Source organism: Chromobacterium alticapitis (assembly GCF_002924365.1).
Lineage (GTDB): Bacteria > Pseudomonadota > Gammaproteobacteria > Burkholderiales > Chromobacteriaceae > Chromobacterium > Chromobacterium alticapitis.
Map to the genome: position 1 here is coordinate 1 of NZ_PQWB01000019.1, position 57671 is coordinate 57671.

The 57671-nt window shown below is 63.9% G+C and carries 48 protein-coding genes (1 of these 48 running past the window's edge); 28 read left to right on the top strand and 20 right to left on the bottom strand.

Annotated features, from left to right (window positions below; genetic code table 11):
• From C2I19_RS05790 to C2I19_RS05805, 4 genes are all read right to left on the bottom strand, one after another.
• Positions 1-323, bottom strand: a 323-nt coding sequence (locus C2I19_RS05790; RefSeq protein WP_146056748.1) for a hypothetical protein, incomplete at its 3' end; no start/stop codon positions are given.
• A gap of 70 nt (positions 324-393) precedes the next feature.
• Entirely contained in the window at positions 394-921 is a 528-nt protein-coding gene (locus C2I19_RS05795) for a hypothetical protein (protein ID WP_103901774.1), read from the bottom strand.
• Positions 918-1259, bottom strand: a complete 342-nt coding sequence (locus C2I19_RS05800; protein ID WP_103901775.1) for a hypothetical protein — start codon at positions 1257-1259, stop codon at positions 918-920. Before C2I19_RS05800 ends, C2I19_RS05795 begins: the two co-directional genes overlap by 4 nt.
• Positions 1256-1531 carry a hypothetical protein gene (locus C2I19_RS05805; protein WP_103901776.1) on the bottom strand — a complete coding sequence of 92 codons (276 nt, stop codon included), beginning with the start codon at positions 1529-1531 and terminating at the stop codon, positions 1256-1258. The genes C2I19_RS05800 and C2I19_RS05805 overlap by 4 nt, the downstream gene beginning before the upstream one ends.
• A gap of 52 nt (positions 1532-1583) precedes the next feature.
• Between C2I19_RS05805 and C2I19_RS05810 the strand changes: the two genes are divergently transcribed.
• From C2I19_RS05810 to C2I19_RS05820, 3 genes are read left to right on the top strand one after another with little or no spacing between them, the layout of a single operon-like run.
• Positions 1584-1793, top strand: coding sequence for a hypothetical protein (locus C2I19_RS05810; RefSeq protein WP_146056749.1), 210 nt, complete (start codon positions 1584-1586; stop codon positions 1791-1793).
• A 55-nt stretch (positions 1794-1848) separates the two neighbouring features.
• A complete protein-coding gene (locus C2I19_RS05815) occupies positions 1849-2205 on the top strand; it encodes a VOC family protein (RefSeq protein WP_103901778.1) in 357 nt (118 codons plus the stop codon).
• Positions 2198-2713 (top strand): 2'-5' RNA ligase family protein, encoded by a 516-nt coding sequence (locus C2I19_RS05820; protein WP_103901779.1) that lies wholly within the window; start codon positions 2198-2200, stop codon positions 2711-2713. Before C2I19_RS05815 ends, C2I19_RS05820 begins: the two co-directional genes overlap by 8 nt.
• Before the next feature lie 278 nt (positions 2714-2991).
• Here the strand turns inward: C2I19_RS05820 and C2I19_RS05825 are convergent, their stop codons facing one another.
• Positions 2992-4890 (bottom strand): ATP-binding cassette domain-containing protein, encoded by a 1899-nt coding sequence (locus C2I19_RS05825; protein WP_103901827.1) that lies wholly within the window; start codon positions 4888-4890, stop codon positions 2992-2994.
• 44 nt (positions 4891-4934) lie between these two features.
• The gene (gene tsaD, locus C2I19_RS05830; protein ID WP_103901780.1) at positions 4935-5960 is read right to left on the bottom strand and encodes a tRNA (adenosine(37)-N6)-threonylcarbamoyltransferase complex transferase subunit TsaD; all 1026 of its coding nucleotides are present in this window, start codon (positions 5958-5960) and stop codon (positions 4935-4937) included.
• 113 nt (positions 5961-6073) lie between these two features.
• Here tsaD and C2I19_RS05835 point away from each other — a divergent pair, with 113 nt between their 5' ends.
• Positions 6074-6490 carry an OsmC family protein gene (locus tag C2I19_RS05835; RefSeq protein ID WP_103901781.1) on the top strand — a complete coding sequence of 139 codons (417 nt, stop codon included), beginning with the start codon at positions 6074-6076 and terminating at the stop codon, positions 6488-6490.
• Between the two features lies 1 nt (position 6491).
• Here the strand turns inward: C2I19_RS05835 and C2I19_RS05840 are convergent, their stop codons facing one another.
• The gene (locus C2I19_RS05840) at positions 6492-7007 is read right to left on the bottom strand and encodes a NuoB/complex I 20 kDa subunit family protein (RefSeq protein ID WP_103901782.1); all 516 of its coding nucleotides are present in this window, start codon (positions 7005-7007) and stop codon (positions 6492-6494) included.
• Positions 7008-7495: 488 nt separating this feature from the next.
• On the opposite strand from C2I19_RS05840, the gene C2I19_RS05845 reads away from it, so the two are divergent.
• Positions 7496-9025 carry a thioredoxin family protein gene (locus tag C2I19_RS05845; protein ID WP_103901783.1) on the top strand — a complete coding sequence of 510 codons (1530 nt, stop codon included), beginning with the start codon at positions 7496-7498 and terminating at the stop codon, positions 9023-9025.
• 53 nt (positions 9026-9078) lie between these two features.
• Here C2I19_RS05845 and C2I19_RS05850 read toward each other — a convergent pair whose 3' ends face one another.
• Entirely contained in the window at positions 9079-9921 is an 843-nt protein-coding gene (locus C2I19_RS05850; protein ID WP_103901784.1) for a helix-turn-helix transcriptional regulator, read from the bottom strand.
• A 117-nt stretch (positions 9922-10038) separates the two neighbouring features.
• Between C2I19_RS05850 and C2I19_RS05855 the strand changes: the two genes are divergently transcribed.
• From C2I19_RS05855 to C2I19_RS05875, 5 genes are all read left to right on the top strand, one after another.
• Positions 10039-10752 (top strand): SDR family oxidoreductase, encoded by a 714-nt coding sequence (locus C2I19_RS05855; protein ID WP_103901785.1) that lies wholly within the window; start codon positions 10039-10041, stop codon positions 10750-10752.
• 70 nt (positions 10753-10822) lie between these two features.
• Entirely contained in the window at positions 10823-11230 is a 408-nt protein-coding gene (gene arfB, locus C2I19_RS05860; RefSeq protein ID WP_103901786.1) for an alternative ribosome rescue aminoacyl-tRNA hydrolase ArfB, read from the top strand.
• Positions 11231-11304: 74 nt separating this feature from the next.
• Positions 11305-11508: a hypothetical protein gene (locus C2I19_RS05865; RefSeq protein WP_021476013.1), complete on the top strand. Its 204-nt coding sequence runs from the start codon at positions 11305-11307 to the stop codon at positions 11506-11508.
• Positions 11505-12134 (top strand): 3'-5' exonuclease, encoded by a 630-nt coding sequence (locus tag C2I19_RS05870; RefSeq protein WP_103901787.1) that lies wholly within the window; start codon positions 11505-11507, stop codon positions 12132-12134. The genes C2I19_RS05865 and C2I19_RS05870 overlap by 4 nt, the downstream gene beginning before the upstream one ends.
• A 276-nt stretch (positions 12135-12410) precedes the next feature.
• Positions 12411-13181 carry a methyltransferase domain-containing protein gene (locus tag C2I19_RS05875; RefSeq protein WP_103901788.1) on the top strand — a complete coding sequence of 257 codons (771 nt, stop codon included), beginning with the start codon at positions 12411-12413 and terminating at the stop codon, positions 13179-13181.
• A 6-nt stretch (positions 13182-13187) separates the two neighbouring features.
• Here the strand turns inward: C2I19_RS05875 and kdsA are convergent, their stop codons facing one another.
• Positions 13188-14036: a 3-deoxy-8-phosphooctulonate synthase gene (gene kdsA, locus C2I19_RS05880; protein ID WP_103901828.1), complete on the bottom strand. Its 849-nt coding sequence runs from the start codon at positions 14034-14036 to the stop codon at positions 13188-13190.
• Positions 14037-14204: 168 nt separating this feature from the next.
• Between kdsA and C2I19_RS05885 the strand changes: the two genes are divergently transcribed.
• Entirely contained in the window at positions 14205-14909 is a 705-nt protein-coding gene (locus tag C2I19_RS05885; RefSeq protein ID WP_103901789.1) for a glutathione S-transferase N-terminal domain-containing protein, read from the top strand.
• Positions 14910-15044: 135 nt separating this feature from the next.
• A complete protein-coding gene (locus C2I19_RS05890) occupies positions 15045-16058 on the top strand; it encodes a glycosyl hydrolase family 18 protein (RefSeq protein ID WP_233201115.1) in 1014 nt (337 codons plus the stop codon).
• Between the two features lie 42 nt (positions 16059-16100).
• Here C2I19_RS05890 and C2I19_RS05895 read toward each other — a convergent pair whose 3' ends face one another.
• Genes C2I19_RS05895 through C2I19_RS05910 form a run of 4 tightly spaced genes read right to left on the bottom strand, consistent with a single transcriptional unit; the run spans position 16101 to position 24975 of the window.
• A complete protein-coding gene (locus C2I19_RS05895) occupies positions 16101-17528 on the bottom strand; it encodes an efflux transporter outer membrane subunit (RefSeq protein WP_103901790.1) in 1428 nt (475 codons plus the stop codon).
• A 5-nt stretch (positions 17529-17533) separates the two neighbouring features.
• Positions 17534-20638, bottom strand: a complete 3105-nt coding sequence (locus C2I19_RS05900; protein ID WP_103901791.1) for a multidrug efflux RND transporter permease subunit — start codon at positions 20636-20638, stop codon at positions 17534-17536.
• Complete coding sequence (locus C2I19_RS05905; protein ID WP_103901792.1) at positions 20635-23733, bottom strand: MdtB/MuxB family multidrug efflux RND transporter permease subunit; 3099 nt, start codon at positions 23731-23733, stop codon at positions 20635-20637. The genes C2I19_RS05900 and C2I19_RS05905 overlap by 4 nt, the downstream gene beginning before the upstream one ends.
• Positions 23734-23748: 15 nt before the next feature.
• The gene (locus tag C2I19_RS05910; RefSeq protein ID WP_103901830.1) at positions 23749-24975 is read right to left on the bottom strand and encodes an MdtA/MuxA family multidrug efflux RND transporter periplasmic adaptor subunit; all 1227 of its coding nucleotides are present in this window, start codon (positions 24973-24975) and stop codon (positions 23749-23751) included.
• A 389-nt stretch (positions 24976-25364) separates the two neighbouring features.
• On the opposite strand from C2I19_RS05910, the gene C2I19_RS05915 reads away from it, so the two are divergent.
• The 13 genes from C2I19_RS05915 to C2I19_RS05980 all read left to right on the top strand — a co-directional run bounded on the left by C2I19_RS05915 (position 25365) and on the right by C2I19_RS05980 (position 43071).
• Positions 25365-27287 carry a potassium transporter Kup gene (locus tag C2I19_RS05915; RefSeq protein WP_103901793.1) on the top strand — a complete coding sequence of 641 codons (1923 nt, stop codon included), beginning with the start codon at positions 25365-25367 and terminating at the stop codon, positions 27285-27287.
• Between the two features lie 252 nt (positions 27288-27539).
• Positions 27540-29066, top strand: a complete 1527-nt coding sequence (locus C2I19_RS05920; protein WP_103901794.1) for an amino acid permease — start codon at positions 27540-27542, stop codon at positions 29064-29066.
• Between the two features lie 104 nt (positions 29067-29170).
• Positions 29171-29872: a MarC family protein gene (locus C2I19_RS05925; protein WP_103901795.1), complete on the top strand. Its 702-nt coding sequence runs from the start codon at positions 29171-29173 to the stop codon at positions 29870-29872.
• A gap of 117 nt (positions 29873-29989) precedes the next feature.
• Entirely contained in the window at positions 29990-31123 is a 1134-nt protein-coding gene (gene yiaY, locus C2I19_RS05930; RefSeq protein WP_103901796.1) for an L-threonine dehydrogenase, read from the top strand.
• A gap of 105 nt (positions 31124-31228) precedes the next feature.
• Positions 31229-31594, top strand: a complete 366-nt coding sequence (locus C2I19_RS05935; RefSeq protein WP_103901797.1) for a DUF488 domain-containing protein — start codon at positions 31229-31231, stop codon at positions 31592-31594.
• Positions 31595-31719: 125 nt separating this feature from the next.
• The gene (locus tag C2I19_RS05940; RefSeq protein WP_103901798.1) at positions 31720-32901 is read left to right on the top strand and encodes an O-succinylhomoserine sulfhydrylase; all 1182 of its coding nucleotides are present in this window, start codon (positions 31720-31722) and stop codon (positions 32899-32901) included.
• Positions 32902-33098: 197 nt separating this feature from the next.
• Positions 33099-33740, top strand: coding sequence for a TetR/AcrR family transcriptional regulator (locus tag C2I19_RS05945; protein WP_103901799.1), 642 nt, complete (start codon positions 33099-33101; stop codon positions 33738-33740).
• A gap of 75 nt (positions 33741-33815) precedes the next feature.
• Positions 33816-36269, top strand: coding sequence for an acyl-CoA dehydrogenase (locus C2I19_RS05950; protein WP_103901800.1), 2454 nt, complete (start codon positions 33816-33818; stop codon positions 36267-36269).
• A gap of 123 nt (positions 36270-36392) precedes the next feature.
• A complete protein-coding gene (locus tag C2I19_RS05955) occupies positions 36393-36770 on the top strand; it encodes an acyl-CoA thioesterase (protein WP_103901801.1) in 378 nt (125 codons plus the stop codon).
• Positions 36771-36953: 183 nt separating this feature from the next.
• The gene (locus C2I19_RS05960; protein WP_103901802.1) at positions 36954-38447 is read left to right on the top strand and encodes an OmpP1/FadL family transporter; all 1494 of its coding nucleotides are present in this window, start codon (positions 36954-36956) and stop codon (positions 38445-38447) included.
• A gap of 425 nt (positions 38448-38872) precedes the next feature.
• Positions 38873-41248: a 3-hydroxyacyl-CoA dehydrogenase/enoyl-CoA hydratase family protein gene (locus tag C2I19_RS05970; protein WP_103901831.1), complete on the top strand. Its 2376-nt coding sequence runs from the start codon at positions 38873-38875 to the stop codon at positions 41246-41248.
• A 176-nt stretch (positions 41249-41424) separates the two neighbouring features.
• Complete coding sequence (locus tag C2I19_RS05975) at positions 41425-42627, top strand: acetyl-CoA C-acyltransferase (protein ID WP_103901804.1); 1203 nt, start codon at positions 41425-41427, stop codon at positions 42625-42627.
• 126 nt (positions 42628-42753) lie between these two features.
• Positions 42754-43071, top strand: coding sequence for a hypothetical protein (locus C2I19_RS05980; RefSeq protein WP_103901805.1), 318 nt, complete (start codon positions 42754-42756; stop codon positions 43069-43071).
• Positions 43072-43135: 64 nt separating this feature from the next.
• On the opposite strand, the gene C2I19_RS05985 is transcribed toward C2I19_RS05980, so the two are convergent.
• Entirely contained in the window at positions 43136-44653 is a 1518-nt protein-coding gene (locus C2I19_RS05985; protein WP_103901806.1) for a PilZ domain-containing protein, read from the bottom strand.
• Positions 44654-44877: 224 nt separating this feature from the next.
• Here C2I19_RS05985 and C2I19_RS05990 point away from each other — a divergent pair, with 224 nt between their 5' ends.
• From C2I19_RS05990 to C2I19_RS06000, 3 genes are all read left to right on the top strand, one after another.
• Positions 44878-46995, top strand: coding sequence for a patatin-like phospholipase family protein (locus C2I19_RS05990; protein ID WP_158253645.1), 2118 nt, complete (start codon positions 44878-44880; stop codon positions 46993-46995).
• 194 nt (positions 46996-47189) lie between these two features.
• The gene (locus tag C2I19_RS05995) at positions 47190-48122 is read left to right on the top strand and encodes an esterase/lipase family protein (protein WP_103901808.1); all 933 of its coding nucleotides are present in this window, start codon (positions 47190-47192) and stop codon (positions 48120-48122) included.
• A 1-nt stretch (position 48123) separates the two neighbouring features.
• Positions 48124-49041 (top strand): lipase secretion chaperone, encoded by a 918-nt coding sequence (locus C2I19_RS06000; RefSeq protein WP_103901809.1) that lies wholly within the window; start codon positions 48124-48126, stop codon positions 49039-49041.
• Between the two features lie 125 nt (positions 49042-49166).
• Here the strand turns inward: C2I19_RS06000 and C2I19_RS06005 are convergent, their stop codons facing one another.
• From C2I19_RS06005 to C2I19_RS06035, 6 genes are all read right to left on the bottom strand, one after another.
• On the bottom strand, positions 49167-51689 hold the full coding sequence (locus tag C2I19_RS06005; protein WP_103901810.1) for an alpha/beta hydrolase family protein: 2523 nt from the start codon (positions 51687-51689) through the stop codon (positions 49167-49169).
• A gap of 115 nt (positions 51690-51804) precedes the next feature.
• Positions 51805-52695: a 3-hydroxyisobutyrate dehydrogenase gene (gene mmsB, locus C2I19_RS06010; RefSeq protein ID WP_103901811.1), complete on the bottom strand. Its 891-nt coding sequence runs from the start codon at positions 52693-52695 to the stop codon at positions 51805-51807.
• A gap of 235 nt (positions 52696-52930) precedes the next feature.
• Positions 52931-54049, bottom strand: a complete 1119-nt coding sequence (locus tag C2I19_RS06015) for an enoyl-CoA hydratase/isomerase family protein (protein ID WP_103901812.1) — start codon at positions 54047-54049, stop codon at positions 52931-52933.
• Between the two features lie 350 nt (positions 54050-54399).
• On the bottom strand, positions 54400-55182 hold the full coding sequence (locus C2I19_RS06025) for an enoyl-CoA hydratase (RefSeq protein ID WP_103901814.1): 783 nt from the start codon (positions 55180-55182) through the stop codon (positions 54400-54402).
• A 136-nt stretch (positions 55183-55318) separates the two neighbouring features.
• Positions 55319-56479: an acyl-CoA dehydrogenase family protein gene (locus tag C2I19_RS06030; protein WP_103901815.1), complete on the bottom strand. Its 1161-nt coding sequence runs from the start codon at positions 56477-56479 to the stop codon at positions 55319-55321.
• Positions 56480-56549: 70 nt separating this feature from the next.
• Positions 56550-57671 carry the 3' portion of a CoA-acylating methylmalonate-semialdehyde dehydrogenase gene (locus tag C2I19_RS06035; RefSeq protein ID WP_103901816.1) on the bottom strand. Its footprint extends 381 nt past the window's final position, so 1122 of the gene's 1503 nt are visible here — the last part of the coding sequence; the start codon falls outside the window, past its right edge; the stop codon is at positions 56550-56552.

Here is a 57671-nt window from a genome sequence, read left to right on the forward strand (position 1 = left end):
CCCGGCTGGGTCAGAATGGCTTGTTCCAGCCGCAGGCGCGACCCGCCCGGCGCGCGCCAGGCCGCCGGCGCCTGCAGGCTAAGCGCAATCTCTCCGCGGTTGCCGGCGATTTCCTGGAAGTCGGCGCCGTTGAGAGCCAACCACAGGCTGTAGTCCTGAAATGCCTGATAGCGAGGCAGCAGGGCCAGCGTTTCCCCTTCCTGTCCTATCCGCAAAATCTGATAATCGGGGTGGCCAGCCGCAACCGGCGGGGTGCGGCGCAGTATGACGTCGGTCTGTGGCTTGGCTTCTTCGTAGATCGAGCGGGTGGCCCATTTGATCAACTGGCCGTAAATCCCTTTGGCCAGCAGTTCCGTGCTCAGCAGATAGCGCCGCTCCCAGCGGCGCGGTAGGTTATCGCCGCGCCAGGGCAGGGAGGGCTTGCCATAGCTGGTTTAATCTGGCGAAAAAGTCGAACTGATACCAGGGATAGACGCGGATGAAGTCGACGTAGTCTTGGGCGTAGCGCGCGGCGAAGCGCTCCTCGGGCAGCATGGGGCCGGGGCCTCGAACGGCCTCCGCCAGCCGGCCTATGATTTGCTCGTACAGCCCCTTGATGCCGTATTCGACTGTGGTGCTGCTGCCGATGACCATGATCATCAGGTGATAGCCGCCGTTGAACGGGTAGGGCGCCGTCTCGCGGCTCATGGCGGCATAGCCTTGCCAGAACTGGCCGATGCGCGCGAAGAGCGGAAAGCCGCTGGGCGCGGCGCCGCTGCCCAGATAGGCGGCGTATTCGGCGGGGCTGTGCACCAGATACCATTCGGGAAACGTCAGGAAGGTCTGCTCCGGCGGCCTGCTGTATTCCGCCGGCGCGGCGGCCGCGCCGGCAATGGTCAACGCGCAGGCGGCGCGCTTCAGCCATTGAACGGCCGGCATCATGGCGCGCTCCTCGAGCAAGCATCCGCCGCTCGACGGACGAAGCACAGCAGGGTGTTGGCCGTCGGGTCGTTGAATTGCAGCAGCCAGTGTCCGCTGTCGTCGAAGCCCGCCCTGTCTAAGCTGCTCGACCAGTGTTCTATGGCCGCGAAGTGTCGCAATTCGCGCTGGTTGCTTTCCCAGCTTTCCCCCAGGCCGGCATTGAAGACGGTGTGCGCCAGCGAGACCAGGGCGCGCATGTTTTCATCGCGCACATCCTGGTCGCGCACGATGAACAGCCCCTCGGGCCGTAGCGCGCGAGCCGCCGATGCCAAGAAGCCCGTCAAGGTGTGCGGCGTCATGTGATGCCGGCCGACATCGCAAACCAGCAAGTCCAGCGAGGCGTCGGCGATGACATCCGCGGGGATGGGGCGTAGTCGTTCAGCGGCAGGTGCCGCGTCAGCGGACGCACTTGTCCGCGCTCCAGAATATCGGCCGGGGAGAAGCTTGGCGCGCGTTCATCGATGAAAAAGCAGGGGCCGCGGATATCAAGCGCGGCGGCCAGGCCGCGATAGTAACGACCCTTGGAGCCGATCTCGGCGCAGCCGTCAAAGCGGCGCCGGCTTGCGCGCATCCAGTCCTTACTCGTGCGGTAGCCGGCTCACGGCTTGGCCGAGTTCGAGCAGATGAGCCAGGATCGCCACGATGGTCCGGACAACAGTCTGTGGCGCGACGGCCGCGAACACACCCCGGCCGGCTGGCAGATGGCCCTGCCGGCCGGGGCAGCGCCCAGGCTGCATTTGGTGCTGGCCAATCCGGGCGCCGCGCCGGTTGCGCAAGACTATGCGCAGGATGCGGCTTTCTGGTCTCAGCCGGCGCGGACCTTGCTGCCTTGATGAATATGTTTGTGGCATGATGCGGACTGGTGCTTGACAGACGAGGAGAGTGGCGATGCGCATCCGCAGCATGTATTTCAAGGTGGCCGATATGGAGGCCGAGTTGGCGTTCTGGCAGGCGTTTCTGCAGCAGGAACCGGCTAAGCGCGGCAGCCATTGGTCCGAGTTTTTAATTGGCGAAACGCGGCTGGGCATGTTGCTCAATGATTTTGGCGAGGAACTGCAAGGCTGCGCCGGCGTGCCGGTGTTCGAGCTGGAGCCGGAGCGATTGGCGGCTGCCGTGAGCCGCGCCAAGGAGGCCGGCGCGACGGTGGTGCTGGATGGCCTGGCTAATCCGCAAATGAACTCCATTGTGCTGGCTTCGCCGGGCGGCAACGAGTTCGAACTGTGCAATTGCGCGGCCCATGGTTGAGACCGCCAGGCAGCGCGATCAGCTGACCCTGTTTGTGCCGAGCGCCCAGGCGGAGCAACTGGAGGCCGTGCGACGAAAGCTGGATCCAGTGCAGGCCGGACTCATCGCGGCGCATGTCACGCTGTGCCGCGAGGATGAAATCGCTGGCTTGGACATGGCCAGTCTGTTCGAGCGCGTGCGTGAGATCGGCCCCTTGCGGCTGGCGTTCGGTCCAGCTGAGCGCTTTCAGGGGCACGGCATTTTATTGCCCTGCGTCGGCGGCGAGGCGGACTTCCAAGCCATGCGCCGTGAGGCGCTGGGCCGCGCCGCGCGCGGGCATGTTCCTCATCTGACCCTGGCGCATCCGCGCAATCCGCGAGCGGCCGGCAATCTATTGCTGGAGACGCCGGGCCTGCCGCGGCGCGTTGCTATCACATTTCTCTCGGTCAGCATGATCCGCCAGTATGGCAACGAGCCTTGGCAGCCACTCGGGCGGACGATGCTGGGCGCCGATAGCGATAAAAGCTGATTAAAAAATGATCAGGCGAGTTTTTTCTTTTCCGCTCATGAGCTTGGCGCGTTTATCCACAATCTGTCACCAGGCTTGTTCCGGGGTGGTGTGGGAAAGTTCCTTTTCTGATTAAAAAATAAGCTGGAGGGCTAAGTCGCTCAGGGTAAAGGGAAATTTGCACTTGTCCCGGACTTTTCCACAGCCTTGTTCTATCTTGATGTGGATTGTGTTCGAAAACGAAAACGCCGCTCGTTCTGAGCGGCGTTTCGCATGGCTGGTTTGCGGCAGGGTGGCGCTTAGATTTCCAGCGCTTCCAGCTGCTCCTGCACTTCCATCCATTCTTCTTCTACGGTTTCCAGCCGGCTGGCCACCTCGCCCTGGCGCTTCACGCTGTCGGCCATTTTTTGGCGGTTGGCGTCGTCGTAGGCTTCGCTGGACGACAGGAAGGCTTCCAGCTGGGTTTTCTCCTCGCTCAGCTTGTTCATCTCCTGTTCCAGTTTGTTCAGGCGGTTCTGCAGCGGCTTGCGCTGCTTGGCCAACTGCTGGCGCGCCTCGGCTTCCTGGCGCTTCTGCTCCTTGCGGTTGACGCCTTGGGCGTCGCCGTCGGATAGCTTATTGCCCTCCGCCAGTTGGGCGATGCGCCATTGGCGGTAGTCTTCCAGATCGCCGTCGAACGCTTGCACCTTGCCGCCGCTGACCAGCCAGAACACGTCGGTGGTGGACTCCAGCAGGCTGCGGTCGTGCGACACCACGATCAGCGCGCCGGTGAAGTCCTGCAGCGCCAGCGTCAGCGCGTGGCGCATCTCCAGGTCCAAGTGGTTGGTCGGTTCGTCCAGCAGCAGCAGATTGGGCTTCTGCCACACGATCATGGCCAGCGCCAGCCGCGCCTTCTCGCCGCCGGACATCGGGCCGACCGGGTCGGTGGCGGCATCGCCGCGGAAGTTGAAGCCGCCGAGGAAACTGCGCAGTTCCAGTTCGCGCGCGGCCGGGGCCAGGCGCTGCATATGCAGCAGCGGCGATTCGTCCGGCCGCAGCGTTTCCAGCGTGTGCTGGGCGAAGTAGCCTATCTTGAGCGTTTGCGCGTTGACGCGTTCGCCGGACAGCGGGTCCAGGTCGCCGGACAGCAGCTTCACTAGCGTGGATTTGCCGGCGCCGTTGACGCCCAACAGGCCGATGCGCGCGCCCGATTCCACCGACAGGCTGATTTGGGACAGAATGATTTTGTCGCCGTAGCCGGCGTCGGCCTTGTCCAGCTTCAAGAGCGGGTTGGGCAAGTTGTCCGGGCTGTCGAAATGGAAGTCGAACGGCGAGGACACGTGCGCCGGAGCGATGCGCTCCAGCTTTTCCAGCGCCTTGATCCGGCTTTGCGCCTGGGTGGCCTTGCTGGCCTTGGCCTTGAAGCGGTTGATGAACGATTCCAGGTGGGCGATCTGGCGCTGCTGCTTTTCGTACTCGCCCTGCTGGCGCGCCAGCTTTTCGGCGCGCATGGTTTCGTACTGGCTGTAATTGCCGGTGTACAGCGTCAGGCTCTGGTTGGCCACTTCGACGATGTGGCTGCAGATGCTGTCGAGGAAGTCGCGGTCGTGCGAGATCATCAGCAGGGTGCCAGGGTAGTTCTTCAGCCAGTCTTCCAGCCACAGCACCGTTTCCAGGTCCAGGTGGTTGGTCGGCTCGTCCAGCAGCAGCAGGTCGGAGCGGCACATCAGCGCCTGCGCCAGGTTCAGCCGCATGCGCCAGCCGCCGGAGAAGCTGGCCACCGGGCGCTGCTGGCCGGCCTCGTCGAAGCCCAGGCCGGTCAGCAGCTTGCCGGCGCGGGACGGGGCGGAGTAGGCGTCGATATGGGCCAGCTCGCCGTGCAGATGGCCGATGGCGTTGCCGTCGTGCTTGTCTTCCGCTTCGGCCAGCTTGGCTTCCAGCGAACGCAGTTCCTTGTCGCCGTCCAGCACGTAGTCTAGCGCGCTGCGCTCCAGCGCTGGGGTTTCCTGCGCCACGTGGGCCAGGGTCCAGTTGGGCGGGATCAGCGCGTCGCCGCCGTCGGCATGCAATTCGCCCAGTAGCATGGCGAACAAGCTGGATTTGCCTACGCCGTTAGCGCCGGTCAGGCCTGCCTTGTAGCCTGGGTTCAGCGTCAGGTTGGCGCCGATCAGCAGTTCTTTCAGGCCGCGGCGCAGGCTGAGGTTTTTCAGTTGGATCATGTTCTTCTGGCCGTCCGCGCAGGCGGACGGCATGTGGGTTCGGTTTATACCGCCGGCAGGCTGGACAAGTCCCAGCGCGGCTTGATGGTGAAGCCGCCGGCCGGCTCGGCGAATTTGAGGCGCATGGCGCCGGCGAAGGCGATCATCGCGCCGTTGTCGGTGCACAGCGCCAAGGGCGGGTAGAACACCTCGAAACGCTTGCGGGCGGCGGCTTCGTCCAGCGCGGCGCGCAGCTGCTTGTTGGCGCCGACGCCGCCGGCCACCACCAGTCGTTTCATGCCGGTCTGTTTCATCGCGGCCAGGGATTTCTTCATCAGCACCTCGACGATGGCCTCCTGGAAGGCGCGGCAGATGTCCATGCGCGTTTGCTCGTCTATCTCGCCGTGCGCTTCCTCCACCTGGCGCACCAGGGTCAGCACCGCGGTTTTCAGGCCGGAGAAGCTCATGTCCAGATTGCCGGAATGCAGCATGGGCCGCGGCAAGGTGAAGCGGTCCGGGTTGCCGGATTCAGCCAGCTTGGATAGCAGCGGGCCGCCGGGGTAGGGCAGGCCCAGCAGTTTGGCGGTTTTGTCGAAGGCTTCGCCGGCGGCGTCGTCCACCGTTTCGCCCAGGATTTCGTAATCGCCTACGCCGCGCACCGCCATCAACTGGCTGTGGCCGCCGGAAACCAGCAACGCCAGGAAGGGGAACTCGGGCTTGGGGTCAGCCAGCAGCGGCGACAGCAGGTGGCCTTCCAGGTGATGCACCGGGATGACCGGGAGGTTCAGGCCGAAGGCCAGCGCGTTGGCCATGCTGGCGCCCACCATCAGGGCGCCGCCCAGGCCGGGGCCTTGGGTGTAGGCGATGGCGTGGAGGTCGGCCAGCGTTTTGCCGGCCTCGGCCAGGCAAGCTTCGGTCAGCGGAATGGCGCGGCGGATGTGGTCGCGGCTGGCCAGCTCGGGCACTACGCCGCCGTACTCGGCGTGCATCGCCATTTGGGTGTGCAACTGATGGGCCAACAGGCCTTGTTCGGTGTCGTACAGCGCGACGCCGGTTTCGTCGCAGGAAGATTCAATGCCTAATACCAGCATGGGTGCAGCTCGGATATAACGGGACAATCTTTCTATTCTACCGGTGAATCTTTGTCCGCCCAATCGACAATGTTAGTCTGATGATCATTTTCGATCAAAAAAGGGCTGGAACGATGCAAGCGAGGCTGAAATGGGTGGATGGCGTGTGTTTTATGGGAGAAACCGGCAGCGGCCACGCGGTGGTGATGGACGGCGCGCCGGAAGGCGGCGGCCGCAACCTGGGGCCGCGGCCGATGGAACTGGTGCTGCTGGGCACTGCCGGCTGCACCAGCTATGACGTGCTCTCCATCCTGAAGAAGTCCCGCCAGGACGTGCGCGACTGTTGGGTGGAGATGGAGGCGGACCGCGCCGACATCGATCCCAAGGTATTCACCCGCATCCATTTCCATTTCGTGGTGACGGGGCGCGGACTGAAGCCGGACGCGGTGGAGCGGGCGATCAAGCTGTCTGCGGAGAAATATTGTTCCGCCTCCATCATGCTGGGCAAGACTGCCGACATCACGCATGACTTCGAGTTGCGCGAGGACTGATTCAGCTGGGCTGCCTGCTTGTCGAGCGATCCAGCAGATCGCGCCGGCTGGCGGTGTCGTTGCGGCGTACCTTGGCCTGCAACTGCATCAGCCCATACAGCAGCGCTTCCGCGCTGGGCGGGCAGCCGGGCACGTAAACGTCCACCGGCACGATGCGGTCGCAGCCGCGCACCACCGAGTAGCTGTAATGGTAATAGCCGCCGCCGTTGGCGCAGGAGCCCATGGACAGCACGTAGCGCGGCTCGGTCATCTGGTCGTATATCTTGCGCATGGCCGGCGCCATTTTGTTGGTCAGCGTGCCGGCCACGATCATCAGGTCCGCCTGTCGCGGCGAGGCGCGCGGCATCCAGCCGAAGCGCTCCATATCGTAGCGCGAGGCCGCCGCGTGCATCATTTCCACCGCGCAGCAGGCCAGGCCGAATGACAGATACCACAGACTGCCCTCCTGGGCGCGGCCGAACAGGCCGTCTATGGTGGAGAGCAGAAAGCCGTCTTTTTCGAGCGAGGGATGATCCATGGGTCTTCTCCGTTTGGCAGATGGTCCATGCTGCGGCTTTCTTCAGTCGGCGTCTTGTACCGATGCGACATCGGCGGGTTCCGCAACGGAAACCAACGGCGTCTCGGCATTGATCGCCCCAGCACCGCGCCGCGTTCGCGCTGGTCGTAGCGCATCCGGTTGAGTTCGTCGCGGTTTTCGACATGCGCGCCCTGAGCGAAGCCGCGCGGGCTGAAGCCCGACAATCGCTTGAAGTCCCGAGCCAAGTGGGCCTGGTCGAAATAGCCGCAGGCCAGCGCAGATCGGCCAGCGAGCGGGTGCGGCCCTGCATCATCAGCCCCATCGCGTTCAGATAGCGCAACATGCGGCGCGCAGCGGCTGGCCGAATTTGGCGGCGAAGCGCCGCTCGCCAGGGCGGATGCTAAGCAAATCTCAGGAACGTATTTATGCCTTGGGAATATTGGGTGTAGCATGGCCGGATCGCCATTCGCACAACAAGAGGCCAAGACATGAAGCGAACCCTGCTGGTATGGAGCCTGGCGCTGGCCGGCCTGATGCCGCTCGCCCACGCTGAAGTGAGCGCGGGCCATGCGCTGCCGCCCGGCATCGCCTGGCAACAGGGCGATGTGCCCGCCGCGTTCGCCAAGGCGCGCAGCGAAAACAAGCCGGTGTTCCTGTACTGGGGCGCGGTGTGGTGCCCGCCGTGCAATCAGGTGAAGTCCACCATTTTCAATCGGCCGGACTTCATCGCCGCCGCGCGCCAGTTCGTGCCGGTGTACCTGGACGGAGACAGCGATAACGCCCAGCAACTGGGCGAGAAGTTCAAAGTCCGAGGCTATCCGACCATGATACTGTTCCGTCCGGACGGCACGGAAATCACCCGCCTGCCGGGCGAGGTGGACCCGCAGCGCTACTTGCGCACGCTGCAGCTGGGCCTGGTGACGGTCAAACCGGTGAAAACCCTGCTGGCCGACGCGCTGGCCGGCAAGCCGCTGGCGGCTGACGACTGGCAGTTGCTGGCCGACTACGCCTGGGATGTGGACCAGGGCCAGATCATCGCTGAGTCCGACGTCACTGTGACGTTGGCGCAGTTGGCTCAGCGGGTGCCGGCGGATCAGGCGGCCACAGCCACCCGGCTGCAGTTGAAGGCGCTGGCCGCCCTGGCCGGCGACAAGCAGCCGCCGGCATTCGACAAGGCCGAGGCGCGGGCGCGCTTGCTGAAGGTGCTGACGGATGACAAGCTCGGCCGCGCCAACGCCGACATCTTGATCTACGCCGCCGGCGATATCCTGAAGCTGTTGGGCGACGCCGATGGCCTGTCGGCCGGCTTTGACGCGCAGTTGGCTCGCTTATCCAATGACGACACGCTGGCTTGGGGCGATCGCCTGGGCGCGGTGTCGGCCGAACTGGGCATCTATAAGGTGCGCCACCCCAAACAAGCGCTGCCGGCCTCCTTGCTGGCCGAGGTGAAATCCAAGGCGACAGCGGCAGACCAGGCCAGCGTCAACCCCTACCAGCGGCAGGCGGTGATCACCGCCGCAGGCGAGCTGTTGGCCGATGCAGGCTTGCTGGACGAATCGGACAAGCTGCTGCTGGGCGAATTGAAAACCTCGCACGCGCCGTACTACCACATGCTGATCCTGGCCTCCAACGCCAAGGAGCGCGGCGACAAGGCCGCGGCGCTGGATTGGTATCAAAAGGCTTACCAGGCGGCCGAGGGCCAGGCGACGCGGCTGCAATGGGGCGCCAGCTACGTGGGCGGCGCGGTGGAGCTGGCGCCGCAGGACGCGGCGCGCGTGGAAGCCGCGGCCAGCGCGGTGTTCGCCGACGCGGCCAAGTCCGACAGCGCGTTCTACGAGCGCAGCCGCCGCTCGCTGGAACGGGTGGCCAAGCGCCTGCGCGACTGGAACAAGGAGGGCGCGCACCAGGAGGCGATCGGCCGCTTGGCTGGCCAGTTGAGCAGCGTGTGCGAGAAGCTGCCGGCCGCCGATGCGCAGAAACCGGTGTGCGATGGTTTAGTCAAAAACCTGAAGTCTTGATTTCAGTGGTGGGATAAGCCCGCCCGCCAACCGGCGCGGCGGTTTTTTTTATTTCAATCAGCCAGCAGCGCCGCCAGCTTGGCCGCGCTGTCGTCGTCCGGCAGCGGGGTGAAGAGGGTGAGCCGCCTTTCGGAGCCGTCCTGCAAGGCGAAGCTGCTGTATTCGAAGCTCATCCGCCCCTGTTGAGGATGATTCAGCAGCTTGATGCCGGACAAGGGCTCCTGCACCTCGCGCCGGGGCCACCAGGCGCGGAACTCGCCGCTGTCGCGATTCAGCGCGTCCACCAGTCGTTCGAAAGCCGGATCGCCGGCGTGGCGGCCGTAATCTGCTCGGAACATCGCCAGCGCCGCGCGCGCCAGACTGTCCCATTCCGCCAACAGCGCGCGGTGAGCCGGGTTGGCGAATACCATGCGCAGCAGATTGCGTTCTTCCGGCGGCAGCCGGCGGTAATCGCCGAACAGCGCCGCGGCAGCGCGGTTCCAGGCCAGGATGTCCCAACGCAGGCCGGTGATGTAGGCCGGCTGATCGCGCAGATTGTCCAGCATGCGCAGCAGCGAGGGCTCGATGTGATTGCCTGGCGCGGCGGCGTCAGGCGCCGGGCGGCCGGCCAGGGCGAACAGGTGGCGGCGTTCGGCTTCGCTCAGCCGCAGCGCGCCGGCCAGCGACGCCAGCACGCCAGGCGAGGCCTGGACGTCGCGGCCCTGCTCCAGCCAGGTGTACCAGGCGGTGCCGATGTCGGCCAGCATGGCCACCTCTTCGCGGCGCAGCCCTGGCGTGCGGCGGCGCATGCCGGACGGCAGCCCCACCATGGATGGGTTCAGGCTTTCGCGGCGCGAGCGCAGGAAGGCGCCGAGTTCGGCCAGGCGTATGGTTTCGGAATGGTCGGTGCGGTTCATGGTAGCCACGATACCAGGATAATCCTGCAACTGTTTGTCATGTTTTGTCTGGCCGATGATGAGCGCGAGACCTCGGGAGGACAGTCGTCGTCCCGGTCCGCCCTCAAGGAGAGCGTCATGACGAAACATGTTCTGATCATAGGCGGTTCGGCCGGCATGGGGCTGGCCAGCGCCAGGCTGCTGCTGAGCAAGGACTACCGCGTCACCATCGCCGGGCGAGACGCCAGGCGGCTAGAGGCGGCGAAGGCTGGGCTGGAGGGCCCGGTCGCCGCGCTGGCCATGGATGCGGCCGACATCCAGGCCTTGCCGGAGGCTTTCCGCCGCTGCGGCCCCATCGATCACCTGGTGCTGGCCTTGGGCAGCAATAAAGGCGGGGGAATGTTCGCCGAGACTAGCCTGGAGCAAGTGAGGCAGGGCGTGGAGGAGAAGGTTTACCCGCACTTCGCTTGCGCCCAGGCGGCGCTGCCGCATTTGGCTAAAAACGGCAGCATCACCTTTTTGTCCGCGGTGTCTGCGCAGGCCGCGCTGCGCGGCACCGCCGGGCTGGCAGCGGCCAACGCCGCCGTCGCCGCGCTGGCGCCGGTGCTGGCGTCGGAATTGCGCCCGCTGCGGGTCAATGCGGTGTCGCCGGGCGTGGTGGATACCCGCTGGTGGGATTTCCTGCCGGCTGAGGCCCGGGCGGCGTTGTTCGCCGGTTTTGTCGCCGCCACGCCGGTCGGCCGCGTCGGCAAGGCTGAGGACATCGCCGACGCGGTGGCGTTTTTGATCGGCAACAGCTTCATGACCGGTCAGGTGCTGATCTGCGACGGCGGCATTCGTTTGGGCGCCTAAGCTACAAGCCGCGCGGACCGCAGGGCGCCGCGCGGCTTATAATAGGTTTTTAAGAAACCGTTTTTCCCTCATGTCCGTTTCCCGCTATCCCCTCAAAGAGGATGAGGTGACGATCACCGCGATGCGCGCCCAGGGCGCGGGCGGCCAGAACGTCAACAAGGTCTCGTCCGCCATCCACTTGCGCTTCGACATCGCCGCCTCGTCGTTGCCGGATTGGCTGCGCGAGAGGCTGCTGGGCTTGAATGACCAGCGCCTCAGCAAGGACGGCGTGATCATCATCAAGGCGCAGCAATACCGCACCCAGGAGCAGAATCGAGCCGATGCGCTGCTGCGGTTGCAGGCCTTGATCGATGGTGCCAGCCATACGCCCAAAGCCCGCCGCGCCACCAAGCCGACTTACGGCTCGCAACAAAGGCGGCTGGCCGGTAAGTCGCAGCGCTCGGCCATCAAAACCCTACGCGGCCGAGTGGACGATTAGCCCGCGCTTGCGCGCCGCGCAAAGCCGGGTACAATGCCCGGCTCGATAATGTATTGAATCGCAAGGAAATCCCGATGTCGAAGAAGCCGCAAGAAAAACTGGATGAGGAAACGCTGGCCTTGCTGGCCTGGTGCGCGGAGGTGGAGACCCATCTGGTAGCGGCCGGCGCTACCGAGGCCGAGGCGCAGGAGCACATTGAAGAGCAGGCCGAATGGTATACCGACCAATTTTTTGATGGCCTGACGCCGGAAGAGGCGGCCAAGGCGGCGCTGGCATGAGGCAGCGAGTCGCGGTCATCGACTTCGAAACCAATGGCATCACGCCGGGCCGCGACTGCCGCGCCACCGAGATAGGCGTGGCGATGGTGGAGGACGGCCGTGTGGTGGACCGCTTCCAGAGCCTGATGAACGCAGGCGTGTGGGTGCCGCCGATGATAGAGCGGCTGACCGGCATCAGCAACGCGATGTTGCAAGCCGCGCCGTCGGCGGGCGAAGTGATGGCCGAAGCGGCCCGCTTCGTCGGCGACACGCCGCTTGCCGCGCACAACGCCAGTTTCGACCGGAAATTCTGGGATCACGAACTGGCGCTGCTGGGGCTGGCGCGGCGGCAGAGTTTCGCCTGCACGCTGCTGTTGTCTCGCCGGCTGCTGCCGCAGGCGCCGGACCACAAGCTGGGCACCTTGACGCGTTGGGCCAAGCTGCCCGACACCGGCCGCGCCCACCGCGCGCTGGCCGATGCCGAGATGGCTGCCAATCTGCTGACGCTGCTGGGCGACACGCTAGCCGGCCAATACCGCTTGCCGGACATCGATCATGCCTTGCTGTGCAAGCTGCAGACGGTGACAGCGGCAAAGGTGAAGCCTTACTTGCTGGGCTTGCGGGAAAAAACGACGGAACGAGTGTGAAAAACGGCGGCCAAATGGCCGCCGTTTTCATTTCCCGAGATTTGCCGCGTCTTGCGGACCCGCCGCGCATGGCGGGTTCGGCTGGCAAGATTGAGGGCGGCTTCCAGGGTATTGCCTAACCATCGAATGGATGGTCTCTAGATGAGGGAGCGCCGCCAGTGCGCTGGCCGCTCCTGATGTTTGCCGCCCATTTCCAGCTTAGTCTCGGCGTGGCTTGGGCGGTATGCGGAAGAATACTAGCTAGTACGATTGCGGATGATCAGCCAAGGGGGAGGCATGGACGGGATACGGGAAGAGGCGCGACAGGGTTTTTCCAAGGAGGCCGGCGCTTATGACAGGGGGCGGCCGGAGTATGCGCCGCAATTGGCGGATTGGTTGAGCGGGGCGCTGGGCCTGGGGGCGGACTCCGCCGCGCTGGATCTGGGCGCAGGCACCGGCAAGTTCACTGCGCTGCTGGCGGCCGTGGCCGGCAAGATATGGGCGGTGGAGCCCGTCGACGAGATGAGGGCGCGATTGCAGGCCAAGTTGCCTGTAGTCCGGGCCTTGGCCGGAACGGCGGAACTTATCCCGCTGCCGGATGCGTCTGTGGATGCGGTGGTGTGTGCCCAGGCCTTCCACTGGTTCTCTAGCGAGGCGGCGCTGGCCGAAATCCGCCGCGTGCTGAAACCCGGCGGCCGGCTGGGGCTGGTGTGGAATGTGCGCGACGAGTCCTGCGACTGGGTGGCGGCCATCACAGAACTGATGCGGCCGTATGAAGGCGACACGCCGCGCTTCCATAGCGGCGATTGGCGGCGGCCGTTCGAAACCAGCCGCCATTTCAGCGCGCCGGAGCTGACTGCCTTGAGCCATTGCCATGTCGGCCCGCCGGAGCGGGTGATCGTGGACCGCTTCTTGTCGGTCAGCTTCATCGCCGCGCTGCCGGACGAAGAAAAACGGCGCTTCGCCGAAGCGCTGCGCCGTCTGATCGCCACTCATCCGGAGCTGCGAGGCAGGGGCGAGGTGGCTTTTTCCTACCGCACCGAGGCGTATCGCTGCGTCCGGCTGTAGCCTTGCTTAGTCGATTTGCAGCGGCGGGAAGGATTTGACCAGGTCGTCTATGGCTTTGATCTGAGCCAGGAACGGCTCCAGTTGCGCCAGCGGCAGCGCGCTGGGGCCGTCGCACTTGGCCTCGGCCGGGTTCGGGTGGGCTTCCAGGAACAGGCCGGCAATGCCGATGGCCATGCCGGCGCGGGCCAGATCGACCACTTGGGAGCGGCGGCCGCCGGAGGCGGCGGCGCCGGATTCGCGCTGTTGCAGCGCGTGGGTGACGTCGAAGATGACTGGGCGGTTGCCGCTGACCTTCTTCATCACGCCGAAGCCCAGCATGTCCACCACCAGATTGTCATAGCCCAGGCAGGTGCCGCGATCGCACAGGATCAGCTGCTCGTTGCCGGCCTCGACGAACTTCTCCACCACGTTCTGGATTTGCGCCGGGCTCATGAATTGCGGCTTCTTGATGTTGACGGCGCGGCCGGTCTTGGCCAGCGCCTCCACCAGGTCGGTCTGACGGGCCAGGAAGGCGGGCAACTGAACCACATCCGCCACTTCCGCCACCGGAGCGGCCTGCCACGGCTCGTGCACGTCGGTGATCACCGGCACGCCGAAGGCATCTTTCACCGCCTGCAGGATTTTCATGCCTTCCTCCAGGCCCGGGCCGCGGTAGGAATGGATGGACGAACGGTTGGCCTTGTCGAAGCTGCCCTTGAACACGTAGGGAATGCCCAGCTTCTGGGTGACGCGGACGTATTCCTCGGCGGCGCGCAGCGCCAGGTCGCGCGATTCCAGCACATTGATGCCGCCGAACAGCGTGAACGGAACTGCATTGCCTACGGTGACGGATGGGGAAAGGGTAACGTTGATCAAGGGAGTCTTCCTGTATTCGTGCGCGGCCGCGGCAAAGCGCGGCCGGTTGGGCAAAGCGACATGATATACCCGCGGCGCGGCGCGGGCCATCCTGCGGCGGGGATGGAACAGGGATATGCCGGGGGAGTATAGTAAGGGCTGGATCATTCACAATGAAAGCATCGCGCCATGGCTGATTTGTCCGCCTTCGCCATCGCCGGCAAGTGGCCGGCCCAGCACCCGGACCGGCTGCAGCTGTATTCGCTGCCCACGCCCAACGGCGTCAAGGTTTCCATCATGCTGGAAGAGACCGGCCTGCCGTACGAGGCGCATACGGTCAGCTTCGAGCGCAACGAGCAAATGTCGCCCGAGTTTTTGTCCCTGAACCCGAACAACAAGATCCCGGCCATCCTGGATCCCAACGGCCCGAACGGCGAGCCGCTGGGCTTGTTCGAGTCCGGCGCCATCCTGATCTATCTGGCCGAGAAAACCGGCAAGCTGCTGCCGGCGGACCCGGCCGCGCGCTACGAAACCCTGCAGTGGCTGATGTTCCAGATGGGCGGCGTAGGGCCGATGTTCGGCCAGGTGGGCTTCTTCCACAAGTTCGCCGGCAAGGATTATGAGGACAAGCGGCCGCGAGACCGTTACATCGCCGAGGCGCGCCGCCTGCTGGGCGTGCTGGAGGGGAGGATGGCCGGCCGGCAATGGATCATGGGCAATGAATACACCATAGCCGATATCGCCATCTGGCCCTGGGTGCGCAATCTGGTGGAGTATTACAACGCCGGAGAGCTGGTGGGCTACGCTGACTTTCCGCAAGTGCAGCGCGCCATGCAGGCCTTCGTCGCGCGGCCGGCGGTGGTGCGCGGGCTGGTGGTTCCGCCGCGGGCCTAGCATTATTACCGCTCGGAGGTCATGGGTTTGTAATTTGTTTTGTCGGGTATGGGTTTAATATTGGCGAGCCGATTTTAAATCGGTTTGGGATTGGAGCCTAGGCTGGTTTGCCAGCCAAATACCGGGACAAGAGAAATGAAAAAACGCATCGCCGCCGCGCTGATCTGCAGCCTGATGGCCGCCGCCGTCCAGGCCGCGCCCATGGTTCTCGCTTACTACTCGGGCTATCCCGGCAATTACGCCGCGCTAAGCAAGTATTCCGCTAATTTCAACGCCGCCGCCATAGACTTCTACAACATCACAGCACAGGGCGTGGTGACGGGCAATGGCGACGATGCGCCGGATGATGCCATCGCCTTCCTGCGCGGCAAGGGGATCGCGGCCTATGGCTGTGTGTCCAATGTGGATGGCAAGGGCAACTGGAGCGCCGGCATCGCTCACGCGGTATCCACCTCGACTTTGCTGCCGGCCGTGGCCAATCTGGTGAAGTTCGCGCAGCGGAACCGCTTTGCCGGCATCAATGTCGATTTCGAGAACGTGGCGCAGGGCGATCGCAACAATTTCGGCAATTTTGTGCAGACGCTGGGTCGTGCGCTGCACGCTCAGGGCTTGAAGTTGATCGTCAGCGTGCCTGCCTTTTCCAGCGCCGATTTCGATCATGAGGGCAATTACGGTTATGACCTGCAGGCGCTGGGCGCCAGCGCGGATTATCTACAGATCATGACTTACGACGAGGCGATACCTGCCTGGAGTCCGGGACCGGTGGCCGGCGCGGACTGGATGGAGAACGATCTGGATTACGCAGTGTCGCTGGTGCCGGCGTCCAAGATCCTCAACGGCATCCCGGCCTATGGCTATGACTGGCAAGGCGAGGGCGTCGGCGGCATGCTGTACTGGAAGGACACCCAGGCCTTGATCGCGCGCTCCGGCGCGCAGCCGCGATACGATGCCGGGAGCGATTCATGGACCTTCGGCTATGATGCGGCTGACGGCAGCCGCCACACGGTATGGACCGAGAACGCGCGCAGCGTGGCCTTGAAGGCCAGTCTGGTCAATGCCTATGGTCTGGGCGGCACATCCTTGTACGCGCTGGGCATGGAGGATGCCAAGTTCTGGGGGGCGGTCAGGAAAGGACTGAGCCAGCCGTAAACGGCTGCGGGTCACGGAAAACAGGGCGCCAGGCCCTGTTTCTTATTTGTGCCCGATGTCCGTGGCAGCGTCTGCCGTCTGCCAGCTGCCGCCCAGCGCGGCGATAAGAGACACGCTGGCGGTGTATTGCCGGCTTTTCACGTTCCACAGCGTGTTTTCCGAGTTGATGCGGACGTTCTGGGTGGTCAGCACGTTCAGATAGGACACCGTTCCCGCCTTGTACTGGTTTAGCGAGACGGTCTCCGCGCGGCGGGCCGCGGCCAGCGCGTCGCTTTGCAGCCCGGCCTCTTCATGCAGCAGGCTTTGCGCGGACAGATTGTCTTCCACGCCCTGCAGCGCGGCCAGCACGGTCTGGCGATAGCTCGCCGCGCTGGCGTCGTAGGCGGCGATGGCCTGGTCGGTCTGGGCGCGGTGCAGGCCGGCGTCGAACAGGGTCAACGCCAGCGAGGGGCCGATGGACCAGATGCGGTTGGGCAGGCTCACCCAGTCGGCGAAGCTGGAGCCACGGTAGCCGCCGCTGGCGCCCAGCGTCAAGGTGGGGAAGTAGGCGGTTTTGGCAATGCCGATTTCGGCGTTGGCCAGGGCCATATTGCGTTCTGCGGCGGCGACGTCAGGCCGGCGTTCCAGCAGCGTGGACGGCAGGCCGGCCGGGATCTGCGGCAGACGCGGCGGCTGGGCGGCTTCGGGCAGGGTGAGGCCGGCCGGCGCCAGACCCAATTGGGCGGCGATGGCGTGCTCCAGCTGGGCGCGGGTCAGCCGCTTGTCCACTACGGCGGCCTGGGCGGTTTTCCATTGGCTTTCCGCCGAGGCCACCGCGTCGTCGCCGACGATGCCTGCCGCGTATTGATTGCGCGTCAGTTGCAGGCTGTTCGCCAATAGTTGCTCGCTCTGCCGCAAATTGGCCAGCTGCGCGTCGGCCACCGTCAGTTGCAGATAGGCGGTGGCGAGCTGGGCTTGGCTGCTCAGCCGGATGGCCGCCAATTGGGCTTGTGAGGCTTGTTGCTTGGCTTCCCCGGCTTCCACCGCGCGGCGCACCGCGCCCCACAGGTCCACTTCCCAGTTGGCGGACAAGCCCAGGTTATAGGCGGTGGAAGCGCCGGCGCCGGCCGTGGCGACGCCGTGGCTGCGCGAGGCGGTGGCGGACAGCGAGGGGAATAGGCTGGCCTCGGCCTGGCGCAGCTGGGCCTGGGCCTCGCGGTATTGCGCCTCGGCCTGGGCGATGGTCGGGCTTTGCCGGTTCAGCGTGTCCATCAGCCGGTTCAGGCCGGCATCCTGGTAAACATTCCACCAGTCGCCGCGAGGCATGGCATCCTGCGGCTCGGCGGTTTTCCAGCGGCCGTCCTCCTTGAATTGGGCGGGGATGTCCAGCTTGGGCCTGACATAGTCAGGGCCGGCGGCGCAGCCGGCCAGCGCCAAAGCGGCTAGGGCGGAGGCCAGGGAGAATTTCAGCGGTCTTGTTGTTCTATTCATGGCGATCAATCCTCTTGTCCGCCGGCCAGCGCGCGGCGGTTGCCGCGGCGCCATTGCAGGCACCACAGGCGGAAGCGGTCCAGGTACAGGTAAACGATGGGCGTGGTGTACAGCGTCAGCAGTTGGCTGAGCAGCAGGCCGCCGACGATGGAGATGCCCAGCGGCGTGCGCATCTCCGCGCCGTCGCCGCGGCCCAGAGCCAGCGGCAGCGCGCCGAACAGCGCCGCCATCGTGGTCATCATGATGGGACGGAAGCGCAGCAGGCAGGCTTGCAGGATGGCCTCCCGCGGCGGCAGGCCCTGCTCGCGTTCCGCGGTGAGCGCGAAGTCAATCATCATGATGGCGTTTTTCTTGACGATGCCGATCAAGAGCAGAATGCCGATCAGCGCGATGATGTTGAATTCGCCGCCGGTGGCCATCAACGCCAACAGCGCGCCCACGCCGGCGGAGGGCAGGGTGGACAGGATGGTGATGGGATGCACCACGCTCTCGTACAGCATGCCCAGCACGATGTAGACGGCGACCAGCGCGGCCAGGATCAGCATGGGCTGGCTGTCCAGCGAGGACTGGAAGGATTTGGCCGTGCCCTGGAAACTGGCGTGGATGGAGCTGGGCAGGCCGATGTCGGCGATGACGCCGCCTATCGCCTGAGTGGCGTCGGACAGCGATTTGCCCGGCGGCAGGTTGAAGGAAACCGTGGTGGCGGCGAACTGGCTCTGGTGATTGACCGACAGCGCGGCATTGGTCGGTTTCCAGTTGGCGAAGGCCGACAGCGGCGTGGGCTGGCCGCCTGGCGTCTGCAGATAGATATTGCGCAAGGCTTCCGGCCCCTGCCAATACTGCGGCGCCACCTCCAGCACGACGTGGTACTGGTTCAGCGGGTTATAGATGGTGGACACCTGGCGCTGGCCGAAGGCGTCGTTCAGCACCGAGTCCACCTGAGCCTGGGTCAGCCCCAATCGAGACATGGCCGCGCGGTCGAAGGTCAGCGTGGTTTGCAGGCCTTTCACTTCCTGGTCGTTGTTGAGGTCTGCCAGGAAGGGGATCTTGCTCATCGCCTGCTGCACCTTGGGCGTCCACTCGCGCAGCGCGTTCAAGTCGTCGCCCTGCAGCGTGTACTGGTATTGCGCATTGCTGGAGCGTCCGCCGATGCGGATATCCTGCACCGATTGCAGGAACAGCTGGGCGCCGGGTTCCTTGGCCAGCTTCTTGCGCAGGCGGGCGATCACCTGGTCGGCATTCTCCTTGCGCTCGGACAGCGGCTTCAGGCTGACGAACATATTGGCGCCGTTGCGCTGGCCGCCGCCGGTGAAGCCCACCACCTTGTCCACTGCCGGATCGGCGCCCACCACCTCGATGAAGCGCTGCAGCTTGCCTTGCATGGCCTGGAAGGAAATGCTCTGGTCGGCCCGTATCATGCCGGTTAGCCGGCCGGTGTCCTGTTGCGGGAAAAAGCCCTTGGCGATCACGGTGTACAGGAAGACGTTGAGCGCGATGGTGACGCCGAGTATCAGCATCATGAAGCGGCTGTGGGCCAGCGCCCAGGATAGCGAGCGCCGATAGCCGTTCAGCATGGCGTCGAAGGCGCGCTCGCTCCATTGGAACAGTCTTCCCGGTTCGCGGCGCGCCTCATGCGCTTTCAGCCAGCGCGAGCACAGCATGGGCGTGGTGGTCAGCGAGACCAGCAAGGACACCAGGATGGCCACGGACAGGGTGACGGCGAACTCGCGGAACAGCCGGCCGATGATGCCGCCCATCAGCAGGATGGGAATGAATACCGCGATCAGCGAGATGCTCATCGACAGCACGGTGAAACCTACCTCGCGCGCGCCCTGCAGCGCGGCTTGGAACGGTTTCATGCCGTTTTCGATATGGCGCGAGATGTTTTCCAGCACCACGATGGTGTCGTCGACGACGAAGCCGGTGGCGATGGTCAGCGCCATCAGGCTGAGGTTGTTCAGCGAGAAACCGGCCAGGTACATCACGGCGAAGGTGCCCACCAGCGACACCGGCACGGTGATGGCCGGGATGGCGGTGGCGCGGCCGCTGCGCAGGAACAGGAACACCACCAGGATCACCAGGCCGACGGAGATGGCCAGCGAGGTTTCCACCTCGGCCAGCGAGGCGCGGATGGTAGGGGTGCGGTCCATCACTTGGTTGATCTTGATCGAGGCGGGAATGGAGGCTTGCAGCGTGGGCAGCAGCGCCTTGACGCGGTCCACCGTGTCTATGATGTTGGCGCCGGGCTGGCGGAACAGGATCAGCATGACCGCCGGCTGCTTGCCCAGCATGCCGGCGTTGCGCAGGTCCACCACCGAGTCCTTGACCTCGGCCACGTCCTCTATGCGCACCGCCGCGCCGTTCTTGTAGCTGATGATCAAGGGCAGGTAGTCGCTGGCCTTGCCGGCTTGGTCGTTGGCCTGCACCTGCCAGTGCTTGTCGTCGTTCTCCAGGAAGCCCTTGGGGCGGTTGGCGTTGGTGGCGGAGATGGCCGAGCGCACCGTTTCCATGCCGATGCCGTAATGATTCAGCTGCATGGGGTTCATTTCCACCCGCACCGCAGGCTGGGCGCCGCCGCCTATGATCACATTGCCTATGCCTTCCACCTGAGACAGCTTCTGCGCCAGGATGGAGTCCGCGGCATCGTACATCTGGCCGCGGCTGAGGCTGTCCGAGGTCAGCGCCATGATCATGATGGGCGCGTCGGCTGGGTTGACCTTGCGATAGGTGGGGTTGGATGGCATGCCGGAAGGCAGCAGGGTGCGGGCGGCGTTGATGGCCGCCTGCACGTCGCGCGCGGCGCCGTTGATGTCGCGGTCCAGATCGAACTGCAGCGTGATGTTGCTGGAGCCCAGCGAGCTGGACGAGGTCATCTCGGTGATGCCGGCGATGCGGCCCAGCGCGCGCTCCAGCGGCGTGGCCACGGTGGCGGCCATGGTTTCCGGGCTGGCGCCGGGCAGCTTGGCCGATACCGAGATGGTGGGGAAGTCCACCTGCGGCAGCGGCGACACCGGCAGCAATTTGAAGGCGATGGCGCCGGCCAGCAGGATGGCCAGCGTCAACAGCGTGGTGGCCACCGGCCGGCGGATGAATGGTTCCGACGGAATCATGCTTCGCCCTCGGCCAGTTCCGGCTTGGCCTTGCGGCCGAAGCGGCGCGCCAGGCTGTCAAAAGCCAGATAGATCACCGGGGTGGTGAACAGCGTCAGCACCTGGCTGACCATCAGGCCGCCCACCATGGTGATGCCCAGCGGCTGGCGCAGCTCGGCGCCCATGCCGCTGCCCATCATCAAGGGCAGCGCGCCCAAGAGCGCCGACATGGTGGTCATCAGGATGGGGCGGAAGCGCAGCAGGCAGGCTTGATAGATGGCCTCGCGCGGACTCATGCCCTGTTCGCGCTCGGCTTCGAGCGCGAAGTCTATCATCATGATGGCGTTCTTCTTGACGATGCCTATCAGCAGGATGATGCCGATGATGGCGATCACCGACAGGTCCGAGCCCGTCACCATCAGCGCCAGCAGCGCGCCTATGCCGGCGGAGGGCAGGGTGGACAAGATGGTGATGGGATGGATGTAGCTCTCGTACAGCACGCCCAGCACGATGTACATGGTCACGATGGCGGCCAGGATTAGCCACAGCGTATTGCTCAGCGAAGCCTGGAAGGCCATGGCCGCGCCCTGGAACTTGGTGTCCATGCTGGCCGGCAGGCCCATTTCGCTCTCCGCCTGGCGGATGGCGTCCACGGCTTCGCCCAGCGAGGCGCCGGGTTGCAGATTGAAGGAAATGGTGGCGGTGGGGAATTGGCCCAGGTGGTTGATGGCCAGCGAGGCCGGGCGCTCTTCTATGGTGGCCACGGCATCCAGCGGAACCGGCGTGCCGCTGGCGGTGGGCACATAGATGCCCTTCAGCGACAGCGGGTCGCGCTGGTGCGCCTTGTCCACCTCCAGCACCACCCGGTACTGGCTGGTCTGGGTGAAGATGGTGGAGATCAGCCGCTGGCCGAAGGCGTCGTACAGCGCGTTGTCCACGGCGGCGGTGGTGACGCCCAGGCGCGAGGCCACGTCGCGGTTGATGTTGACGTAGGCTTGCAGCCCCTTGTCCTGCAGGTCGCTGGCCACGTCGGCCAGGGCCGGCTCCCGATGCAGGCGCCGCACCAGTTTGGGTACCCAGGCGGACAGGTCTTCCTGGCTGGTGGCTTGCAGCGTGAACTGGTACTGGGTGCGGCTGACGCGCGCGTCTATGCTCAGATCCTGCACCGGCTGCAGATACAGCGACATGCCGGGCAACTGGTCGGCCCGTTGCTGCAGCCTGGCCAGCACGGCGCGGATGTTGTCGCGCTGCTCCTTGGGCTTCAGGTTGATCAGCAGGCGGCCGCTGTTCAGCGTGGCGTTGGTGCCATCCACGCCGATGAAGGACGATAGGCTATCCACTGCTGGGTCTTGCAGCAGCGCCGCGGCCAGCGCTTCCTGGCGCTTGGCCATCGCGCTGAACGAGATGGATTGCGAGGCCTCGCTGATGCCCTGGATGGCGCCGGTGTCCTGCTGCGGGAAGAAACCCTTGGGCACCCAGAGGTAGAGCGCGGCGGTCAGCGCCAGCGTGCCGACGGCCACCAGCAGCGTGGTTTTGCGGCGGTCCAGCACCCAGTTCAGCGCCACGCCGTAGCGAGCGATGATGTTGTCGAAGAACTGGCCGCTGGCGTGGTAGAAGCGGCCTTGCTTCTCATCCGGCACATGCTTGAGCAGCCGCGCGCACATCATGGGCGTCAGCGTCAGCGAGATGAAGGCGGAAATCAGGATGGATACCGCCAGGGTGACGGCGAACTCGCGGAACAGCCGGCCCACCACGTCGCCCATGAACAAGAGCGGAATCAGCACGGCGATCAGCGAGATGGTCAGCGAGATGATGGTGAAGCCTATCTGCTTCGACCCCTTCAGCGCGGCGGCCATCGGTTTTTCGCCTTCCTCTATGTAGCGGGAGATGTTCTCGATCATCACGATGGCGTCGTCGACCACGAAGCCGGTGGCGATGGTCAGCGCCATCAGCGTCAGGTTGTTGATGGAGAAGCCGGATAGATACATCACGCCGAAGGTCCCCACCAGCGACAGCGGCACCGCCACAGCCGGAATGATGGTGGCCGGCACATTGCGCAGGAAGACGAAGATCACCATCACCACCAGGGCGATGGCCAGCATCAGCTCGAACTCCACGTCCTCCACCGAGGCGCGTATGGTCACGGTTCTGTCGCTCAGCACCTTGACGTCCACCGAGCCGGGCAGGGTGTCCTGCAATTGCGGCAGCAAGGCCTTGATGCGGTCTGTCACCTGGATCACGTTGGCGCCGGGCTGGCGCTGCACGTTCAGGATGATGGCTGGCGTGTCGCCGGCCCAGGCGGCCAGGCGCGTATTTTCCGCGCCGTCCACCACCTTGGCCACGTCCTGCACATAAACCGGCGCGCCGTTGCGGTAGGCGATGATGACCTTGCGGTACTCGTCGGCCGATTGCAGCTGGTCGTTGCCGTCTATGGTGGAGGCCTGGTGCGGGCCGTCGAAACTGCCCTTGGCCTGGTTGACGTTGGCGGCGGCGATGGCGGTGCGGATGTCTTCCTGGGTCAGGCCGCGCGCGGCCAAGGCCTTGGGATTGCTCTGGATGCGCACGGCCGGACGCTGGCCGCCGCTGATGCTGACTAGGCCCACGCCGGGCACTTGCGACAGTTTCTGCGCCAGCCGCGTGTCGGCCAGGTCTTGCAGCTTGGTCAGCGGCAGGGTGGGGGAGCTGACGGAGACGGTCAGCACTGGGGTGTCCGCCGGGTTGACTTTGTTGTAGATCGGCGGGCTGGGCAGGTCGGGCGGCAGCAGATTGCTGGACGCATTGATCGCCGCCTGCACCTCTTGCTCCGCCACGTCCAGCGTCAGGTCCAGGCTGAACTGCAGCGTGATGACGGAGGCGCCGCCGGAGCTGGACGAGGACATTTGGGACAGGCCGGGCATCTGGCCGAACTGGCGCTCCAGCGGCGCGGTGACCGAGGAGGTCATCACGTCCGGGCTGGCGCCGGGATACAGCGTCACCACCTGTATGGTGGGGTAGTCCACCTCAGGCAGCGCCGAAACCGGCAGCATGCGCCAGGCGACCAGGCCGGTCAGCAGGATGGCCACCATCAGCAAGGTGGTGGCCACCGGCCGCAGAATGAACTGACGGGACGGGTTCATGCCTGATTCCCCCGCTTAGTTTGCCGCGGAGGCGTGATGCTTGCCGCCGCGCTTCTTGTTGCCCTTGCCGGCGCTGGCCGCTTCCTTGGCTTGCGCCGCGCGGTCTATCACCTTGACCTGGGCGCCGTCGCGCAGCTTGTCCACGCCGTCCACCACCACGCGCTGGCCGGACTTCAAGCCGTCCTCGATGATGGTGTCGTCGCCGGAGGCCGGGCCGGTTTTGACCTTGGCGATGCTGACGGTGGCGTCGTCGCCTACGGTGTAGACGTAATTCCCCATCTTGCCGAGCTGCACCGCCACGGTGGGCACCACCACGGCGTTCTGGCGTTCGCCCAGCTGCAAATTGACGTTGACGAACTGGTTGGGGAAGAGCTGCAGTTTCTCGTTGGCGAAGCTGGCTTTGATATTGATGGTGCCGGTGCTGGTGTTCAGTTGATTGTCCAGCGCCAGCAGCTTGCCGTCCGCCAGCTTGCGGTGGTTGTCGCGGTCCCAGGCCTCCACATGCAGCGCCGGATTGTCGCTCGCGGCCTGCAGCACGGCGCTCAGGCTCGCTTCGGGCACGGAAAACAGCACGGAGATGGGTTGGGTCTGAGTGAGGGTGACCAAGCCGTTGGCGTCGGCGGCGTGCACGATATTGCCCGGATCCACCTGGCGCAGGCCGACGCGGCCGGAAATCGGCGCGACGATGCGGGTGTAATCGACATTGACGCGAGCGGCGGCGACGGCGCCCTGGTCAATCTTGACCGTGCCTTCGTATTGTTGCACCAGCGCCTGTTGCGTGTCCACCTGCTGTTTGGAAATGGAATTCTGTTCGTTCAACTGCTTGTAGCGCGCCAGATCTATGCGGGCGTTTTCCAGCAGCGCTTGGTCGCGCTGCAGCTGGCCTTCGGCCTGGGTCAAGGTCGCCAGATAGCTGCGGGCGTCCAACTCGGCCAGCAGCTGCCCCTGCTTGACTTGCTGGCCTTCCGTGAAGTGCACCTTGATCAACTGTCCGTCCACCCGGCTGCGCACGGTTACCGCATTGGCCGAGGTGACGGTGCCCAGCGCATTCAACTGCAGCGGCGCATCCATCGTTTTCACGGTTGCCACGCCGACGGCCAGCGGCATGCCGCCCTTGCCCTTGGCGGCTTCTTGTTGGGTGCTTTGTTGGTGCTGATGCCACCACCAACCGCCGCCCAGGACGGCGATCAGGGCGAGAACGAGCGGCAGACGGTTGGATTTGACAGGCGCGGGGGTTGACATGCGGGTGCTCCGGAAGGCGTTATGCTTGTTATTGCTTGTGCATAGCATGACAGTTTTTCATGCGTTTCGCTGCGGGTTTGCATCGTTGCTGGCATTATCTGCCAAGCATTCATGCAAAGCATGCATGATCTGTATGACTGTGGTTTGAGTGAATGGGGGCGTTGTGTTGTAAATTGTTAAATTAAAGCGATTGTTTGCTTTTTAAATTGAATGGCATGGGGCGGATTGGCTGCGCGTGCGGGCTGCTCGGGGCTGACGTGGGATTTTTACCGAACTTTTGCTTTTGTCCCGGAATGTTTACACGGATTTTATGCCTGCCCCCCTAGCATGTCCTGTCGAGCCGCCTAAGTGCGCGGCGGCCGTTGAATATCGCGCGAGGAATAACAACGATGCAAGCAGGTATCCGCAATGGGGCCATCGCGGCCTCGGATCGAAAACGGCAGGCGCCGCAGACAGCCATGCTGGCGTTGGCGGCGTTGGGCGTAGTGTACGGCGATTTGGGCACCAGCCCGCTTTACGCCTTGCAGGAAGCGTTCAACGGCGATCATGGGGTGAGGCCGACGCCGGACAATGTGGTGGGCGTGGTGTCGCTATTCCTGTGGTCGCTGATTCTGATGGTCAGCGTCAAGTATGTGCTGGTGCTGATGCGGGCAGACAACAAGGGCGAGGGCGGCATTCTGGCATTGCTGGCCCAGATCACCGGCGAAAAAGCGGAAAAGGGCGGCCGTTCCACCGTGCTGTGGGTGCTGCTGGGCTTGGCCGGCGCGGCCATGCTGTATGGCGACGGGGTCATTACGCCGGCGGTGTCCGTGCTCAGCGCGATGGAGGGCCTGCAGGTCGCCACGCCGGCCTTGTCGGCCTATGTGGTGCCCGGCACGGTGGCGATTCTGCTGCTGTTGTTCATGGTGCAGCCCTTAGGCTCCGGACGTGTGGGCGTGGTGTTCGGCCCGGTGCTGGCCGCCTGGTTCGTCGCCATCGCCGCGCTGGGCGCCGCCCAGCTATGGCAGAATCCATCCATCTTGCAGGCGGTCAATCCACTGCACGGCCTGAGTTATTTTCAGCGCAACGGCTTCGCCGGCTTCGTGTCCTTGGGCGCGGTGGTGCTGTGCCTGACCGGCGCGGAGGCGCTGTACGCCGATATGGGGCACTTCGGCGCGCGGCCCATTCGGCTGGCCTGGTATGGGCTGGCGCTGCCTTCGCTGCTGCTGAGCTATCTGGGGCAGGGCGCGTTATTGCTGGACCATCCGCATTTGTCCGACCGTCCTTTCTATTCCATGGTGCCGGAGTGGGGCCTGTACCCCATGGTGGCGCTGGCCACGCTGGCCACCATCGTCGCTTCGCAGGCCTTGATCACGGCCGTGTTTTCGCTGACCCATCAATCGGTGCAGCTGGGTTTTTTCCCGCGCGTGCAGGTGCTGCACACCTCGGGCAGCCATAAGGGACAAATCTACCTGCCCTTGCTGAACTGGCTGCTGATGCTGGCTACGGTGGCGGTGGTGCTGGCGTTCCGCCAGTCGGACAAGCTTGCCGCGGCCTTTGGCCTGGCGGTGTCCACCACCATGGCCATCACCACCATTCTGTTCGCTGCGCTGGCGCGGCGGCGCTGGCATTGGCCGTGGTGGGCGGTGGGCTTGGTCGCGGGCGGGCTGTTCGCCATCGACCTGGCCTTCTGGTTGGCGAATGTGCTGAAGTTCCTGGACGGCGGCTGGCTGCCGCTGACGCTGGGCTTGCTGATGTTTGCGCTGATGGGGTGCTGGTTCGGCGGGCGTCGCCTGCAGTCGAAGGAGGCGGAGGACAGGCAGTTGCCCATAGACGTGCTGTTGTCCAGCCTGCAGATGAATCCGGTGGCGCGCATTCCCGGCGTAGGGGTGTTTTTGTCGGAGAGCGCGGATGGCGCGCCGCTGGTGCTGCTGCACCACCTGAAACACAACCAGGTGCTGCACGAAACCGTGCTGCTGTTGACGCTGCAGATGCAGGATACGCCGCGCGTGCAGGGCGAGCGGGTGGCGGTGCAGTGGCTCGGCGCGGGCGTTGGGCGCATCGTTGCGTGTTACGGCTATATGGAGGAGCCGGATGTGCCCGGGGTGATGGCGCATGCGGCGGAGCTACTGAACCTGGGAGAGCTGGAGCCGCTGGCCACTTCATATTACCTGGGCAGGCAGACCTTGGTGGCCGCGCCGCGCAGCGGCCGGCTCAAGCGGTGGCTGATCGGCGTGTTCTCGCTGCTGAGGCAGAACGAGCGCAGCGCGACGCTGTATTTTCGCCTGCCTCCCAATCGCGTGGTGGAGCTGGGCGCGCGGATAGAGCTGTAATGCAACACTTTGTCTTTTGATGCGAAAAAGCCGGGCAATGCCCGGCTTTTGCTTGTCTGTGGCGGGGTGAGGGCGTGCTGTGGTTTCTGTATCGAACATGACATTTTCGTTTTTTGCGAAAAATGCCGGATTCAGGCTAGTCAATGCGAACGATCGGTGTCATTCTTTGCCGCTTTCAAGACTGGCCCCGCGCAAGACCGGGGGCTGCCCGGCGTGAGCCGCGCGGCGAGAAATACGCAGAGAGAGTTGGATATGGACAAGAAACAAGACGTCCCGGAGCTGCAGCGCTCCTTGCAGGCGCGCCACCTGTCGATGATCGCCATCGGCGGCTCCATCGGCACCGGCCTGTTCCTGGCCTCCGGCGCCACCATTTCCGGCGCGGGCGCCGGCGGCGCGCTGCTGGCCTACGCGCTGGTGGGGCTGATGGTCTACTTCCTGATGACCAGCCTGGGCGAAATGGCGGCCTTCATGCCGGTTTCCGGCTCGTTCCAGGTATATGGTTCGCGCTTCGTCGATCCGGCCTTCGGCTTCGCCCAGGGCTGGAACTACTGGTACAACTGGGCCATCACCGTCGCGGTGGAGCTGGCCGCGGCCGCCATCATCATGAACTACTGGCTCCCCGGCGTGCCAGGCGTGGTATGGAGCGGCGGCTTCCTGGTGATCATTTTCGCGCTGAATTATTTCTCGGTGAAGGGCTTCGGCGAGGCCGAATTCTGGTGTTCCATGCTCAAGGTGGCCACCATCATAGCCTTCATCGTCATCGGCTTTATGATGATTCTGGGCATCATGACCGAACCGAATCCCAGCCGCATCGCGCCGGGCCTCAATGTGATGATGCAGGGCCAGGGTCCCTTCGTCGGCGGGCTGGCGGCCTTCGTCGGCGTGGCCATGGTGGTGGGCTTCTCCTTCCAGGGCACCGAGCTGATAGGCGTGGCGGCCGGCGAGTCCGCCAATCCGGGCCGCACCATTCCGCGCGCCGTGCGTCAGATTTTCTGGCGCATCCTGATGTTCTACATGCTGTCCATTCTGATCATCGGCCTGATCCTGCCGCACAATGATCCGTCGCTGCTGAAGAACGATATGAAGGACGTGGGCGCCAGCCCGTTCACCCTGGTGTTCAACCGCGCGGGTCTGGCTTTCGCCGCCAGCATGATGAACGCGGTGATCCTGTCCGCCATCCTCTCCGCCGGCAACTCCGGCATGTACGCGTCCACCCGCATGCTGTACGCGATGTCCAAGAACGGCATGGCGCCCAAGATGTTCGGCAAGCTGACCGCTGGCGGCGTGCCGCGCAACGCGCTGTACGCGACGACCGTGGTGGCCTGCCTGTGCTTCCTGACTTCGCTGTTCAAGAGCGACGCCGTGTACATGTGGCTGCTGAACTCGTCCGGCATGACCGGCTTCATCGCCTGGCTGGGCGTGGCCATCAGCCACTACCGCTTCCGCCGCGCCTATGTGAAGCAGGGCTACAGCCTGGAGGATCTGCCGTACAAGGCCAAGTGGTTCCCGCTGGGCCCGCTGTTCGCCTTCGCATTGTGCCTGCTGATCATGCTGGGCCAGAACTACACCGCGTTCACCGCGGCCAAAGTGGACTGGAACGGCGTGATCGCCACCTATCTGGGCATTCCGCTGTTCCTGGCGCTGTGGTGGGGTTACCGCGCCAAGCACAAGACCCGGATGGTGCCGCTGGACAAGATCGAACTGGCCGACGCGCATCGCAAGGCGCTGGATCTGAAGAAAGAGGACGAGGCCGGCAAGCTGGCGGCCGCTCAGGCCTGAGGAAGGCAAGCGAAGATTTGATGAAGCCCGCTGGCATGCGGGCTTTTTTTATGGTTTGATTCACTATCCTGATAACATTTTAAACCTTCTCGCCGGGGTGCCGTATGCAGTTGCTGTCCCTCTTCATGACCAAGTTCCTTTTTGTGATGGCGGCGCTATTGCCCATCATGAACCCGCCCGGCCTGGTGCCCATCTTCATTTCGATGACGGCGCGGAATACGCCGCAGCAACGCCGCTTCCTGGCGCGCCGCATCGCCCTGTACTGCGCCCTGCTGCTGGTGGGCAGCATGTATGTGGGCGGCTATGTGCTGTCCTTCTTCGGCGTGTCGCTGCCTGTGGTGCAGCTGTCCGGCGGGCTGCTGATCACTTTCGCCGCCTGGCGCATGCTGAACGACACGCCAGCCGAATCCAGTCAACCGTCCAGCGAGCCGGCCCACTTGGACAACAAGGCTGAGCTGACGCAGCGCGCTTTCTATCCGCTGACTTTCCCGCTGACAGTGGGGCCGGGGTCGATTTCCGTCGCCATCACCATAGGCGCCACGCTGACTGGCAGCGGCAAGGGCATCATCCGCTATGCCATCGCGCCGCTGGCGGGGTCGGCCGCGGTACTGGTCAGCAGCGTCCTGGTCTACCTGTGCTACGCCCATGCGGACAAGCTGCTGCGCTACCTGGGGCCGACCGGCTCCATCGTTTTCCTGCGCTTGTCGGCTTTCATTCTGTTGTGCCTGGGCGTGCAGATCATGTGGGACGGCTTTGGCGAACTGGCCAGCCAATGGCTGCATGAAAACGCGGCTCTGCTGCGCTAAGTAGAAATGCCGAGCGCTTGCCGGGCGCTCGGCGTTTATTGATTTGCGGCAAAACCCGGCCATGGCGGCCGGCGCAGACTGTGCTCAACATCTAGAGTCCATTCACGGAGACGGACAATGAGCACAAGCGCTTTTTTCATTCCCTCGCTGAACCTGATGGGCGCCGGCTGCCTGCGGCAGGCTATCGATACCATGCGCGGCCACAGCTTCCTCCGCGCGCTGATCGTCACCGACCAGGGCTTGGTCAAGGCCGGCCTGGCCGACAAGGTGGCCGGCATGCTGGCCGAGGCCGACATCGAGCCGGTAATCTTTGATGGCGTTCATGCCAATCCCAGCTGCGCCAACGTCAATGCCGGCCTCGCCTTGCTGCGCGAAAAACAGTGCGATGTAGTCGTGTCGCTGGGCGGAGGTTCGCCGCACGACTGCGCCAAAGGCATCGCGCTGGTGGCGGTGAACGGCGGCAAGATCCAGGACTACGAAGGCGTGGACAAGTCGGCCAAGCCGCAGCTGCCGCTGGTGGCGATCAATACCACCGCAGGCACGGCGTCCGAAATGACCCGTTTCTGCATCATCACCGACGAGTCCCGCCACATCAAAATGGCCATCGTCGACAGGCACACCACGCCGATTTTGTCGGTCAATGACCCGGAAACCATGGCGGGCATGCCGGCATCGTTGACCGCAGCCACCGGCATGGATGCGTTGACCCACGCGGTGGAGGCCTATGTCTCCACCATCGCGACTCCCATCACCGATGCCTGCGCCTTGAAGGCCGTCGAGCTGATTGCCGGCTTCCTGCGCCGCGCGGTGAAGAATGGCCAGGACATGGAAGCGCGCGAGCAAATGGCTTATGCCCAGTTCCTGGCCGGCATGGCGTTCAACAACGCGTCCTTGGGTTATGTGCACGCGATGGCGCACCAGCTAGGCGGTTTCTACGATCTGCCGCACGGCGTGTGCAACGCGGTGCTGCTGCCGCATGTGCAGGCTTTCAACGCGGCCGTGGCCGGCGAGCGGCTGGGCGATGTGGCCATCGCGCTGGGCGAAAAGACCCGCAGCGCCGAGGCCGCCATCGCTGCGATCAAGCGCCTGTCGGCCGATGTGGGCATTCCGGCCGGACTGGCCCAGTTGGGCGTGAAGGAAGCCGACATTCCGACGCTGGCGGACAACGCCTTGAAGGATGCATGTGGTTTGACCAATCCGCGCAAAGCCAGTCACGAGGAGATTTGCGCGATCTTCCGCGCGGCATTATAGCCGCGCCGCCCGGCCCATCCGGCCGGGCATGGCCGCGGTCCGGCGGGTGCGGGGCCGCGGCTTCACCGCCCGCGGGCGACATGGCTTGCGGACAAGGAGGTTTACATGAGCGCCTCTATTCGTCTGGTGTCCGTTGGGCAGTGCAAGATTCCTCCCGCCACGGGCTTCCTGTTGTCTGCCAAATGGCCGAGGCAGTGGCCGCGCGCGGCCTTGTTGCCCGACCACTGGCTGCGGCGCGTCCTGCCCACGGACGAATTGGTGGCCTGGATGCATGCCGATCCGGCGCGCTGGCCCACTTTCTGCGATATCTACTGGTCGGACCTCGCAGCCAACCCCGCGCGCTGGCAAGTATTGAGCGAGGCGATGAAGCAGGGCGAGCTGGTCTTGCTGCACGCTTGCGGCGAAGGGCAATATACGGCGGCGCGCGCGCTGGAGCAGTTCCTGCGGCAGCGAGAGGCGCAGGCGGCCTGAGCCGCCAAATGTCGGGGCAGGCGCTAGCTTAGCGCCCGATGTCATTTAGCAAGCGGGCGGTTTTCAGGCAAGATGGATGGGTACTGACAGCCGGCCCGGCGCCGGCATGAGAAAGAGAGACGCGCATGTCGGACCCGCAACACGAGAATCTGCATCCCGAGACCCTGGCCATTCGCGGCGGCTTGACGCTGAGCGAGCACGGCGAGCACAGCCAGGGCCTGTATTTGACTTCCAGCTTCACTTACGCCTCTGCCGCCGAGGCTGCCAAATTGTTCTTGGGCGAGATCGACGGCTACACCTACTCGCGCTTCACCAATCCCACCGTGTCGGCCTTTCAGCAGCGCTTGGCGCTGATGGAGGGCGGCGAGCGCGCCATCGCCACCGCTACCGGCATGGCGGCGATCCAGGCCATCATGATGACGCTGCTGCAAGCGGGCGATCATGTCGTGTCTTCGCAAAGCCTGTTTGGCTCCACCATCAATCTGTTCGCCGGCCAACTGGCCAAGTTTGGCGTGACGACTACCTTTGTCGATGCGCGAGATCTGGACGCTTGGCGCGCGGCGCTGCGGCCGGAAACCAAGCTGCTGTTCCTGGAAACGCCGTCGAATCCGTTGACCGAGGTGGCCGACATCGAGGCGATCGCCGCCATCGCCCATGCGCACGGCGCGTTGTTGGCGGTGGATAACAGCTTCTGTTCCCCGGCCTTGCAGCAGCCGCTGAAGCTGGGCGCGGACCTGGTGATGCATTCCGCCACCAAATTCCTGGACGGTCATGGCCGCGTGATGGGCGGCGCAGTGGTGGGCAGCGACAAGCTGATCGAGCAAATCTATCTGCATGTGCGCACGGCCGGTCCCTCGTTGTCGCCGTTCAATGCCTGGACCTTGCTCTCCGGCTTGGAAACGCTGCATCTGCGCATGGAAAAGCATAGCGCCAACGCGCTGGAGTTGGCGCGCTGGCTGGAGGCTCAGCCCAATGTGGAGCGCGTCTATTACCCGGGCCTGGCCAGCCACCCGCAGCATGCGCTGGCGATGCGCCAACAGAGAAGCGGCGGCGCGGTGGTGTCCTTTGTGGTGAAGGGCGGCCGCGAGGCGGCGTGGAAGGTGGTGGACGGCGTGCGCGTGATCTCGCGCACCGCCAATTTGGGCGATGTGAAGAGCACGATTACCCATCCGGCCAGCACCACCCATGCTCGCGTGACGGCCGAGGCGCGGGAGCGTGCCGGCATTGTGGAGGGGCTGTTGCGCGTCAGCGTCGGCTTGGAAAATGTGTCCGACTTGCAGCGAGACTTGGCGCTAGGCCTTGACTAAGTCCTTTTAACGCGTGTTTCATTCAAACGGCAGTCTAAAATAAGGACTGCCGTTTTTTTGTTTGCCCTGAGAGATAAATGTCATGGCGCGGGATACGCCTTGACATTGATCAAGTTAAAACGTAAGTTTGAAACGCTTGTTCGAAAGCTGAGATGAGCAAGACTAAACCACAAAATACAACAAAGGCACTGGAGATCATGGAGGGAAGTCGCCCCGATACCGCAACCCGCATCTTGGACGTCGCGGAACGTCTGTTCGTGGAACACGGCTTCGAGGCAACCTCGCTGCGCATGATCACTCAACAGGCCGAGGTGAATCTGGCCGCGGTGAACTATCACTTCGGCTCCAAGGATGCGTTGTTCGAATCCGTGTTCATGCGCAGGCTGGCGCCCTTGCTGGAGGACTGCCTGGCGGAACTGGATCGGCTGGAAGCGCAGGAAGGACCCTTGCCGCTGGAGCAACTGGTGCTGTCGTTCATACGGCCGTGCCTGAGCCTGTCCAAGGATCCTTCGCGCGGAGGCGCCATGTTCGTGCGGCTGCTGTCGCGCACGCTGGTGGAAAACCACCGCCTGCTGCGCGAGACCATCTCGCAGCAGTACAGCGTGTTCGTGCAGCGCTATACGGAAGCCTTTCAGCGCGCGCTGCCGCATCTGGAGCCGGAGCAGCTCGCCTGGCGCATGCACCTCGCCTTCAGCGTCATGTTCAATGCCTTCGCCGGCAACGACGTGCTGAAAATTTTCACACGCAGCCAAGTCGTCACCGCGAGGGATCCGGACATGATCGTCAAATATCTGGTGCCTTTCGTGATCGCCGGTTTGGTCTCGCCCATAGAAGGCTGAGTCCGCGCCCGCCGCCAAGGATTACAACAGCAAGGCGGCGCGCGGAACTGAGGGGTCAACACGAGGGTAAACACAATGATTGCTGCCGTAATTCTGATCGCGCTGATCGTCGCTCTGGCTTATTGCGCCGCGCCGGTCCTGGCCTGGACCGTAGGCTTCGCCGCCTGGCTCGCCGCGCTTCAGTTCGTCTTCCACTGCCAGGTCTCCGCCGCTGTTTGGGCGGTTTTCGCCGTTGTCGCGGCCGTGCTGAACATCGTGCCGCTGCGCCGCGCGGTGTTCACCGGCCCGGTATTCGGCGTGTTCAAGAAAATCACGCCCGCCATGTCGCAAACCGAGCAGGAGGCCATCAACGCCGGCACGGTGTGGTGGGACCGCGACCTGTTCTCCGGCAAGCCGGACTACAACCGCCTGTTGTCCTTCCCGGATCCTAAGCTGACGGCCGAGGAACAGGCCTTCATCGACGGACCGACCGAGCAGCTGTGCGGCATGATCGACGATTGGAAGATCACGCACGAGTTGAAGGACCTGCCGCCGGAAGTGTGGCAGTTCATCAAGGACCACGGCTTTCTGGGCATGATCGTCAAGAAGAAGTACGGCGGCCTGGAATTCTCCAACTACGCCCACGCCAAGGTGGTGACCAAGATCGCCACCCGCGGCGGCACGGCTGCGGTGTCGGTCATGGTGCCGAACTCGCTCGGCCCGGGCGAACTGCTGCAGCATTACGGCACGGAAGCGCAGAAGGATTACTATCTGCCGCGCCTGGCCAAGGGCCTGGAAGTGCCGTGCTTCGCGCTGACCAGCCCCTATGCCGGCTCCGACGCCGGCGCCATTCCGGACTTCGGCGTGGTTTGCCGCGGCTCCTACACCCATCCGCGCACTGGCGAGCACTTCGAAAATGTGCTGGGCGTGCGCGTGAGCTGGGAAAAGCGCTGGATCACCCTGGCGCCGGTGGCCACCATCCTGGGCCTCGCGTTCAAGATGTATGACCCGGACCACCTGTTGGGCGACAAGGAAGAAATCGGCATCACCTGCGCGCTGGTGCCCACCGAGCATGTCGGCGTCGAAATCGGCCGCCGCCACTTCCCGGGCGGTTCCGCTTTCATGAACGGCCCGACCTGGGGCAAGGACGTGTTCATCCCGCTGGAATGGATCATCGGCGGCCGCGAATACGCGGGCCAAGGCTGGCGCATGCTGGTTGAATGCCTGTCCGTGGGCCGTTGCATCTCGCTGCCGGCCATGTCCGTGGCTTGCGGCAAGCTGACTACCTGGACCACCGGCGCCTACGCCCGCATTCGCGACCAGTTCGGCCTGCCCATCGGCAAGTTCGAGGGCGTGGATGAGGCGATGGCTCGCATCGGTGGCTACACCTACCAGATGGAAGCTTCGCAGGATCTGGCCCTGACTGGCCTGGACAACGGCGAGAAGCCGTCCGTGCTGTCGGCCATCCTGAAGTACCACAACACCGAGCGCATGCGCAAAACGCTGAACGACGCGATGGACGTGCATGGCGGCAAGGCCGTGGTGCTGGGCCCGCGCAACTACCTGGCGCGCGGCTATCAGGCCATTCCTATCGGCATCACGGTGGAAGGCGCCAACATCCTGACCCGTTCGATGATCATCTACGGCCAGGGTGCCATCCGCTGCCATCCGTACGTGCTGCGCGAGATGAAGGCCGCCATGGCCAATGACGGCGCCGAGTTCGACAAGGCGATTACCGGCCACATCAATTTCGTCATCAGCAACTTCGTGCGCTCGCTGTGGCTGGGCCTGACCTGCTCCCGCTTCGCCGCGAGTCCGAAGGGCGGCGTGACTGCAACGTACTACAAGCGCGTCACCCGTCTCTCCAGCGCCTTCGCGCTGCTGTCCGACATGGCCATGTTCAGCCTGGGCGGCTCGCTGAAGTTCCGCGAGAAGCTGTCTGCCCGTCTGGGCGACATGCTGTCCGGCCTGTACATCGCCACCGCCTCGTTGAAGCGCTTCGAGCGCGACGGCGCGCCGAAGGAAGACATCGCCGTGATGAGCTGGGCTGTGGAAAACGCGCTGTACGACGTGCAGGTGGCGATGGACGGCTTCCTGGCTAACCTGCCGAGCCGCGGTTTGGCCTGGCTGCTGCGCTGTGTCATCTTCCCGTGGGGTTTGACGCTGAAGCCGGCATCCGACCGCACTGGCACCAAGGTGGCGCGCGCCATGATGGAGCCGGGCTCCACCCGCGACCGTCTGACCCGCGGCATGTACATCCCGCAGGAGGAGAGCGATGCGGTGGGCGTACTGGGCCATGCCTTGAACGCCATCCTGGCCACCGAGCCGGTAGAGCAGAAGCTGCGCAAGCTGGCGCGCGATGGCAAGTTCAAGACCATCACCGCGCGCGAACGTCTGGCGGAAGCCCTGCAGACCGGCCTGATCAATCAGGAAGAGTTCGACGCCGTCACCCGCGCCCGCAAGCTCAAGCGCGACGTGATCATGGTGGACGACTTCGACAAGAAGCTGGAGCAGCATGACGACAAATTGCTGCAGCGCCTGATTTTCTAAACCGGGCAACGTGCTACCATGCGCCGGATGCGGTTAGTGTCCGGCGCCATTCAAAATGGCCGCCTGACACGCGGCCATTTTGAATGGCGAGAAACAAGTCCGGAAAGGACGGGGGAAGCTGAGATGGAACAACAGGAACATCGCGTGCCGGTGTTGCGGGTGAGGGCGCTGCCCACCAGCACCAACGCCTATGGCAAGGTGCAGGCGGGCTGGCTGATGAGCCAGATCGACATGGCGGGCAGCCTGGACGCCGAGCGGCTGTCGCGCGGGCCGGTCACCACGGTGGCGGTGAACGCCTTTCAGTTTTCCACGCCCATCTTGCTGGGCGATGTGGTGGATTTGTATGTCGAACGACTGAGAATCGGCCAGAAGTCCATTACCCTGAAAATATCGGTGGAAGCGGAGCGCATGGATGGTTCGCACGCCAAAATCACCGATGTGATCGCCACCTATGTCGCCATCGATGGCGATGGTAGATCGCGCTTGCTGGAGTCGGTTTGAAGCGTGATTGTTGCGCGCTTCATCAATTGTTGTGGAAATGTTGCATTAAACGAACGTTTGGAACAAAAGCTCGGTCGTTTGGTTGGATTGCTCTAATTCTCTGGTAGCATCGTTCATGACTCATCGCATGAATGGGTCATGAATCATGAAAATATCTACTAAAGCAAGACTAGAGAGGGAAGCATGAAGCTCAAGCACCTTAGCCTGTCCGTGATGATCATGGGCACCGCGTTCGGCCTGGCATCCACACAGGCTGCTGCCTCGGGTTATCAATTCGGTTCGCAGAGCGTGTCCGGCCAGGGCACCGCCCACGCCAACGGCGCGGAAGCCGCCGATCCTTCCACTATTTTCGCCAACCCGGCTGGCTTGAGCCGTCTGGAGGGCACGCAGGTATCCGGCGGCGTGACCTTGGTTGTGCCGCATTCCGAATATACTGACAATGGTTCCACGACTTATCTGAAGCAACCCACCGGCGGCGGCAATGGCGGCACTTTCGCTCCGTCCGCGGTGGCGGCGCCCACCTTCTACCTGTCCAGCAAGATCAATGACAGAATTACCGCCGGCATTGGCCTGTTCGTGCCCTATGGCGCCAAACTGGATTACGGCGAAACCTGGGCTGGTCGTTACGCCCTGAGCAGCATCGAGCTCAAATCCTTCAATCTGAACCCGTCTTTCTCGCTAAAACTGAACGAGAAACATGCACTGGGTTTTGGTGTGTCCGCACAATACATGGACGCCACCCTGGCTAAAATGACGGATGCCACGTCGGGCCTTGCCATGGCGGCGGCGGCCAAGGGTGGCATTACCGGTCCGTATGGCCCGGGCGGCGCGATAGTGACGATCAAAGACCCGGCGACGATCGCCAACATCATGCGTGCTGGCGGCCAAGGCGGCGATGGCAAGGCCACGGTGAAGGGCAGTGACTGGGGTTTCGGCTGGAATATTGGCTACCTGTTTACGCCGAGCGAAGATACCCGAATCGGCCTGGCTTACCGTTCCCAGGTCAAGATGAAGCTTACGGGCGACATCACCTGGGACTTCAATGGCCGTGTGCAGGGCACGGATCCGAGTACGGGCCTGCCGTATGCTACTGAATTGAGCAAGTTCGTTCATCCCAGCACAACTGGCAGCGTGGATGTGACCACGCCGGATACTGCTTCCGTCAATGTGTTCCACCAGCTGGATTCGAAGTGGGCGTTGATGAGCGATGTGACCTGGGTGGGCAACGCCAAGTTGCAGCAAATCGATATCAAGCAGGACACCAAGAATGGCGTGCCTCAAGGTGATATCGTTCTGCATCAGAACTGGAAGAACACTTGGCGAGTGTCGGCGGGCGCCAACTATCGTTTGAGCGATGCTTGGTTGCTGCGTGGAGGTCTGGCTTGGGAGCAGTCTCCGCTGCAAAGCAACAACGACCTTCACCCGGCGATTCCGGATAGTGATCGCATCTGGCTGTCGCTGGGCGCCAACTACAAGATCAACAAGCAAAGCTCCATCGATGTGGCTTACAGCTTCATCGACTTCAAAAACGCGACGACGAATTACACTGATGCCTGCAATCCGACTGGCGTGAATACCTCTACCGGTGGCAGCTGCACCGGCAACGGCGAAACGGTCAAGGGCAGCTACAAGACCTACCTGCAGTTGATCGGCGTGCAGTACAACTACCGTTTCTAAGCGACTTTTGTCGTAAGAAAAGGGTAAGCAGGGCAGGCGCGGGCGCCTGCCCTGTTGTCGTTTTGGCACGGCGGTAAGCGTTGTTGCGCGCGCGCCAGCGCGGTGTGCAGATTTTTTACAAAACCTGCTTTGATTTTGCCCAAAATGGGTTAGACTAATCTCACATAAAAGCGAGTGTTTGATATTTTATCTGCGCTCGATCATGATCTGGTCGTTGCGGCGCTTTGGCGACGCAACGACAGGAAAACAGCCGGCGGGAACAATAGTCGAAATCGCCGGCCAGACTATCAAGCAGTACCCCGGCGCCGCGCCCGCCCCAGCCGGCGCGAAACTGGGCAAGGACGATTCAACGCTCGCCCTTGGAAGCAAGCAGGACAGGTTGAGAGGGGCCTGTCTCATGTGTGTTTCAACAAAACGAGGAAACCATGTCTCAAACCAAATTCAACGTACGCAAGGTTGCCGTGCTCGGCGCTGGCGTGATGGGCGCGCAAATCGCCGCGCATCTGGTAAACGCCAAAGTGCCGACCATTCTGTTCGACCTGCCGGCCAAGGAAGGCGACAAGAACGGCATCGCGCTGAAGGCCATTGAAGGCCTGAAGAAGCTGAAGCCTTCTCCGCTGGCAGGCAGCGACGTGGTTGCCCACATCCAGCCCGCCAACTACGACGACCACCTGCATCTGCTGAAAGACTGCGACCTGGTGATCGAGGCCATCGCCGAGCGCATGGACTGGAAGGTGGACCTGTACCACAAGGTGGCTCCGCATCTGGGCGAGCAAACCATCTTCGCGACGAATACTTCCGGCCTGTCCATCAACAAGCTGGCCGAAGGCTGCCCGGACGCGGTTCGCCCGCGCTTCTGCGGCGTGCACTTCTTCAACCCGCCGCGCTATATGCACCTGGTTGAAATCATTCCCTGTGTGACTTCCGACGCCCACATCCTGGACAACCTGGAGCGCTTTCTGGTGTCCACCCTGGGCAAGGGCGTGGTCCGCGCCAAGGACACCCCGAACTTCGTGGCCAACCGCATCGGCGTGTTCTCCATGCTGGCCACCATCGCCAACGCAGCCAAGTACGGCATCCGCTTCGACGTGGTGGACGACCTGACCGGCCCGCGCCTGGGCCGCCCGAAGTCCGCCACCTTCCGCACTGCCGACGTGGTGGGCCTGGACACCTTCGCCCACGTGGTGAAGACCATGCAGGACACCCTGCCGCAAGATCCGTGGCACAGCCTGTTCGCCACGCCTGACTGGATGCAAGGCCTGATCTCGGCCGGCGCGCTGGGTTCCAAGACCAAGGCCGGCATCTATAAGAAAGACGGCAAGCGCATGCTGGTGCTGGACCCGGCCAAGGGCGAGTACGTGGGCTCCGGCGAGAAAGGCGACGACGCGGTCAAGGACATCCTGAAGATCGCCAACCCGGCGGAAAAATTCCAGAAGCTGCGCGAAAGCGAGCATCCGCAGGCGCAATTCTTGTGGGCATGTTTCCGCGATGTGTTCCACTACATCTCCTTCCATCTGGCCGATATCGCCAACTGCGCGCGCGACGTTGACTTCGCCATCCGCTGGGGCTTCGGCTGGTCCACCGGCCCGTTCGAAACCTGGCAGGCCGCCGGCTGGCAGCAAGTGGCCAAGTGGCTGCAGGAAGACATCGCCGCAGGCAAGAGCCTGGCCAAGGCCGAGCTGCCGAGCTGGGTGCTGGAAGGCGACCGCGCCGGCGTGCATTTCGCCGACGGTTCCTACAACGCCGCCGACAAGAAGCTGGTAGGCCGCTCCGCGCTGGACGTTTACCAGCGCCAGCTGGCCCCGGCCAAGGTGCTGGGCGAAAAGTCCGAGCAACTGGGCGAAACCGTATTCGAAAACGAAGGCGTGCGCGCCTTCACCACCGGCGACGATGTGCTGGTGGTTTCGTTCAAGTCCAAGGCTCACGCCATCGGCCCGGCCGTGCTGGATGGCCTGAACACCGCCATCGACATCGCCGAAGACCGCTTCAAGGGCCTGGTGATCTGGCAAACCGAAGAGCCGTTCTCTGTGGGCGCGGACCTGCAGTCCATGATGCCGGCCTTCATGATGGGCGACTGGGGCGCGATCGATTCCATGATCGGCCGCTTCCAGTCCACCGCCTTGCGCCTGCGCTATAGCCAGATCCCGACCATCGCCGCAACTCAGGGCTATGTGTTCGGCGGCGGCTGCGAGTTCGCCATGCACTGCGACAAGACCGTGGCTGCGCTGGAGTCCTACGTCGGACTGGTGGAGGTGGGCGTGGGCCTGCTGCCGGGCGGCGGCGGCTGCAAGGAGTTCGCCCTGCGCGCCTCGCAAGAGTCCAAGGGCGACCTGCTAGCCGCGCTGAAGGACTACTTCATGAACATCGCCACCGCCAAGGTTGCTACCAGCGGCGTGGAAGCGCAGGAACTGGGCTTCTTCAAGAAGGGCGATTCCGTGGTGTTCAACGCCTACGAGCTGCTCTATGTCGCCAAGCGCCAGGCTCTGGCGCTGGCCGAATCCGGCTACCGTCCGCCGCTGAAGGTGAAGGGCTTCCCGGTTGCCGGCCGCGCAGGCGCCGCGTCGATCAAGGGCCAGCTGGTGAACATGCTGGAAGGCAACTTCATCAGTCAGCACGACTTCTTCATCGCTTCGCAGATCGCCGACGTGATGACCGGCGGCGACGTGGAAGCCGGCACCCTGGTCAATGAGCAATGGATTCTGGACCTGGAGCGCAAGGCCTTCATGACCCTGCTGAAGAACGCCAAGACCCAGGACCGCATCGCCAACATGCTGACCACCGGCAAGCCGCTGCGCAACTAATACGAGCCGCCCACAAGACGCCTGATGCAGCCTTGCGTCGACCTGTCGTACGAGATTAATCGTCCGCTTGCGTCGACGCCTGGACTCAGGCGCTTGTGAACCGCTCGAAAATCCAAGAATGCAAAGGCTGGCGGCAGGCATGAAGACCTGGCCGCCGGTCGCGAAGGAGCAAAAGAATGGTTAAGCAAGTACAAGAAGCTTACATCGTCGCCGTCACCCGCACCCCGGTGGGCAAGGCGCCGCGCGGCATGATGCGCCACGTGCGCCCGGACGACATGCTGGCGCATGTGATCACCGGCGCGCTGGCCCAAGTGCCGAACCTGGATCCGAAGCTGATTTCCGATTGCGTGGTCGGCTGCGCCTTCCCGGAAGCTGAGCAAGGCCTGAATATGGCCCGCATCGGCGTGCTGCTGGCCGGCCTGCCCAACACCGTGGGCGGCATCACCATCAACCGCTACTGCTCGTCCGGCATCAATGCCGTGCAGATGGCTGCCGACCGCATCCGCCTGGGCGAAGCCGACGTGGTGATCGCGGCTGGCGCCGAATCGATGTCCCTGGTGCCGATGATGGGCAACAAGGTGTCGCTGAACCCGGAAATCTTCGCCAAGGACGAGAATTACGGCATCGCCTACGGCATGGGCCTGACCGCGGAAAAAGTGGCGCAGCAATGGGGCGTGTCGCGCGAAGACCAGGACGCGTTCGCGGTGGAATCGCATCGCCGCGCGCTGGCGGCCATCGACGGCGGCAAGTTCAAGAACGAAATCACGCCGCTGGAAGTGACCTATCGCACGCCTAATCTGGAAACCGGCGAAGTGGTGGTGAAGAAGCGCGTGCTGGACACAGACGAAGGCCCGCGCCGCGAAACGACGCTGGAAGGCCTGGCCAAGCTGAAGACCGTATTCGACGCCAAGGGCTCCGTCACCGCCGGCAATTCCTCGCAGATGTCCGACGGCGCCGGTGCGGTGATCCTGGTGTCCGAGCGCGTCCTGAAGGAGTTCAACTTGACCCCGCTGGCCCGCTACGTGACCTTCTCGGTCAAGGGCGTTCCGCCGGAGATCATGGGCATCGGCCCGAAGGAAGCCATTCCGGCCGCGCTGGCCCAGGCTGGCCTGAAGCAGGACGACCTGAAGTGGATCGAGCTGAACGAAGCTTTCGCCGCCCAGGCGCTGGCAGTGGCGCGCGATCTGGAGCTGGATATGTCCAAGGTGAACCCGCACGGCGGCGCCATCGCACTGGGCCACCCGCTGGGCGCTACCGGCGCAATCCGCACCGCAACCCTGGTGCACGGCATGCGCGACGCCGGCCTGAAGGGCCACGGCATGGTGACGATGTGCATCGGCACCGGCATGGGCGCCGCCGGCATCATCGAAGTGCTGTAAGCCTGTCGGCAATCCGGGCTTGATCATCGCCCCGCCGGGTTTCTCGGCGGGGCGATTTTCTTTGGATTTCAGAGTGAGAGAATGTTGCCGATAGCATGATGGTCTGATTCAAGCGTGGAGCCTGCGATGGATCCCATGAGCTGGGCGGTGGCGTATAACGAGCGCCTGAGTGTCATCCATTATTTCAAGAGCAATATGGCCGCATTCCAGCAAATCGCGGATGCAGCGACCGATCCGGACGTTAAGGCGCGTTATGTCCAGGCGGTGCAGCAGATGAAGCGGGACGGGCCGATTGTCGAGAGCCAGATGCGGGAATACGCTGGCCGAGCTGGCGTGGACGACGCCGATTTCGGCCATACCGTCGATCCCACTCAGTACGCGGGCTACAACAAGCAAGGCAAGGGTGTCCGGTTCCCTTATGTGAATTTGTTCGCATCGGCCTGATCGCGACAAAGGAAAAGGCTTGCTGTGGGCAAGCCTTTTGGGACGGATGCTGCGAGCGCGGCGATTAATCTATTTTCGCCAGCGTGTCGAAATTGCTGTGGTTGCAGTCTTCGAACTCGCGCTGCGGCTCCCTGAGCTTGATCTGATACGATTTGCCCTGGGCGGTCAGCACCAGCTCCCGGTCGGCCGCGGTCAGCACCTTGGGCATCAGGAACCAGCGCTGTCCCTGGCGGGAGTTGGGCTGGGTGATGTAAATGGCGGCGTTAGGCGGCGATTCAGGCTGGGTGGGGTCCAGCAGCGACACGCCTACCGGCGTCTGGCCCAGGATTTCTATGCCCACCTTGGTGCCGTTGTTCTGGCGCAGGATGCGGCGGATGATGCCGAGCAGCGGCGGGTGGCTTTCGGTGCGGACCAGGATCAGCCTGCCGATGGCGAGCTGCTCCACGGCCTTGCCGATGAAAGTCAGCCCCATGCCTGTGCTGCTGATGTCATTGATGCGCCACTCGTCCAGCCGCTCAGCGTCCAGCGTGCTGACTTCCTGCACCTTGATCTGGAAGGCCACGCGCTCGAAGCCGATGGAGACGTGCGCGCTGGACGAGTGCAGCGAGCGCTCAGACTTGCGCAGGGACTTGCCGCCGTCGTTTGACCAGCGTATGGCCAGTTTCTCGCACAGGTCGGCCCATTCCTCGCGTTCGAGCTCGCAGTCCAGAGCCGCCAGCTGGGACGGGATGCGGGTGTCGAGATCGAACATCAGATCGGCCAGCCGGGTGGTGATTTCGTAGGCGGACCAATAGCGATGCCATTTGCCGGCCATGCCGCGCAGCATGGGCTGCGGCGGCTCCGCCATCGACAGATTGTAGACGAAGACCGGGCCTTCCAGCGGCGGCTGCTTCTCCAGCGGAATGTGCTGGCTGATCAGCAGCAGCAGCTGGTCCACCGCGATGATTTCCTTGTGCAGCATGTTCTCGGTTTGCGCCAGGTGCAGCATGCCGGCTTGCAACAGCAGGTGCTCGCAGCAGGTTTCCTGGCGCGAATCCGGGTACAGCAGCATGGGTGTGCGGGCAAAGCCGCTTTCTTCCGCATGGATGTAGAAACGGAAGCCTTGCTGCCAGGCGCTGCCTTCCGGCTTCAGGTAGCGCAGCGCGTTCCACGCCAGCAGCCGCATCTGGTGGTGCAGGCCGCGCAGGGTGATCAGTTGCAGCTCTGCCTCCAGCGCAGGCGTCGGCGCGCTTTTGTGCAGGCGCAGGCAGATCTGGTAAGCAGTGGATAGCTCGTGCCAGAACGCGAGTATGGTGGGCAGGTAGCCTTTGCTGCCGGGCCGCGAGCGCAGGTAATCGCCGCACAATTGCTGGTGGATGTTGGCGGCCTTGTCGTCGACGTAGAGCAGCGTCTTGACGCGCTCTTTCAACGAAATGTTGGTATCGGCGTTAATCTTGGAAATGGCCTTGATGATTTCCACCAAGGCAGTAAAGTACTCTGCCTGCGGCAGGTCGCGTACCAGCAGGGTTGCCGACTGCGCCACGCCGGATGCCGGCGTGTTCTTGCTTAGAAGCGAAGTGACGAGGGATTTGAAATCAAACATTGAGCCAAGCTTTGAATTAAAGTGTTATACCCGCTTATATGTCACTCTATCTTACGTCACGCTTTGATGATGGTGAAACCATAATCTTAAAAATCACAAATATGGCTGGAAAAAGCGATTTTACAATTTGGACTGTTATTGCGGCGGTAAGCCTTGCCGCGCTGCTCTCCGGACTGCCGGCGGCGGCCGCGGAGAGTGCGCAAGTCCCTGAGGGTGTTGGGGTTGTGCTGGGCGGCGGCGGCGCGCGTGGCTTCGCCCATCTGGGCGTATTGAAGGAATTGGAGCGTTTGCGCATCCCGGTGGCCTGCATCGCGGGCACCAGCGCGGGAGCCCTGATTGGTGGCATTTACGCCAATGGCCTGCCGCTGGACGAGATGGAAAGCGAATTCAATGCGGCCGATTGGGACCAGCTGCTGGCGGGCAAGCCTGCCCGCGCCAGCATTCCGTATGACCGCAAGCGCAATGACTACAAGAACTATCTGGATGCCAGCTTCGGACTGAAGGGTGGGGAGTTGCGGCTGCCGCGCGGCGCCATCAACTCCCAGGGCATAGAGATGTACATCCACAAGATGACTCGCGACCGCGACATCGACAGCTTCGACAAGCTGCCCATCCCGTTCCGGGCGGTCGCCGCGGATTTGCTGACCGGCGACGCGGTGGTGTTCGACAAAGGTTCGCTGGCGCATGCCCTACGAGCCAGTATGGCGGTGCCCGGCGCTTTCGACCTAGTGGAGGATAACGGCCAGTTGCTGGTGGACGGGGCCATCGCGCGCAATGTGCCGGTGCAGGAGGTCAAGGGCCGTTGCGCGAAGCGGGTGATCGTGGTCGATGTGGGCGCGCCTCTGATGAAGGCCGATGAAATCCAGTCCTGGTTCGACGTGGTGGCGCAGAGCTCCAATCTGGCGGTGATGCGCAATGTCCGCGAGCAGATGAAACGGCTGGATAAGGGCGATGTGGTCATCCGGCCGGATCTGACCGGCTATACGGCGGCCTCGTTCTCCGATCACGAGGCCATAGTCAAACGCGGAGAAGCGGCGGCGCGAAGCATGGACAAGCAGCTGTCGGTGTTTTCGGTGTCGGAGGAGCAGTATGCCGCGTGGAAGCAGCGCCTGAGCAGGCCGCGTTACCCGGTGCTGGATGAAATCAAGGTGCAGGCCAAGGATGGCGAGTTCACCAAGCAGGCAGTCTTACAGGAGTCTTTGACATTCACTGGACCGGCCGTGCCGGTGGGCATGGCGCGCAATCGGCTGGAGGAAATTTTCGCCGGCGGCGAGTATGACAAGCTGGCCTATCGGGTGGACAGCGTCTCCGGCCGCAATGTGATGACGGTGATGCCGGTGGAGCGAGGCATAGGCCAGAATACCCTGCATTTCGGTCTGAACCTGAGCAGCGACACGCCGGGCAACAGCCATTTCACGTTGCGCGCGGCGCATGAAAGAACTGCGCTGAACGATGCCGGTGCCTCCTGGCGCAATGATGTGGCCATAGGCGACGAAAAATCGGTCAACAGCGAGTTTTATCAGCCGCTATGGCGCGATAGTCCGTTTTTTGTCGCGGCTTCGCTCGGCCTTCAGCAAAAGCCGTTCCGGGTGTTTAACGACAACCACACGGTGCTCGGCACGCTCAAGAACAATGCGTTGAGCGGCCAGTTAGACGCCGGCGTGGCGCTGGGCAAGTATGGGGAGTGGCGGCTGGGCCTGTACCGGCAGGACAATGACTACACTCTGGAGCAGGGCGACCCTAACGACTTCGGCGGCGGCATACGCTTCCGCGACGTCGGCGTGCAAACGCGCCTGGTGGTGGACCAGTTCGACAATCCGCGCTGGCCGCGCTCGGGCTATTACTTCAGCGGCCAACTAGGCGCCGGCTTGCCGAGCATGGGCAGCGAGGTGAACCAGAAGTTTTACGACCTCACAGGGGAGCTGGCCCACACTTATGGCGACTTCACCGCCCGGCTCACAGCCAAGGCCAAGGGCAATGTCGACGTTCGCTCCGAAGCGTCCGTGCCGCAGCAACTAGGCGGCTTCCTTAATCTGACGGGCTACCAGAACGGCGAGCTTTTGGCCGACCGCATCGGGCTGGCGCGGTTGATGGTGTACTGGCGCGCAGCATCGTTGCCGCCGGTGCTGGGATCGGGCGTGTATGCCGGCTTGTCTATGGAGGCGGGCAGGGTGTGGGGACAGAACAATCTCGAGTTGCAGAGCCGCCGCGAGGGGAGCTGGATTCCGGCGGGCTCGCTGTTCCTGAGCGCCGACACCATACTGGGGCCGTTCTTCGTCGGCGTCGGCACTGCGCGGGGCGGACAACTGACCGGCTACATCTACTTGGGGGTGGATTACTAACGGGCAGGGCGGGGCGGCGGAGTATTCCGCCTCGCTTGCCCTTTACGCCTGTCCTTTAGGTCTGCTGCGCTGCGATATTAGTACAAACGTTTGATTTCTTCCTGGCCTTTGCGCTTGTCATGTCCTATTCCGATTAAGGGCCGCCATCCGGCGGCCCTCGTCATGAGCAATCGCATGAACAATCGGGAGAGATAATGAAACATCTGTTGTCGCGCAGCGCATTCGTCCTCGCCTTGATGTTGTTGCCGTTCGCATCGGCCCTGGCATCCACCGGCTATACCCAAACCCGCTATCCTATTGTGCTGGTGCACGGACTGTTCGGTTTCGGCCAACTGCTGGGCGTGGATTACTTTTATCAAGTGCCCGCCGCGCTGAAGGCCGACGGCGCGCAAGTGTTCGTGGCGGAAGTATCGGCCACTGGCAGCAATGAGGCGCGCGGCGAGCAATTGCTGCAGCAGGTGCAGCAAATCCTGGCGATCACCGGCGCGCAGAAGGTCAATCTGATCGGCCACAGCCAGGGCGCGCCCACCGCGCGCTACGTGGCCGGCGTGCGGCCTGAGCTGGTGGCCTCGGTCACCACCATAGGCGGCGTCAACAAGGGCTCCACCGTGGCAGACATCGTGCGCGGCGTGGCGCCTCCGGGAACGGTCAGCGAAACCGTCGCCGCCGCCGTGGCCGGCGCGTTGGCCAAGGTGATCGCCTTCTTCTCCGGCACCAGCGATCTGCCGCAACAGCCGCTCGACGCGCTGAACTCGCTGACCACGGCCGGCTCGCTCGCCTTCAACGCCAAGTTCCCTGCCGGGGTGCCGACTTCTGCCTGCGGCGAGGGCGACTACTTGGCCAATGGCGTGCGCTACTATTCGTGGACTGGCTCGTCTACAACCACCAATATCCTGGACCCGCTGACCATCCCCATGGGCGTGCTGGGCCTGGCTTTCGGCTCCACGCCGTCTGACGGCCTGGTGGGAACGTGTTCCGCCCACTTGGGCCAGGTGATTCGCGACAACTACCAGATGAACCACGTCAACGAGATCAACCAGAGCTTCGGCCTGGTGAGCCTGTTCGAAGTGAGCCCGGTCACCTTATACCGCCAGCAGGCCAACCGCCTGAAGAACGCGGGGCTGTGACATGAGGCGGCGCGGCTGGTGGGTGTTGGCGCTAGCGGTCTGCTCGGCGCTGGCTTGGCTGTTCTGGCCATTCTCCGGCGCCGCAGGCGGCAAGGCTGCGTCATCGGCGGCGGCGCCAGTGCCGGCCGCCTCGCTGCGCGGCACGCAGCCTGACGGCGCGGTTCAGGCGGAGAGTGGGCAGTTGCGTGTGGATCAGGAGCTGCGCCGTCTGTTCGATTACTACCTGGCTACGCAGGGCGAGCGCGCGCTGCCGCAAATCCGCGCCGAGCTGCAGCGCTATCTGCAAGGCCGCCTGGGACTCAAGCCCTTGGCGCAGGCGATGAGCCTGTTCGACCGCTACGTCGCTTACCGCCAGTCGCTGGCCGGCATGGCGGTGGCGGCCAGCGCGGATCTGGCGACGCGCCTGTCGCGGGCGCGGGCGGCGCGGCTGCAGTATTTCAGCGAGGCCGAGGTGGCGGGGCTGTTCGGCGAGGAGGACCGCTATGACGCTTTTACTGCCAAGCGGCTGGCCATCCTGGCCGATCCTTCGCTGAGCGCGGCGGAGAAGCAGCGGCGCGTCGCGGAGCTGGAGCGGCAACTGCCGCCTGAGCTGCGCGCGGCGCGCGAGGAACCGGTCCAGCACCTGGCGCTGGCGCAGGCCGAGGAGGCGCTGCGCCAGCGCGGCGGCGGCGAGCAGGAGTTGTATCAGCTGCGCGCGTCCATGGTGGGGCAGGCCGCGGCGGACCGTCTGTCCGAGCTGGATAGACAGGAGGCGGCCTGGAGGCTGCGGGTGGATGGTTTCAACCGCGAGCGCGCCGCCATCCAGGCCAATGCCGGGCTGACCGAAGCGCAGCGCCAACAGGCGGTAGCGCAGCTGCAGGCGCAACGGTTTACGCCGCAGGAGGCATTGCGGCTAGCCGCCTATGCGCCGGCGAAGTGATGGCGCAGCGCTGGCCGGCGACGCTGGTGATGAGGAGCGGCGACAGCCAGTTTGGTTTTGATTGACAGCCTGATAGACAAACGCCCCAGCAAGCCGGGGCGTATTCATGATCGCGCGGCGATTTTTTACTGCGCGGACGCGGTTTGGCCCGCTGCCGACGAATGGGCGCGCGGCGGGGCGTTTTTCACGTACTTGTCGAACCAGTTCAGCATTTCGTATACCAGCTGCTCGTTCGATTCGCGCGCGGCGTACCAGTGCGGCTCATGCGGCAGCATCACCAGGCGGGCGGTGCCGCCGTTGCCGCGGATGGCTTCATAGAACTTGGTGGCCTGCAGCGGCGTGGTGCCGGGATTGGCGTCGTCCGCCCCATGCATGATCAAGATGGGCGTTTTCAGCTTGTCGGCATAGAAGAAGGTGGATGCCTTGCGGTAGACCTCGGGCGCCTCCCATACCGAACGGCGCTCGCTCTGGAAGCCAAACGGCGTCAGCGTCTTGTTATAGGAGCCGCTGGTGGCCGCACCGGCGCGGAACAGATTGGTGTGGGCCAGCAGATTGGCCGTCATCAGCGCGCCGTGGCTGTGGCCGGTGACGCCGATGCGGTCCGGATCCACCACGCCCAGTCTCACCGCTTCGTCCACCGCGGCCTGGGCGTCCATTTTCAACTGGTCCAGGTAGGTATCGTAGGCGGCCTTGGGATCGCCGACGATGGGGAACGATGCCTGGTCTATGATGGCGTAGCCGGCCAGCAGCAGGTATTTGTACTGGTACAGACGGGTGAAGGTTTGCTGCGAGCCGCTGACCTGGCCGGCGCTGGCGGCGTCGGCATAATCCAGCGGGTAGGCGTTGAGGATGGCGGGGATGCGAGTGCCTTCCTTGTAGCCCGGCGGCGTGTACAGCGTGAACGACAGCTCCATGCCGTCGGCGCGCTTGTACTTCACCAGCCGCTTCTTGATCTGGCGCAGTTCCGGCGTCGGATCCGCGATGTGGCTGACGGCGACCTCGGTGGAGGCGAAAGCGGCTTCGCCCTTGGCGGCATCGACAGGCTGCTTCAGCGTGCGCAGATAGACATTGGGCGCCGAGGTGGGGGACTGGCGCCAGGTCAGGAAGCTATTGTCGCCGGTCAGCGCCACCGGGCGTTCCAGCGCGTCCTTGCCGCTGCGGAACAGCCGCTCGCTGGCCAGCGTTTTCAGATTCAGTTTGTCGAGGAAGGGGCGGTTGCCTTCGGGCGAAGCGCCGGCGCCGTTCAGGTAGATGAAGTCGCCGTCCTGGCGGATGACGCGATAGCCGTTGTTCAGGGTGCGCGTGGCGGGCGATCCGGGCGAACCGTACTTGTCGTCCATGGACAAGTCCCACAACAGGCGCGGTTTTTGCGTCGGGTCTTCGAAATTGAAGATGCGGGTCTGGTACCAATGGCGGTTCAGGTCGTATTCGGAAACCAGCGCGGTATCGCGGCGCTCGCCCCATTCTATGCCGGCGAAGCGCTGCGCGGTGCGCAGAAGCTCCACTGGTTTTCCGGTGAAGGGCGCCTTCAGCATCATCACCTTGTCGCGCGCCGGCGCGGTGTTTTTCCAGTCGCCGCCGTCCAGCGCCTCGGCCCAGATCAGCGTGGCCGGATCATTGGCGCGCCAGAAGAAGTCGCGCGGGCCCAGCGGCTCGCCATGCACCGGCACGCGGTCCGCCAGCGGCAGCGCGGCTATGGTCTGGACGGCGATTCGGCCGGGTTTGGAAATGTCCCATGCCTGCACTTCATGCGGGAAGCGCTCGTAGGTGGTGACGTAAGAGTAAGGCCGGCTCAGCCTGGAAACCAGCAGGTGTTTGCCATCGGGCGATGGCGCGGCGCCATCGTACAGAGCGGGCTGGCCAAGAGGCGTAGCCTTGCCGCTGGCGACATCCACCAGCATCAGCTGCGACGCGCCGTAGTAGTCGAACAGCGCTTCGTCATGCGGATTGTTCAGCGTGTCGCGGGTTTCATAGGTGCTGCTCTCGCCTTGCGCGCCGTCGGTTTCCTGCACGCTGGGGCCGTCCGGTCCGATGGACTTGGCCGGCGCGGGGCCTTGCTTGGCCGGCACGGCTTTGACCAGCAGCGTTTTCTGGTCCGGCATCCATTGCAGCTCGTCGTTCAGCATGGGATTGAGGCGGATGCCGGGAATGTTGCGGATTTTGCCGGTCGCGGCGTCGCCCACCCAGACTTCCACCGCGTCTTTGGTGGTGTTGGCGAAGGCGAAGCGCTTGCCGTCGGCGGACCAGATAGGCGCGTCCGGGCAGGCGCCGGCCGGCAGCGCCACCGGCGTTTCCTGGCCGGTGGGAATTTTCACCAGCTTGAAGCTTTCCGCGCACGGGGCGATGCCATAGCCGCCCGGGGTATCGTGCTTGGCGCGGCTGGCCGGTTCTATGCGCGTGCCGGCCAGCTTCAGGTAGGGCGCGGCCACGCGGGCGATGGACGGATATTCCTGCCAGCCCACCAGCAGCATGGCGTCGCGGGTGGGATTGATGCTGGGGCCGGGCAACGAGGGCGCGCGCATCACTTTGAGAATATTGGCGGGCGGTTGTTGATAGCCTGCGGCCGCGGCATGGGCCGCGGGCAACTGGCAGGCGGCCACAACGGCCAGGGAGATGGTTTTCTTGGCGTTGAACAGTGTCATGTTCATCCTTGTTGTTCTTGTGCACAGTCAAGACAAAACGGGAGGCCGAGAGGCCTCCCGTCATGGGAGTGGGTCAATCTACCACATGTCATACTGGCTGTGGCGATTGTCCGATCCAGGCTTAGTTCAAGGTGTGGAAGTGCTTGACGATGCTGGAGAAGTCCAGCTTGCCATGGCCCTGCTGCACATGCTCCTCGTACAGATTGCGCGCCAGCGCGCCCAGAGGGTTGGCGGCATGGCTTTGCAGCGCGGTCTCCTCGGCCAGACCCAGATCCTTCAGCATCAGCTCAGACATGAAGCCGCCGGCGTAGTTTCGGCTGGCCGGCGCATTTTCCATTACGCCGGGCCAGGGGTTGTACAGCTCGGTGGCCCAATTGCGGCCGGAGCTCTTGCTGATGATCTCGGACAGCACTTTCGGATCCAGGCCGTTTTTCACGCCCAGTGCCAGCGCCTCGGCAGTGCCAGCCATCAGGATGCCCAGCAGCATATTGTTGCAGATCTTGGCAGTTTGTCCGGCGCCGGGGCCTCCGGCATGGAAGATGTTCTTGCCCATGGCTTCCAGCATGGGACGCGCGCGGGCCAGGTCGTCCGCCGCGCCGCCGACGATGAAGGTGAGGGTGCCGGCCGCCGCGCCTGCCGTGCCGCCGGATACCGGGGCGTCCAGCATGGACAGGCCTTTTTCCTGTGCGCCTTCGGCGACTTTACGAGCGGTGCCTGCGTCGATGGTGCTGCAATCTATCACCAAGGCTCCCTTGGGCAGCTTGGCGAACAGACCTTCATCGCCGAGGTAGAGTCCTTGCACATGCTTGCCTGCAGGCAGCATGGAAATCACCACGCTGGCGCCGTCCGCCGCGTCGGCGGCGCTGGAAGCCGCCCGGCCGCCGGCGGCGGCCACCTTGGCCAGCGCTTCGGCGGACAGATCGAAGGCGCTGACCTTGAATCCTTTGTTCAACAGATTGACGGCCATCGGGCCGCCCATATTGCCCAGGCCGATGAAGGCGATGTTTTCCATGTCTCTTCCTTTGCACGTTTGACGGGGCGGCTTGATTCGCCCCCTCTCCCCAACCCCTCTCCCGCGAGGGGAGAGGGGCTATGGCGTTGTCGATGTTTGGATGCGTATCGAGTGTATTTGCGACTCCCCGCGAGGGAGGCGGACCATGAGCTTTCCCGCGCCGCGCGTTGGCGCGAGAAACCAGCAAGTCGCCGACTTGTCCCCCTCTCCCCTCGCGGGAGAGGGCCGGGGGGGATTATTTCAACCCGGCCAGCGGGTGGTCAGCCTCGCGCCACGGCGACTCGAAATGGCCATCCACCCAGGCTTGATCGATGTCCGCCAGCTGGCGGCTCCAATGCGGTTTGCGGTCCTTGTCCACCAGCAGCGCGCGCACGCCTTCCGGGAAGTCCGAGCGGGCGCAGAAGTTTACCGACAGCACCAGTTCCATCCGCAGCGCTTCTGCGAGCGACATATGCTTGGAGCGGTTCAGGATTTCCCAGCTGACGGCGGCCGAGGTGGGGCAGCCATGCAGGAAGTTCTTGGCGGCGTCGGCGAGCCACGGGTCTTCAAACGCCGTTTCGGTCAAAGCTGCGCTGACGGCGGCCAAGTCGCCCTTGTTCATCAGCCGGTGCACCGCCAGCAGGTTGCGCTCCACGTTGGACGCCGGCAGCGCGTCGCCCAGCTGGCCCTCCAACTGGTTGAGCAGGGCGCCGACCAGGGCCGGCCGCGCGTGGCCATCGTCGCCCCAGTTGGCCGCTTGCAAGGCTTCCAGCAGCGCCGGATAGGCGTCCGCCGCCAGCACATGGTCGGCCAGGTTGGCGATCAGCGCGTCGTGGGCGTTCAGCGGCGCGCCGGTCAGCGCCAGGAACAGGCCCAGATGCGCCGGCATCCGCTGCAGGAACCAGCTGCCGCCCACGTCCGGGTACAGGCCTATGGTGATTTCCGGCATGGCGATGCGGGTGGCCGGCGTGACCACGCGGTGGCTGGCCCCCGCCATCAGGCCCAGGCCGCCGCCCATGACGATGCCGCCGCCCCAGACGATCAGCGGCTTCTGGTAGCGATGGATGCGGTAGTCGAGCGTGTATTCCTCGGTGAAGAAGGCCACCGCGTGCGGGTTGGGGTAGTGGGGCTCGTCTATCAGCTTGCCGCGCAGGCTGCGCACGTCGCCGCCGGCGCAGAAGGCGCGCTCGCCGGTGCCGCGCAGCACCACAGCGACGATGCCTGCGTCGCGCTCCCAGATGGTGAGCCGCGCGTCCAGCAGCCGGATCATGTCCAGCGTCAGCGCGTTCAGCGATTTCTCGGCGTTGAGGGTGGCGATGGCGATGCGATGGCCGTCGCCGGTAGTCAGTTCGTCAAACAGCACCACGTCATCCATGGCTAATCCTTTATTTAACGATGGCAATCGTATGATCCCAAGCGCTGTGTTTCCCTGATGGAAAGGGGCGAGGACCCGCGAACGAATTGTTTGTGGTAGTGAGAGCAGTGATTCTAGACACGTCAAAGCGTCGCCAGTCAGGTACTACGCCTGTGTTGCTTGATCCTGCAATTTGATATCCCAGGAATTGCAGGATGCCATTGTTGGTTCCAAGTACGTGTGGCTCTACAATCCGTAGTCGGCCAGAGTAGTTAAATTCGAGGACTTGTCGATTATTTATTGCTTGTTCAATGATGTCTCTCATTTCGAACTCCTACTGTGTGGGGCAATAAAATGGCCATTCGACTAACTTAGGCGTTCTTCCAGTTCGGCGCGCGCTTTTCCAGGAAGGCGCGGGTGCCTTCGCCCTGGTCGTGGGTGTCGAACAGCTTGATGAAGGCCTCGCGTTCCTTGATCAGGTTCCAGGTGGGCGGCTGCAGGCGGGCAGCCTGCACCAGTTGCTTGCATACGCCCACCGACGACGGCGACTGCTTGGCTACGCCCTCGGCCAGCTGGATGGCGGTTGCCAGCGCCTCGCCCTTGGCCACCACTTGCTCCACCAGGCCGATGCGCTCGGCGGTGGCGGCGTTGACGCGCTCGCCGCACAAAATCATGCGCTTGGCCCAGCCTTCGCCCACCAGCCAAGGCAGGTTCTGGGTGCCGCCGGCGCAGGGCAGCAGGCCGACGCCGGCTTCCGGCAAGGCCATCTGTGCTTGTTCTTCGGCGATGCGGATGTCGCAGGCCAGCGCGCACTCCAGGCCGCCGCCCATGGCGTAGCCGTTGAGCGCGGCGATGCTGACGCCGCGGAAGCCGGACAGCGCCTCGAAGGCCTCGCCGAACAGCATGGTCATCTCGGTGGCGACTTTTTTGTCGCCATCGGCGAACAGGTTCAGGTCGGCGCCGGCGGAGAAGAACTTTTCGCCTTGGCCGGTGATCACCAGCGCGTAGATGTCGCGGTCGGCGTTGAGATCGGCCACCAGCTGTTTCAGAGCGGTCAGGCTGGCGCGGTTCCAGGTGTTGGCCGGCGGATTGTCTATGGTCACCACGGCGGTGTGGCCGCGTTTTTCCACATTCAGATGGGCGTAATTGTTCATATTGGATGCCTTTATGAATTCTGTTTTGAACCTGGCAAGGCTGGAAAAATCCAGCGCAGCGGCTCAGGCAAGGCGCGCCGGCCTCGGCGGGACATCTAAGTGCCGCAGGCCGGTGCGACGCTGCATCAGGGATCGCCTAGCGCAGCGTTTCCAACGCGCCGTCCTGCAGCAGCTTGCGGCCGACTATCATGCGCATCACTTCGTTGGTGCCTTCCAGAATCTGGTGCACGCGCAGGTCGCGCACGTGGCGCTCCAGCGGGAAGTCTTGCAGATAGCCGTAGCCGCCGAACAGCTGCAGCGCGTTGTTGGCGATATTGAAGCTCAGGTCGGTGGCCAGGCGCTTTGCCATCGCGCAATAGGCGGTGGCGTCCGGACTGGCGTTGTCCAATTTCCAGGCAGCCAGGCGCACCATCTGGCGCGCGGCCACCAGCTCGGTCAGCATATCGGCCAGACGGAATTGCACGGTCTGCAGCTCGGCCAGCGGATGGCCGAATTGCTGGCGCTCCTGCACATAGCGCTGCGCGGCGTTCAGCGCGGCCTGGGCGGTGCCGACGGCGCAGGTGGCGATATTGATGCGGCCGCCGTCCAGGCCCTTCATGGCGAAGGCGAAACCCTGGCCTTCCTCGCCCAGTCGGTTTCCCACCGGGATTTCGACGTTGTCGAAAGTGATGGCGCGGGTGGGCTGGCTGTTCCAGCCCATCTTTTTTTCCTTCTTGCCGTAGCTGACGCCGGGGGCGTCGGCCGGCACCACGAAGGCGGAAATGCCCTTGGGGCCGGGTCCGCCGGTGCGGGCCATCACCACCAGCACTTGGGTGCTGCCGGCGCCGGAGATGAACATCTTGCCGCCGTTCAGCACATAGACTTCGCCCTTCTTGTCGGCGCGGGTCTTCAGCGAGGCGGCGTCGGAGCCAGCGCCCGGTTCGGTCAGGCAGTAGCTGCCCAGCACTTCGCCAGTCACCATCTTGGGCACCCACTGCTCGGCCAGCTGCTTGCCGCCGAAGCTGGCTATCATCCAGCTGACCATATTGTGTATGGTCAGGTAGGCGGCGGTGGAGGTGCAGCCGGCGGCCAGCTCTTCAAATACGATGGCGGAATCCAGACGCGACAGGCCCAGGCCGCCGTAGGCTTCCGGCGTGTACAGGCCCAGAAATCCCATGTCGCCGCTCTTGCGGATCACGTCAAGCGGGAAGATGGATTCGGCGTCCCATTCGGCCGCGCGCGGGGCGAGTTCATGTTCGGCGAAATCGCGCGCGCTCTGCTGGAAGGCGATCTGGTCTTCGGTCAGGTCGAAATTCATGTTCTGTGTTCCTAAGGAGACGGAGCAGGCGGATCGCCCCGCTTAACGGGGCTTCCGCCCTACGCGACAATCAGCGCAGCGAAATGGTGGTATGGACCTTGCCGCTGCTGGCCTCGTCGTCGAACCAGCGGCTGGTGACGGTTTTGGTCTGGGTGTAGAAGGCCACAACTTGCTTGCCGTAGGGGCCGAGGTCGCCCAGCTTGGAGGCGCGGCTGCCGGTGAAACTGAACAGCGGCACCGGCACCGGGATCGGCACGTTGATGCCCACCTGGCCGACGTCGATCTCTTCCTGGAACTTGCGCGCCGCCGCGCCGCTCTGGGTGAACACCGCGGTGCCATTGCCATTGGGGTTGGCGTTGATGATGGCGATGGCTTCGTCCAGCGTATCGGCGGCCATCAGGCACAGCACCGGGCCGAAGATTTCCTGGCGGTAGATCGCCATCTCGGGCTTGACGCCGGAGAAAATGGTGGGGCCGACGAAGTTGCCGCTCTCGAAACCAGCCACTTTTACGCCGCGCCCGTCCAGCTCCAGCTTGGCGCCTTCTTCCACGCCCCGGCCGATCAAGCCGGTGACGCGGTCCAGCGCGGCGCAGGAGATCACCGGGCCGAGGTCTGGATTGTCCTTGCCGGCGCCCACTGTCAGGCCCTTGGCCTTGGCTACCAGCTCCGGAATCCATTGCTGCGCCTCGCCCACCAGCACCGCCACGCTGAGCGCCATGCAACGTTGGCCGGCCGCGCCGAAGGCTGCGCCTGTCAGTTGGTTCAGCGCCTGCTCTTTATTGGCGTCCGGCAGCACGATGGCGTGGTTTTTGGCGCCCATCATGCACTGGGCGCGCTTGCCGGACAGGGTGGCGCGCTGGTAGACATGGGTGCCCACCTTGGTGGAGCCGACGAAGGACACCGCCTTGATGTCGGGGTGGTCGCAGATGGCGTCCACGACCGAGGCCGCGCCGTGAACCACGTTCAGCACGCCCTTGGGAATGCCGGCCTGCAGCGCCAGTTCCACCAGGCGCATCGTCACCATCGGGTCTTGCTCCGACGGTTTCAGTACGAAGGTGTTGCCGGTGGCGATGGCCATCGGGAACATCCACAGCGGAATCATGGCCGGGAAGTTGAACGGGGTGATGCCGGCGCACACGCCTAGCGGCTGCTGCACGGTGTAGGTGTCCACGCCGCCTGCCACGTTCTCGGC

Coding starts and splice junctions, on each gene's coding strand:
- C2I19_RS05795 (WP_103901774.1), bottom strand. CDS start 921: ATGATGCCGGCCGTTCAATGGCTGAAGCGCGCCGCCTGCGCGTTGACC.
- C2I19_RS05800 (WP_103901775.1), bottom strand. CDS start 1,259: ATGACGCCGCACACCTTGACGGGCTTCTTGGCATCGGCGGCTCGCGCG.
- C2I19_RS05805 (WP_103901776.1), bottom strand. CDS start 1,531: ATGCGCGCAAGCCGGCGCCGCTTTGACGGCTGCGCCGAGATCGGCTCC.
- C2I19_RS05810 (WP_146056749.1), top strand. CDS start 1,584: ATGAGCCAGGATCGCCACGATGGTCCGGACAACAGTCTGTGGCGCGAC.
- C2I19_RS05815 (WP_103901778.1), top strand. CDS start 1,849: ATGCGCATCCGCAGCATGTATTTCAAGGTGGCCGATATGGAGGCCGAG.
- C2I19_RS05820 (WP_103901779.1), top strand. CDS start 2,198: ATGGTTGAGACCGCCAGGCAGCGCGATCAGCTGACCCTGTTTGTGCCG.
- C2I19_RS05825 (WP_103901827.1), bottom strand. CDS start 4,890: ATGATCCAACTGAAAAACCTCAGCCTGCGCCGCGGCCTGAAAGAACTG.
- tsaD (WP_103901780.1), bottom strand. CDS start 5,960: ATGCTGGTATTAGGCATTGAATCTTCCTGCGACGAAACCGGCGTCGCG.
- C2I19_RS05835 (WP_103901781.1), top strand. CDS start 6,074: ATGCAAGCGAGGCTGAAATGGGTGGATGGCGTGTGTTTTATGGGAGAA.
- C2I19_RS05840 (WP_103901782.1), bottom strand. CDS start 7,007: ATGGATCATCCCTCGCTCGAAAAAGACGGCTTTCTGCTCTCCACCATA.
- C2I19_RS05845 (WP_103901783.1), top strand. CDS start 7,496: ATGAAGCGAACCCTGCTGGTATGGAGCCTGGCGCTGGCCGGCCTGATG.
- C2I19_RS05850 (WP_103901784.1), bottom strand. CDS start 9,921: ATGAACCGCACCGACCATTCCGAAACCATACGCCTGGCCGAACTCGGC.
- C2I19_RS05855 (WP_103901785.1), top strand. CDS start 10,039: ATGACGAAACATGTTCTGATCATAGGCGGTTCGGCCGGCATGGGGCTG.
- arfB (WP_103901786.1), top strand. CDS start 10,823: ATGTCCGTTTCCCGCTATCCCCTCAAAGAGGATGAGGTGACGATCACC.
- C2I19_RS05865 (WP_021476013.1), top strand. CDS start 11,305: ATGTCGAAGAAGCCGCAAGAAAAACTGGATGAGGAAACGCTGGCCTTG.
- C2I19_RS05870 (WP_103901787.1), top strand. CDS start 11,505: ATGAGGCAGCGAGTCGCGGTCATCGACTTCGAAACCAATGGCATCACG.
- C2I19_RS05875 (WP_103901788.1), top strand. CDS start 12,411: ATGGACGGGATACGGGAAGAGGCGCGACAGGGTTTTTCCAAGGAGGCC.
- C2I19_RS05885 (WP_103901789.1), top strand. CDS start 14,205: ATGGCTGATTTGTCCGCCTTCGCCATCGCCGGCAAGTGGCCGGCCCAG.
- C2I19_RS05890 (WP_233201115.1), top strand. CDS start 15,045: ATGAAAAAACGCATCGCCGCCGCGCTGATCTGCAGCCTGATGGCCGCC.
- C2I19_RS05895 (WP_103901790.1), bottom strand. CDS start 17,528: ATGAATAGAACAACAAGACCGCTGAAATTCTCCCTGGCCTCCGCCCTA.
- C2I19_RS05900 (WP_103901791.1), bottom strand. CDS start 20,638: ATGATTCCGTCGGAACCATTCATCCGCCGGCCGGTGGCCACCACGCTG.
- C2I19_RS05905 (WP_103901792.1), bottom strand. CDS start 23,733: ATGAACCCGTCCCGTCAGTTCATTCTGCGGCCGGTGGCCACCACCTTG.
- C2I19_RS05910 (WP_103901830.1), bottom strand. CDS start 24,975: ATGTCAACCCCCGCGCCTGTCAAATCCAACCGTCTGCCGCTCGTTCTC.
- C2I19_RS05915 (WP_103901793.1), top strand. CDS start 25,365: ATGCAAGCAGGTATCCGCAATGGGGCCATCGCGGCCTCGGATCGAAAA.
- C2I19_RS05920 (WP_103901794.1), top strand. CDS start 27,540: ATGGACAAGAAACAAGACGTCCCGGAGCTGCAGCGCTCCTTGCAGGCG.
- C2I19_RS05925 (WP_103901795.1), top strand. CDS start 29,171: ATGCAGTTGCTGTCCCTCTTCATGACCAAGTTCCTTTTTGTGATGGCG.
- yiaY (WP_103901796.1), top strand. CDS start 29,990: ATGAGCACAAGCGCTTTTTTCATTCCCTCGCTGAACCTGATGGGCGCC.
- C2I19_RS05935 (WP_103901797.1), top strand. CDS start 31,229: ATGAGCGCCTCTATTCGTCTGGTGTCCGTTGGGCAGTGCAAGATTCCT.
- C2I19_RS05940 (WP_103901798.1), top strand. CDS start 31,720: ATGTCGGACCCGCAACACGAGAATCTGCATCCCGAGACCCTGGCCATT.
- C2I19_RS05945 (WP_103901799.1), top strand. CDS start 33,099: ATGGAGGGAAGTCGCCCCGATACCGCAACCCGCATCTTGGACGTCGCG.
- C2I19_RS05950 (WP_103901800.1), top strand. CDS start 33,816: ATGATTGCTGCCGTAATTCTGATCGCGCTGATCGTCGCTCTGGCTTAT.
- C2I19_RS05955 (WP_103901801.1), top strand. CDS start 36,393: ATGGAACAACAGGAACATCGCGTGCCGGTGTTGCGGGTGAGGGCGCTG.
- C2I19_RS05960 (WP_103901802.1), top strand. CDS start 36,954: ATGAAGCTCAAGCACCTTAGCCTGTCCGTGATGATCATGGGCACCGCG.
- C2I19_RS05970 (WP_103901831.1), top strand. CDS start 38,873: ATGTCTCAAACCAAATTCAACGTACGCAAGGTTGCCGTGCTCGGCGCT.
- C2I19_RS05975 (WP_103901804.1), top strand. CDS start 41,425: ATGGTTAAGCAAGTACAAGAAGCTTACATCGTCGCCGTCACCCGCACC.
- C2I19_RS05980 (WP_103901805.1), top strand. CDS start 42,754: ATGGATCCCATGAGCTGGGCGGTGGCGTATAACGAGCGCCTGAGTGTC.
- C2I19_RS05985 (WP_103901806.1), bottom strand. CDS start 44,653: ATGTTTGATTTCAAATCCCTCGTCACTTCGCTTCTAAGCAAGAACACG.
- C2I19_RS05995 (WP_103901808.1), top strand. CDS start 47,190: ATGAAACATCTGTTGTCGCGCAGCGCATTCGTCCTCGCCTTGATGTTG.
- C2I19_RS06000 (WP_103901809.1), top strand. CDS start 48,124: ATGAGGCGGCGCGGCTGGTGGGTGTTGGCGCTAGCGGTCTGCTCGGCG.
- C2I19_RS06005 (WP_103901810.1), bottom strand. CDS start 51,689: ATGAACATGACACTGTTCAACGCCAAGAAAACCATCTCCCTGGCCGTT.
- mmsB (WP_103901811.1), bottom strand. CDS start 52,695: ATGGAAAACATCGCCTTCATCGGCCTGGGCAATATGGGCGGCCCGATG.
- C2I19_RS06015 (WP_103901812.1), bottom strand. CDS start 54,049: ATGGATGACGTGGTGCTGTTTGACGAACTGACTACCGGCGACGGCCAT.
- C2I19_RS06025 (WP_103901814.1), bottom strand. CDS start 55,182: ATGAACAATTACGCCCATCTGAATGTGGAAAAACGCGGCCACACCGCC.
- C2I19_RS06030 (WP_103901815.1), bottom strand. CDS start 56,479: ATGAATTTCGACCTGACCGAAGACCAGATCGCCTTCCAGCAGAGCGCG.